Annotated in this window: 37 protein-coding genes and 5 tRNA genes; 34 read left to right on the forward strand and 8 right to left on the reverse strand. The window is 57.4% G+C overall.

The window, feature by feature from the left end; genetic code table 11:
- Positions 1–95: 95 nt before the first annotated feature.
- The 6 genes from kdpE to kdpF are packed head-to-tail and all read right to left on the reverse strand — an operon-like array spanning position 96 to position 7,874.
- The gene (gene kdpE, locus QRD42_RS11140) at positions 96–773 is read right to left on the reverse strand and encodes a two-component system response regulator KdpE (protein WP_318364618.1); all 678 of its coding nucleotides are present in this window, start codon (positions 771–773) and stop codon (positions 96–98) included.
- Positions 770–3,457 (reverse strand): two-component system sensor histidine kinase KdpD, encoded by a 2,688-nt coding sequence (kdpD, locus tag QRD42_RS11145; RefSeq protein WP_321987124.1) that lies wholly within the window; start codon positions 3,455–3,457, stop codon positions 770–772. Before kdpD ends, kdpE begins: the two co-directional genes overlap by 4 nt.
- A complete protein-coding gene (gene kdpC / locus QRD42_RS11150) occupies positions 3,454–4,035 on the reverse strand; it encodes a potassium-transporting ATPase subunit KdpC (protein WP_318364616.1) in 582 nt (193 codons plus the stop codon). The genes kdpD and kdpC overlap by 4 nt, the downstream gene beginning before the upstream one ends.
- 11 nt (positions 4,036–4,046) lie before the next feature.
- Positions 4,047–6,095 carry a potassium-transporting ATPase subunit KdpB gene (gene kdpB, locus QRD42_RS11155; RefSeq protein ID WP_072567825.1) on the reverse strand — a complete coding sequence of 683 codons (2,049 nt, stop codon included), beginning with the start codon at positions 6,093–6,095 and terminating at the stop codon, positions 4,047–4,049.
- 10 nt (positions 6,096–6,105) lie between these two features.
- Positions 6,106–7,785 carry a potassium-transporting ATPase subunit KdpA gene (gene kdpA, locus QRD42_RS11160; protein ID WP_321987125.1) on the reverse strand — a complete coding sequence of 560 codons (1,680 nt, stop codon included), beginning with the start codon at positions 7,783–7,785 and terminating at the stop codon, positions 6,106–6,108.
- Positions 7,785–7,874 (reverse strand): K(+)-transporting ATPase subunit F, encoded by a 90-nt coding sequence (kdpF, locus tag QRD42_RS11165; RefSeq protein ID WP_042392117.1) that lies wholly within the window; start codon positions 7,872–7,874, stop codon positions 7,785–7,787. The genes kdpA and kdpF overlap by 1 nt, the downstream gene beginning before the upstream one ends.
- Before the next feature lie 308 nt (positions 7,875–8,182).
- Here kdpF and QRD42_RS11170 point away from each other — a divergent pair, with 308 nt between their 5' ends.
- From QRD42_RS11170 to nei, 8 genes are all read left to right on the forward strand, one after another.
- The gene (locus tag QRD42_RS11170; protein ID WP_072567828.1) at positions 8,183–8,389 is read left to right on the forward strand and encodes a YbfA family protein; all 207 of its coding nucleotides are present in this window, start codon (positions 8,183–8,185) and stop codon (positions 8,387–8,389) included.
- 229 nt (positions 8,390–8,618) lie between these two features.
- Positions 8,619–9,575 carry a YbgA family protein gene (locus QRD42_RS11175; RefSeq protein ID WP_321987126.1) on the forward strand — a complete coding sequence of 319 codons (957 nt, stop codon included), beginning with the start codon at positions 8,619–8,621 and terminating at the stop codon, positions 9,573–9,575.
- Positions 9,576–9,587: 12 nt separating this feature from the next.
- Entirely contained in the window at positions 9,588–11,006 is a 1,419-nt protein-coding gene (gene phrB, locus QRD42_RS11180) for a deoxyribodipyrimidine photo-lyase (RefSeq protein ID WP_321987127.1), read from the forward strand.
- 12 nt (positions 11,007–11,018) lie between these two features.
- On the forward strand, positions 11,019–11,762 hold the full coding sequence (locus QRD42_RS11185) for a type 2 GTP cyclohydrolase I (protein WP_072567831.1): 744 nt from the start codon (positions 11,019–11,021) through the stop codon (positions 11,760–11,762).
- Between the two features lie 14 nt (positions 11,763–11,776).
- On the forward strand, positions 11,777–12,433 hold the full coding sequence (gene pxpB, locus QRD42_RS11190; RefSeq protein WP_072567832.1) for a 5-oxoprolinase subunit PxpB: 657 nt from the start codon (positions 11,777–11,779) through the stop codon (positions 12,431–12,433).
- Positions 12,427–13,359, forward strand: a complete 933-nt coding sequence (pxpC, locus tag QRD42_RS11195) for a 5-oxoprolinase subunit PxpC (RefSeq protein ID WP_321987128.1) — start codon at positions 12,427–12,429, stop codon at positions 13,357–13,359. The genes pxpB and pxpC overlap by 7 nt, the downstream gene beginning before the upstream one ends.
- Positions 13,349–14,095, forward strand: coding sequence for a 5-oxoprolinase subunit PxpA (gene pxpA / locus QRD42_RS11200; protein ID WP_321987129.1), 747 nt, complete (start codon positions 13,349–13,351; stop codon positions 14,093–14,095). The genes pxpC and pxpA overlap by 11 nt, the downstream gene beginning before the upstream one ends.
- Positions 14,088–14,879: an endonuclease VIII gene (nei, locus tag QRD42_RS11205; protein WP_072567835.1), complete on the forward strand. Its 792-nt coding sequence runs from the start codon at positions 14,088–14,090 to the stop codon at positions 14,877–14,879. The genes pxpA and nei overlap by 8 nt, the downstream gene beginning before the upstream one ends.
- Before the next feature lie 96 nt (positions 14,880–14,975).
- On the opposite strand, the gene QRD42_RS11210 is transcribed toward nei, so the two are convergent.
- A complete protein-coding gene (locus tag QRD42_RS11210) occupies positions 14,976–16,262 on the reverse strand; it encodes a citrate synthase (protein WP_072567836.1) in 1,287 nt (428 codons plus the stop codon).
- 636 nt (positions 16,263–16,898) lie between these two features.
- Here QRD42_RS11210 and sdhC point away from each other — a divergent pair.
- The 8 genes from sdhC (at position 16,899) to sucD (ending at position 26,636) form a co-directional block, all read left to right on the forward strand.
- Positions 16,899–17,303, forward strand: a complete 405-nt coding sequence (gene sdhC, locus QRD42_RS11215; protein WP_072567837.1) for a succinate dehydrogenase cytochrome b556 subunit — start codon at positions 16,899–16,901, stop codon at positions 17,301–17,303.
- Positions 17,297–17,644 (forward strand): succinate dehydrogenase membrane anchor subunit, encoded by a 348-nt coding sequence (gene sdhD, locus QRD42_RS11220; RefSeq protein ID WP_072567838.1) that lies wholly within the window; start codon positions 17,297–17,299, stop codon positions 17,642–17,644. The genes sdhC and sdhD overlap by 7 nt, the downstream gene beginning before the upstream one ends.
- Complete coding sequence (sdhA, locus tag QRD42_RS11225) at positions 17,644–19,410, forward strand: succinate dehydrogenase flavoprotein subunit (RefSeq protein WP_318373174.1); 1,767 nt, start codon at positions 17,644–17,646, stop codon at positions 19,408–19,410. Before sdhD ends, sdhA begins: the two co-directional genes overlap by 1 nt.
- 16 nt (positions 19,411–19,426) lie before the next feature.
- Complete coding sequence (locus QRD42_RS11230) at positions 19,427–20,143, forward strand: succinate dehydrogenase iron-sulfur subunit (RefSeq protein WP_072567840.1); 717 nt, start codon at positions 19,427–19,429, stop codon at positions 20,141–20,143.
- Between the two features lie 255 nt (positions 20,144–20,398).
- Positions 20,399–23,206: a 2-oxoglutarate dehydrogenase E1 component gene (gene sucA, locus QRD42_RS11235; RefSeq protein ID WP_321987130.1), complete on the forward strand. Its 2,808-nt coding sequence runs from the start codon at positions 20,399–20,401 to the stop codon at positions 23,204–23,206.
- A 14-nt stretch (positions 23,207–23,220) separates the two neighbouring features.
- Positions 23,221–24,459, forward strand: coding sequence for a 2-oxoglutarate dehydrogenase complex dihydrolipoyllysine-residue succinyltransferase (gene odhB, locus QRD42_RS11240; RefSeq protein ID WP_318373171.1), 1,239 nt, complete (start codon positions 23,221–23,223; stop codon positions 24,457–24,459).
- Positions 24,460–24,603: 144 nt separating this feature from the next.
- Positions 24,604–25,770: an ADP-forming succinate--CoA ligase subunit beta gene (gene sucC, locus QRD42_RS11245; protein ID WP_088219946.1), complete on the forward strand. Its 1,167-nt coding sequence runs from the start codon at positions 24,604–24,606 to the stop codon at positions 25,768–25,770.
- On the forward strand, positions 25,770–26,636 hold the full coding sequence (gene sucD / locus QRD42_RS11250) for a succinate--CoA ligase subunit alpha (protein ID WP_072567843.1): 867 nt from the start codon (positions 25,770–25,772) through the stop codon (positions 26,634–26,636). Before sucC ends, sucD begins: the two co-directional genes overlap by 1 nt.
- Positions 26,637–26,697: 61 nt before the next feature.
- Here sucD and QRD42_RS11255 read toward each other — a convergent pair whose 3' ends face one another.
- Entirely contained in the window at positions 26,698–27,414 is a 717-nt protein-coding gene (locus QRD42_RS11255) for a GntR family transcriptional regulator (protein ID WP_321987132.1), read from the reverse strand.
- A gap of 190 nt (positions 27,415–27,604) precedes the next feature.
- On the opposite strand from QRD42_RS11255, the gene mngA reads away from it, so the two are divergent.
- The 18 genes from mngA to QRD42_RS11345 all read left to right on the forward strand — a co-directional run bounded on the left by mngA (position 27,605) and on the right by QRD42_RS11345 (position 42,528).
- Positions 27,605–29,500: a PTS 2-O-a-mannosyl-D-glycerate transporter subunit IIABC gene (gene mngA, locus QRD42_RS11260; RefSeq protein ID WP_321988754.1), complete on the forward strand. Its 1,896-nt coding sequence runs from the start codon at positions 27,605–27,607 to the stop codon at positions 29,498–29,500.
- A gap of 11 nt (positions 29,501–29,511) precedes the next feature.
- A complete protein-coding gene (gene mngB, locus QRD42_RS11265; protein ID WP_321987133.1) occupies positions 29,512–32,136 on the forward strand; it encodes a mannosylglycerate hydrolase in 2,625 nt (874 codons plus the stop codon).
- 591 nt (positions 32,137–32,727) lie between these two features.
- A complete protein-coding gene (cydA, locus tag QRD42_RS11270; RefSeq protein WP_072567847.1) occupies positions 32,728–34,296 on the forward strand; it encodes a cytochrome ubiquinol oxidase subunit I in 1,569 nt (522 codons plus the stop codon).
- A 15-nt stretch (positions 34,297–34,311) separates the two neighbouring features.
- Entirely contained in the window at positions 34,312–35,451 is a 1,140-nt protein-coding gene (gene cydB / locus QRD42_RS11275; RefSeq protein ID WP_321987134.1) for a cytochrome d ubiquinol oxidase subunit II, read from the forward strand.
- Positions 35,452–35,465: 14 nt separating this feature from the next.
- The gene (gene cydX / locus QRD42_RS11280; RefSeq protein WP_072567849.1) at positions 35,466–35,579 is read left to right on the forward strand and encodes a cytochrome bd-I oxidase subunit CydX; all 114 of its coding nucleotides are present in this window, start codon (positions 35,466–35,468) and stop codon (positions 35,577–35,579) included.
- Positions 35,579–35,872: a cyd operon protein YbgE gene (gene ybgE, locus QRD42_RS11285; protein WP_072567850.1), complete on the forward strand. Its 294-nt coding sequence runs from the start codon at positions 35,579–35,581 to the stop codon at positions 35,870–35,872. Before cydX ends, ybgE begins: the two co-directional genes overlap by 1 nt.
- 148 nt (positions 35,873–36,020) lie before the next feature.
- The gene (gene ybgC, locus QRD42_RS11290; RefSeq protein WP_072567851.1) at positions 36,021–36,425 is read left to right on the forward strand and encodes a tol-pal system-associated acyl-CoA thioesterase; all 405 of its coding nucleotides are present in this window, start codon (positions 36,021–36,023) and stop codon (positions 36,423–36,425) included.
- Positions 36,422–37,114, forward strand: coding sequence for a Tol-Pal system protein TolQ (gene tolQ / locus QRD42_RS11295; protein WP_072567852.1), 693 nt, complete (start codon positions 36,422–36,424; stop codon positions 37,112–37,114). The genes ybgC and tolQ overlap by 4 nt, the downstream gene beginning before the upstream one ends.
- A 3-nt stretch (positions 37,115–37,117) precedes the next feature.
- Entirely contained in the window at positions 37,118–37,546 is a 429-nt protein-coding gene (gene tolR / locus QRD42_RS11300) for a colicin uptake protein TolR (RefSeq protein ID WP_072567853.1), read from the forward strand.
- 37 nt (positions 37,547–37,583) lie between these two features.
- Positions 37,584–38,888 carry a cell envelope integrity protein TolA gene (tolA, locus tag QRD42_RS11305; protein ID WP_318364603.1) on the forward strand — a complete coding sequence of 435 codons (1,305 nt, stop codon included), beginning with the start codon at positions 37,584–37,586 and terminating at the stop codon, positions 38,886–38,888.
- Between the two features lie 130 nt (positions 38,889–39,018).
- Entirely contained in the window at positions 39,019–40,311 is a 1,293-nt protein-coding gene (gene tolB, locus QRD42_RS11310) for a Tol-Pal system beta propeller repeat protein TolB (protein ID WP_072567855.1), read from the forward strand.
- A 34-nt stretch (positions 40,312–40,345) separates the two neighbouring features.
- Positions 40,346–40,867 carry a peptidoglycan-associated lipoprotein Pal gene (gene pal / locus QRD42_RS11315; RefSeq protein WP_072567856.1) on the forward strand — a complete coding sequence of 174 codons (522 nt, stop codon included), beginning with the start codon at positions 40,346–40,348 and terminating at the stop codon, positions 40,865–40,867.
- 9 nt (positions 40,868–40,876) lie between these two features.
- Positions 40,877–41,659: a cell division protein CpoB gene (gene cpoB / locus QRD42_RS11320; RefSeq protein ID WP_318364602.1), complete on the forward strand. Its 783-nt coding sequence runs from the start codon at positions 40,877–40,879 to the stop codon at positions 41,657–41,659.
- A gap of 174 nt (positions 41,660–41,833) precedes the next feature.
- Positions 41,834–41,909, forward strand: a tRNA-Lys gene (locus QRD42_RS11325).
- Positions 41,910–41,956: 47 nt separating this feature from the next.
- A tRNA-Val gene (locus tag QRD42_RS11330) sits at positions 41,957–42,032 on the forward strand.
- A 3-nt stretch (positions 42,033–42,035) separates the two neighbouring features.
- Positions 42,036–42,111, forward strand: a tRNA-Lys gene (locus QRD42_RS11335).
- 144 nt (positions 42,112–42,255) lie between these two features.
- Positions 42,256–42,331 (forward strand) — tRNA-Lys (locus tag QRD42_RS11340).
- A 121-nt stretch (positions 42,332–42,452) separates the two neighbouring features.
- Positions 42,453–42,528 (forward strand) — tRNA-Lys (locus tag QRD42_RS11345).
- Positions 42,529–42,530: the final 2 nt, after the last annotated feature.

Here is a 42,530-nt window from a genome sequence, read left to right on the forward strand (position 1 = left end):
AAATAAATGGCTTGCGGGCCTCAAATACATGAATAAAGCGAGAAGGATTGCGTGTTTTTATTCATACGCAAGAGAAGACGTGTTAACAGGGACGTTTACAGCATAAAGCGATAGCCGATGCCGGTTTCCGTTAACAGATGACGCGGGCGCGCCGGATCGCTTTCCAGCTTCTGGCGCAGGTGGCCCATATAGATGCGCAGATAGTGGCTGTGCTCAACAGCATTCGGCCCCCACACCTGGCTTAGCAGCTGGCGCTGGGTCAGCACTTTGCCGTGATTATTTAACAGCACCGCCAGCAGGCGAAACTCAATGGGCGTGAGGTGGATCTCTTCGTCATTACGGGTAATGCGCCGCGCCGCCAGATCGACCTGAATATCGGAAAAACTGACCAGCGGATCGCTTTGCCGCGCCCCGGCATGACGGCGCAGCGCCACCCGAAGGCGCGCCTGTAACTCGCCAATGCCGAACGGCTTGCTGAGATAATCGTCGGCACCGGCATCGAGGGCGGCGATCTTGTCGCTCTCCTCAATGCGCGCCGACAGCACCAGTACCGGCACCTGGCTCCACTGGCGCAGATCGCGAATAAAATCAATGCCGTCGCCGTCCGGCAGGCCGAGGTCAAGGATCACCAGGTCGGGCTTGCGCGTGGCGGCTTCGAGCAGACCGCGCTGTAAGGTTCCGGCGTCGTAAACGCGCAGGCCATCGGCCTCCAGCGCGGTGCGCAGAAAGCGGACAATGGCCTGTTCATCTTCAACAATGAGTACGCTTATCACAGATCCTCGGGGAGTTCAGTCAGGGCCGGGGGGGATCCCTGCGGCAGTGTAACACAGAAGCAGGCGCCGCCTTCAGGACGGTTAGCGGCGGTAATGGTGCCGCCGTGCACGCTGACAATCGCCTGGCAGATCGCCAGCCCCAGCCCGACGCCGGGGATCGCCGACTCTTTATGACCACGGGCAAATTTATCAAAAATACTCGCCTGTTGCCCCTCCGGAATGCCGGGGCCGTTATCCCATACCGCCAGCCGGAATTCCTCTTGTTCGACACGGGCGGAAATGCCGATCTGCGCCGTCGGCCCGGCGTATTTCAGGGCGTTTTCCAGCAGATTGATCAGCACCCGCTCGAACAGCGGCCCGTCGATATGCACCAGCATCAGCGGATCCGGCATCTCAAGGGCAATCTGCCGGCTGCCGGGCAGCGCCTCCATGGTGCGCAGCGCGCTGCCGATCACTTCTTCCAGCGTCAGCCACTCCTTTTTAAGATTAAAGCCGCCGGACTGAATACGCGCCATATCCAGCAGATTATTCACCAGCCGCGTGGTGTTCAGCACATGCTGGCGTATTTCACTGGCCTGGGTGGCGTGGGGCGAGCCTTCGCTGGCCAGATCCAGCGTCAGGATCTCCGCCTGGCCGAACAGCACCGTCAGCGGCGTGCGCAGATCGTGGGACAGCGCCGCCAGCAGCGCATTGCGCACGCTCTCCCGCTCGCTCGCCAGCCGCGATTGCTGTTCGCTGGCGGTGAGCGCCAGCCGCTCCAGGGCGTTCGCCACCAGCAGGGTGAAGGTTTCCAGCAACCGCTGCTGTTCAGGGATCATCAGCTGGCGCAGGCTGGTGGGCTCCACCACCACCAGGCCGCGGGTTTTATCGGCGCTGTTCAGCGGCAAAATCTGATAGGGCACGCCGGGCAGCGTATCGGTGCCCGCGCCCGCAGGCTGGCCTTTGGTAAAGCTCCACTGGGCGATGGCGTCATCCCAGGGCGTCAGCCCCGGCTGGCGGGTGAGGGCGGTCAGAGCGCCGTCCGGTCCGGCAATCAGCAGCTGGCTTTGCGCGTGAAAGGTGGAGCGGATAAAGGCTTCGCTGGTGGCGGCGATATCGCGCTCGTTACGCCCGGCGGCCAGCGCTTTCGACAGCTCATACAGATGCCGGGTACGCTGCTCGCGGTAACGCGCCACCCGCGCCTGATAGCGCACGCCAGCGGTGAGATTACCGATCACCAGCCCGACGGTGAGCATGACGCCGAAGGTCAGCAGATACTGCACGTCCGACACCGCCAGGGTACCGCGCGGGGCGATGAAAAACAGATCGAAGCTGACCACGTTAATCACCGTCGCCAGCACCGACGGCCAGCGGCCATAAAACAGCGCGACTATCACCACGCCCAGCAGGTAGAGCATCACCAGGTTGGCGGCGTCAAAGGCCATCAGCCACTGGCTGGCGATCAGGGTGATCAGTGCGCACAGCCCGACGGCCACCAGCGTACCGGTGAGCTGCACGCGCCAGCGATCCAGCCACGGCCGGGTGTCCGTCGTACGGGCGGCGGCAGGGGCGGGTTTATCTTCCAGGGCGACGATCATCAAATCCAGATCGGGAGCCAGCCGCGCCAGCCTTTCGGCAAAGGTTTCATGCTGCCAGAAACGGCGCGATGCACGGCGGCCGGTGATAATTTTGCCGAGATTATGCTCACGGGCGTAGCGGACAATCGCTTTTTCCTGCTGTGGATCCGCAAGGGTGGCGGTTTCCGCGCCCAGTTCCTGAGCTAAACGTAACGCGCTGAGAATAGCGCGGCGCTGCGCTTCCGGCAGTTTGTGCAGAGTGGGGGTTTCAACATACACCGCATGCCATTCGCTGCCGAGTTTGGCCGCCAGACGCGCGGCAGTACGCACCAGTTTTTCATTGCCGGTACCGTGACCGATGCACAGCAAAATGGCGTCCCGCGTATGCCAGACTTTCTCCTCGCCGGGGCGACCGCGAAAGGCGCGCATCTGCGAATCCACCCGGTCGGCGGTGCGGCGCAGCGCCAGCTCGCGCAGGGCGATCAGATTGCCTTTACGGAAAAAGTGTTCGATGGCGCGCTCGGCCTGGCCGCCGAAGTAGACTTTGCCGTCGTGCAGGCGCTGGCGCAGATCGTCCGGCGGCAGATCGACCAGCACCACTTCGTCGGCGGCATCAAAAAAGGGATCCGGCACGGTTTCCCGCACCTGGATCCCGGTGACGCCGCTGACCACATCGTTAAGGCTTTCCAGATGCTGCACATTGACGGTGGTGAACACATCAATGCCCGCTTCCAGCAGCTCCTCGACATCCTGCCAGCGTTTTGGATGGCGTGAGCCGGGCGCGTTGGTGTGCGCCAGCTCATCCATTAAGATCAGCGCCGGACGCCGCGCCAGGGCGGCATCCAGGTCAAACTCATCCAGCTCCCGCCGACGGTGAGCGATACGGCGGGGCGGCAGCGTCGCCAGCCCCGTCAGCATCGCCGCGGTTTCCGGGCGGCCGTGGGTTTCCACCACGCCGATTAAAATATCCAGCCCCTGCGCCCGCAGGCGCTGCGCTTCCGCCAGCATGGCGAAGGTTTTGCCGACCCCGGCGCAGGCACCAAAAAACACCTTCAGCTTGCCGCGATGGGGGGCAGCAGCCTGCTCCAGCAGGCGGTCGGGATCCGGGCGCAACGGCTCGTCTGTCATTCAGGATTATCCTTAAGCGCGTCCAGCGCGAGGTTTAACTCAACGATATTCACCACCGGCTCGCCGCTAAACGCGATGAGCGGCTGCTGCGTATGGCGTTCGACCAGCTGCGACAGCACCTGTGCCGACAGCCCACGGGCCTGCGCCACGCGCGGGATCTGCCAGCGCACCGCCGCAGGGCTGAGGCCATAATCCAGCCCGCTCGACGAGGCGGTGACCAGCTCCACCGGCACGCGCTGATCCGCCTGCGGGTTGGCCGCCCGCAGCGCGGCGACGCGCTCACGGATCGCCGTATCCAGCGCCGGATTGCTGGCCGCCAGATTACTGCCGCCGGACGCCAGCGGATTATAAGGCGAATCTGAAGTTACAGAAGGGCGACCGTGAAAATATCCCGGCGCGCTAAAGTTTTGCCCGATCAGCCGCGAGCCACGCACCTCGTCTTCCACGCGGATCAGCGAGCCGTTCGCCTGGTCGCGGAACCACCACTGGCCCAGCACGGTAGTGACCAGCGGGTACAGCCCGCCGGTGATCAAGGTTAAGAATAACAACAGCAGAACAGCAGGACGTAAAACAGCCATTTTCAGGATCCTTACACCAGACCGGTGAGCGACAACAGCAGGTCAATCAGTTTGATGCCGATAAAGGGCACCACCAGGCCGCCGAGACCGTAAATCCACAGGTTACGGCGCAGCATGGCGGAGGCGCTCAGGGGCTTATAGCTCACGCCCTTCAGCGCCAGCGGAATGAGAAACACGATGATCAGCGCGTTAAAGATCACCGCGCTTAAAATCGCCGACGCCGGGGAGTGCAGGTGCATCACGTTCAGTGCGTTCAGCTGCGGATAGGTCACCGCGAACGCCGCCGGGATAATGGCGAAATACTTCGCCACGTCGTTGGCGATACTGAAAGTGGTGAGCGAGCCGCGCGTCATCAGCATCTGTTTACCGATATGCACCACTTCGATGAGCTTGGTGGGGTTGGAGTCCAGATCCACCATGTTACCCGCCTCTTTCGCGGCCTGGGTACCGGAGTTCATCGCCACCGCCACATCTGCCTGCGCCAGCGCCGGSGCGTCGTTGGTGCCGTCGCCGGTCATCGCCACCAGGCGGCCATCGGACTGATACTGACGGATCAGCGCCAGTTTCGCTTCCGGCGTCGCTTCCGCGAGGAAATCATCGACGCCCGCTTCGGCGGCAATAGCCGCGGCGGTCAGGCGGTTATCGCCGGTGATCATCACCGTTTTGATACCCATGGCGCGCAGCTGGGCGAAACGCGCCTTGATGCCGCCTTTGACGATATCTTTCAGGGCGATGACGCCGAGCACCGTGGCGCCGTCTGCCACCACCAGCGGCGTGGAGCCCTGACGGGCGACGGTTTCCACCAGCGCGTCGACATCCGGCGGGAAGTGGCCGCCGTTAGCCTCGATATGGCGGCGCAGCGCATCCACCGAGCCTTTACGGATCAGGCGATCCTGAATATTGATGCCGCTCATGCGCGTCTGGGCGGTGAAGGGCACGAAAGTCGCATTCAGGCTCTGAATATCCCGCTCGCGCAGATTAAAGCGCTGACGGGCGAGGATCACGATGCTGCGGCCTTCCGGCGTTTCATCCGCCAGCGAGGAGAGCTGCGCGGCGTCTGCCAGCGCCCGTTCTTCCACCCCTTTTACCGGCAGGAAGGCGGAGGCCTGACGGTTGCCGAGGGTGATGGTGCCGGTTTTATCCAGCAGCAGCACATCGACATCGCCTGCCGCTTCCACCGCGCGCCCGCTGGTGGCGATCACGTTTGCCCCCAGCATACGGCTCATCCCCGCCACGCCGATGGCGGATAACAGCCCGCCGATGGTGGTCGGTATCAGACACACCAGCAGCGCCACCAGCACCGTTACGCTGACCGCCGTGCCGCCGTAAGCCGAGAACGGCCACAGGGTCGCCGTCGCCAGCAGGAAAACAATGGTCAGCGCCACCAGCAGAATGGTCAGCGCGATCTCGTTCGGCGTTTTGCGGCGTTGCGCGCCTTCCACCATGGCGATCATGCGATCAAGGAAGGTTTCGCCAGGGTTAACGCTGCACTGGATCACCAGCCAGTCGGAAAGAATGCGTGTGCCGCCGGTCACCGAGGCAAAATCGCCGCCGGATTCGCGGATCACCGGCGCGGATTCACCGGTAATGGCGCTTTCATCCACCGACGCGCCGCCTTCGATCACTTCGCCGTCGCAGGGGATAATGTCACCGGCTTCCACCAGCACAATATCGCCCTTGCGCAGATCGGCTGCGGGCACTTGATCCTGCTGCGCATCGTGACGCGGGGCGCGCAGCTTGCGGGCAAACGCCGTTTTCTGCACCCCTTTCAGGCTGTTGGCCTGGGCTTTACTGCGGCCCTCCGCCAGCGCTTCGGCAAAGTTGGCGAACAATACGGTAAACCACAGCCAGAGGCTGATGGTGCCGGTAAATCCGGCGCTGCCCGACATCTGCCCGGTGGCCATCGCCACGCACAGCAGGGTAGTGAGCAGGCTGCCCAGCCAGACCATAAACATCACCGGGTTGCGCCACTGCGCACGCGGGCTTAATTTGCGGAAAGAATCTAAAAGTGCCTGACGAACCAGCGCGGGTTCGAGCAGGGCAAGTTGCTTGCGGCTCATTGTGTGCGCCTTAACGTAAGGAAAGATGTTCTGCGACCGGACCTAAGGCCAGCGCGGGAATAAAGGTCAGCGCACCCACCAGCAGCACGGTGCCGATCAGCAGACCGACAAACAATGCGCCGTGCGTGGGCAGGGTGCCGTTACCGGCGGGCTGGCGTTTTTTCATCACCAGCGACCCGGCGATAGCCATGACCGGGATGATCACCCCGAAGCGCCCGGCGAACATGCAGACCGCCAGCAGACAGTTCCAGAACGGCGTGTTGGCGCTCAGCCCGGCAAAGGCGCTGCCGTTGTTGTTCGCGGCAGACGACACCGCATACAGCACTTCGCTGAAGCCGTGGGTGCCGGGGTTTAACATGCCTGCGCGTCCGGCCTCGGTCATCATCGCCAGCGCGGTGCCGAGCAGCACCAGCAGCGGGGTGACGAGGATCGCCAGCGCGGTCATTTTCATCTCGCGGACGTCGATTTTTTTGCCGAGGTATTCCGGCGTGCGGCCAATCATCAGCCCGGCGATAAACACCGCCAGCAGGACGAACAGCAACATGCCGTACAGACCTGATCCGACGCCGCCGAACACCACTTCGCCGATCTGCATCAGCCACAGCGGGATCATGCCGCCCAGCGCGGTGAAGGAGTCATGCATGGCGTTAACCGCGCCGCAGGAGGCCGCCGTGGTGACCACTGCATATAGGCTGCTCGCCAGAATGCCGAAGCGACTCTCTTTGCCTTCCATATTGATGTGGCTGTCTGCGCCAAACGCCGTGAGGTTAGCGTTGCCGTGCAGCTCGGCCCACATTACCAGCGCAACGCAGACCACGAAGATGATGGACATCGCCCAGAGGATCATATGACCCTGGCGTTTATCGCCGACCGCGTCGCCAAAGGCGAAGCAGAGCGCGGCGGGGATGATAAAGATCGCCAGCATCTGCACCAGGTTGGTCAGCGCGGTGGGGTTTTCGAACGGATGCGAGGAGTTAGCGTTAAAGAAACCGCCGCCGTTGGTGCCCAGCAGTTTAATGGCTTCCTGCGAGGCCACCGGCCCCATCGGCAGCATCGATTTCACCCCTTCCAGCGAGGTAAAGGGCTGATAGGCATCGACGTTTTGCAACACGCCCTGTTGCATAAAGAACAGCGCCAGCAGCAGCGAGAGCGGCAGCAGGATCCACAGGGTAATGCGCGTCAGATCGACCCAGGCGTTACCCAGCGTATTAACGCTTTGTCGGGCGAACGCGCGGATCAGCGCAAAGAGCACCGCAATGCCGGTAGCGGCAGAGAGGAAGTTCTGTACCGTCAGCCCGACCATCTGGCTGAAATAGCTGAGCGTGCTTTCACCGGCATACGACTGCCAGTTGGTGTTAGCGACAAAACTCACCGCAGTATTCAGCGCCAGATGCCATGACAGGCCAGGCAGTTGCTGCGGGTTCAACGGCAGATGATCCTGCACCATCAGCATCGCGAACAGCAGCGCCAGCCCGCAAATATTGATCGCAAGAATGGCGAACAGATATTGCCGCCAGTTCATCGGCGACGGATTAATGCCCAGCCCGCGCCACAGCAGGTTTTCAACGCCCCCTGTGCCTGCAAGGGGCGCACCGCGCACCATTTTTGCCAGTACGCCGCCCAGCGGTCGCGCCAGCACCATCAGCACCAGCATAAAGCTGGCGATCAGTAAAAACGCCTGAGCCGCCATCAGAAGGCCTCCGCGTTTATCAGGGCGTAAACCAGATAGCCCAACAACAGGAAAACCAGTACCACACCGGTTATTACGCCTGCACTCACAATCCACCTCCAGGTGTCTTTTGTTAACGCAGTGAAGGTAGGATTTTCGGTGCAAAGATTTCGCAAAAATCAGGCGGGCGGGTGTAAAAAAAGTATAAAAATGAAAAATGGCACAATTTAACTAAGGGTTAGTATTTATTTAACTATTTTGTAACTTAATTACGGCGGGATGTGTAAATATTGGCTAAACAGGTGAAAAATAGTGGTCGGATGAGTAGTAAAATTACAAACAAAACGGTACTATTTTAACCAGTTCAGCAGATTCATTTTTACGGTGAATGTTACCGACCAACAAAAGGGGGAAGCTTATGTCTTTATATCGGGAATATCCTGCACACGTCATTTTCGTACGCCGCGCTTTCGCCGTTGCGGCAGGCATCATCGCATTACCGGTGATGTTATTCTGGAAAGATCGTGCACGTTTTTACAGCTATCTGCATCGGGTCTGGGCGAAAACCAGCGATAAGCCGGTGTGGATGGATCAGGCCGAGAAAGTCGCCTGCGATTTCTACTAAGAAGCAAAGCGCACACAGCAAACTACAAGCCCATGCGGCAAAAAAAGAAAAACCGCCAAATCTGATTTGGCGGTTTTTTTATGCCTGTAGATCCGCTATTCATTGTGAAACGTGTTCGGTTGCTGCTTTTACCAGCAGTCAGCTGTCCATCGCGTGTTCCGTGCAAACCGGCGCGGTATTTTTTGATGTTCTCAGGCTACACTCATTTTACGGGCTAAAAGGAGTCGTTATGAGTGAGAAAATCCCTGTTGGCATCAGCGCCTGTCTGTTAGGGGAACAGGTGCGTTTTGATGGCGGCCATAAGCGTCTGGCGTTTGCGGTTGAAGAGTTATCGCCGCTGATGAAATTTGAGCCGGTATGCCCGGAAATGGCGATTGGCCTGCCGGTGCCGCGTCCGGCGCTGCGGCTGGTAAAAAAGGATACGGGTGACCTCTCGCTGCGCTTCAGCGACGGGCGCGAAGGCGACCTGACGCAGGACATGATCGACTTTGCGGAAAAACGCATCAGCCAGTTTGACCGCCTGTGCGGTTATATCGTCTGCGCTAAATCCCCCAGCTGCGGCATGGAGCGGGTGCGCGTCTACGAACCGGAAAACAATAATAACCGTAAAGCCGGGCGCGGCATCTATACCGACGTGCTGATGAAAACTTTCCCCTGGCTGCCGGTGGAAGAAGACGGGCGGCTGCACGATCCCATGATCCGCGAAAACTTCGTCGAGCGCGTCTATGCCCTGCATGAGCTGAACAGCGTGCGCGAGCGCGGCCTGACGCGCGGCGAGCTTATCGCCTATCACAGCCGCTACAAACTCCTGCTGCTGGCTCATTCACAGCCCAAATACCGCGAACTGGGACGCTTCGTGGCGGCCATACATGAATGGTCATCGCTGGAGGAGTGGTTTGTCGAATATCGTCTGCGGCTGATGGATCTGCTTTCCCATCAGGCCACGCGGCGCAACCACACAAACGTGCTGATGCACGTGCAGGGCTATTTCCGCAAACAGCTTAACGCGCGCCAGCGCGAAGAGCTCTCCTCGCTTATTGACCGCTACCGTCAGGGCACGCAGCCGCTGCTCGCCCCGGTCACCTTACTTAAACACTATATGGCCGAATTCCCGGACGCTTATCTGTCGGGACAGCGCTATTTTGATCCCTGGCCGGAAACGCTTCGTCTTCGCTACGGACATTAATTCAGGAGAGTTATGACCACGCATCTGGTCTGGTTTCGCGCGGATCTCCGCGTGAACGATAATTTTGCGCTCGCGGCGGCCTGCCGCAATCCCCATGCCCGCGTACTGGCACTCTTTATCGCCACGCCACAGCAGTGGGAAAATCACCTGATGGCGCCCCGTCAGGCAGCCTGTATGCAGGCGCAGTTAAACGATCTGCAACAGTCACTGGCGGAGCGCGGCATTCCGCTGATTTTTAAAGAAGTGGATGACTTTGCTGCCAGCCAGCAGGTAGTAAAAGAACTCTGCGAGGCGCAGCAGGTCACGCATCTTTTTTATAATTATCAGTATGAAATCAACGAGCACCAGCGCGACCGCGCAGTGGAAAAACTGCTGCCGGAGGTGGTGTTTCAGGGCTTCGATGACAGTGTGCTGCTTGCTCCGGGCAGCGTCGTCACCGGCAATCATCAGATGTACAAAGTCTTCACGCCCTTTAAGAACGCCTTTTTACGGCGGCTGCGTGAGGATCTCCCCGAATGCGTCCCCGCGCCAAAAGTACGTGAAGGCGGCGCACTCAGCGACCCTCTCACGCCCATCGAGCTGAACTATCCGCAACAGGATTTTGATCGTGAGCTGTTCCCGTGCAGCGAAAAAGCCGCCATCGCCCGTTTGCGGGAATTCTGCCAACAGGGGGCAGGGGAATATGAGGCGCGGCGGGATTTTCCGGCTATCGACGGCACCAGCCGCTTATCCGTTTGTCTGGCGATTGGCTCGTTATCGCCGCGCCAGTGTCTGCATCGCCTGCTGAAAGAGCAGCCCGATGCGCTGGGCGGCGGCGCAGGGGCGGTATGGCTCAGCGAGCTGATCTGGCGCGAGTTTTACCGCCATCTGATGACCTTTCACCCGGAGTTGTGCAAGCACCAGCCCTTTATCGACTGGACGCGTCGCGTACAGTGGCAGGATAACGACGCGCATTTCCGGGCGTGGCAGGAGGGTAACACCGGTTACCCGATTGTCGATGCCGCCATGCGTCAGATGAATGAAACCGGCTGGATGCACAACCGGCTGCGCATGATCACCGCCAGTTTCCTGGTCAAAGACTTACTTATCGACTGGCGCGCCGGAGAGCGGTACTTTATGTCTCAGTTGATTGACGGCGATCTGGCGGCCAATAACGGCGGCTGGCAGTGGGCGGCCTCCACCGGCAATGATTCCGCGCCGTACTTTCGTATTTTTAACCCGACGACGCAGGGCGAGCGATTCGATAAAGACGGTGAATTTATTCGCCGCTATATTCCGGCGCTGGCGAAGGTGCCCGCCGCCGCGCTGCATGAGCCGTGGAACTGGGCCGATAAACAGGGCGTGACCCTCGATTATCCTCGCCCCATTGTAGATCATAAAAAGGCCCGCGTTGCCACGCTGGCGGCGTACGAAGCCGCGCGAAAATCGTAAAGGAGAGGCACGATGAAAAATAGCGATCTGGAAAAACTGATCAACGACAAACTCAACAGTGGCGCGTTCAGCGATTACGGCCCGAACGGACTCCAGGTTGAAGGGCGCGACAGCGTACAAAAAATTATTACCGGCGTCACCGCCAGCCAGGCGCTGCTGGATGAAGCCGTGCGCCTGGGCGCGGACGCGGTGATCGTGCATCACGGCTATTTCTGGAAAAACGAAGCGCCGATCATTCGCGGCATGAAGCGTAACCGCCTGAAAACCCTGCTGGCTAACGACATCAACCTCTACGGCTGGCACCTGCCGCTGGACGCGCACCCGGAGCTGGGCAACAACGTGCAGCTGGCGAAGTTGCTCGGCATCACGGTGATGGGTCAGGTGGACGATCTGGTGCCCTGGGGCGAGCTGGCGATCCCGGTGCCTGGCCCGGAGCTGGCGTCGTGGATCGAAGCGCGTCTGGGGCGCAGGCCGCTGTGGTGTGGCGACACCGGGCCGGAGGAGATCCGGCGTGTCGCATGGTGCACCGGCGGCGGTCAGGGCTTTATCGACAGCGCCGCGCGTTTTGGCGTGGATGCCTTTATCACCGGCGAAGTTTCGGAGCAGACCATTCACTCCGCCCGTGAGCAGGGCCTGCATTTCTATGCGGCGGGTCATCACGCCACCGAGCGCGGCGGTATTCGCGCCCTGAGCGAATGGCTGACGGAAAATACCGATCTGGACGTCACCTTTATTGATATTCCTAATCCAGCCTGATGCGAGGAGCGAAAGTGCAGCGAGCGCGTTGTTATCTGTTAGGTGAAACGGCTGTCGTGCTTGAACTTGAGCCGCCGGTCACGCTGGCCAGCCAGAAGCGGATCTGGCGACTGGTTCAGCGGGCGATGACCATCCCCGATGTGGTGGATGTCATTCCCGGTATGAATAATGTCACCGTGGTATTGCGCGATCCCCAGGGAAACGCGCTGGATGCCATTGAGCGTTTACAGCGCTGGTGGGAGGAGAGCGAGGCGCTGGAGCCGGATCCGCGCTTGATTGAAATCCCGGTGATCTACGGCAAAGAGGACGGCCCCGATCTGCCGCACGTCGCCAGCCACTGCGGCCTGAGCGAAAAACAGGTGGTGGAGCTGCACGCGTCGGTGGATTACCAGGTCTGGTTTCTCGGTTTTCAGCCGGGCTTTCCCTATCTTGGCAGCCTGCCCGCACAGTTAGCGACCCCGCGCCATGCGGAGCCGCGCCTTAGCGTGCCTGCCGGATCGGTGGGCATCGGCGGCGAGCAGACCGGCATCTATCCGCTGCCGACGCCCGGCGGCTGGCAGCTGATTGGCCGCACGCCGCTGGCGCTCTTTGATCCGCACAGCGCTGAACCTGTTCTGCTGCGCCCCGGCGACACCGTGCGCTTTGTGCCGCAAAAGGAGGGCATATGCTGAAGATTATTCGCGCGGGGATGTATACCTCCGTACAGGCCGGAAAACGCAAAGGGCTGCGCCAGTCCGGCATCAGCTATAGCGGCGCGATGGACGGCCCGGCGCTGGAAATCGCCAATGCGCTGGTGGGCAACGAGGCCGACGCCGCCGCGCTGGAAATCACGCTAGGCCAGTGTGAAATTGAATTTACCCACGACGGCTGGTTTGCGCTGACCGGCGCAGGCTGCGACGCGCAGCTTGACGGCAAAGCGGTGTGGACCGGCTGGCGTCAGGCGATGAGCGCAGGGCAGCGTTTGACCCTGAAAAGCCCGCAGCGTGGTATGCGCAGTTATCTGGCCGTGGCGGGCGGGATCGATGTTCCGGAAGTGATGGGCTCGCGCAGTACCGATTTAAAAACCGGCACCGGCGGCTTTCAGGGCCGGTTGCTGAAAGAGGGCGACGTGCTGCCGGTGCTGCCCGCGTCGCGGCAGTTCAGCGGTCCGCAGGGCGTCAAACAGTTACTCTGGGGCAACCGCATCCGCGTGCTGCCGGGGCCGGAATATCACTCCTTCGATAAAAACTCCCTTGAGGCGTTCTGGCGCTTACCCTGGCAGTTAAGCCCGCAGAGTAACCGCATGGGGTATCGTTTACAGGGGGCGCAGCTGACCCGCACCGACACCCGCGAGCTGCTGTCCCACGGGCTGATCCCCGGCGTCATTCAGGTGCCGCACAACGGTCAGCCGATTGTGCTGATGAACGACGCCCAGACCACCGGCGGCTATCCGCGTATCGGCTGTGTGATCGAAGCGGATATGTATCATCTGGCGCAGATCCGCCTCGGCGATCCGATCCATTTTGTGCCCTGCACGTTAGAAGAAGCGCTGAAGGCGCGACGCGAGCAGCGGCTGTTCCTTGACCAGCTGGCTTACGGAGTGCGCGGTGATCGTTGATCTTAATGCCGATCTGGGGGAGGGCGCGGGCTGTGACGCCGCGCTGCTGCAACTGGTTTCTTCTGCCAACATCGCCTGCGGTTTTCACGCCGGTGACGCGCAGATGATGCAGGACGCGGTACGCGAAGCGCTGAAAAACGGCGTCGCCATTGGCGCGCACCCCTCCTTCCCGGATCGGGAAAACTTTGGCCGCACGGCGATGACGCTGCCTGCGGACACCGTTTATGCGCAGATGCTGTATCAGATCGGCGCGCTGGCGGCCATTGCCAGGGCGCAGGGCGGGCAGGTGCAGCACGTCAAACCCCACGGCATGCTCTATAACCAGGCGGCGCAGGACGCGGTGCTGGCGGATGCCATCGCCCGCGCGGTGCACGATCTGGATCCGACGCTCATTCTGGTGGGGCTGGCGGGTAGCAAGCTCATCGACGCGGGCAGGCACTATGGCCTGCCAACGCGCGAAGAAGTCTTTGCCGACCGGGGATATCAGGACGACGGCACTCTGGTGCCGCGCTCGCAGCCCGGCGCGCTCATCAGCGATGAAGAGCAGGCGCTGGCGCAGACGCTGACCATGATCCAGCAGGGCCGGGTGAAAAGCATTCACGACAATTGGGTGAAGGTGAACGCGCAAACCGTCTGTCTGCATGGCGACGGCGATCATGCGCTGGCCTTTGCGCGCCGCCTGCGGCAGGCGTTTGAGGCGCAAAACATTACCATTTCGGCGGTGCATCATGCCTGAAGGTCCGGAGATCCGCCGGGCGGCGGATACCCTTGAAGCGGCTATCGGCGGGCAACCGCTGACCGATGCCTGGTTCGCCTTTGACCGTCTGCAACCCTACGCCGCTGATCTTATCGGCCAGCATGTGACCCATATGGAGACGCGCGGCAAAGCGCTGCTGACGCATTTTTCCGGCGGCCTGACGCTGTACAGTCACAATCAGCTGTACGGCGTCTGGCGCGTGGTAAAAGCGGGGGAAACGCCGCAGACGACGCGCATTCTGCGGGTGAAGTTGCAGACCGCTGAGCGCGCGATCCTGCTCTACAGCGCCTCGGACATTGAGATGCTGACCCCGGAGCAGCTGGCAAGCCATCCGTTCTTACAGCGCGTCGGCCCTGACGTGCTGGACATGAGCCTGACGGTGGAGGAGGTGAAAGCGCGGCTGTGCTCGCCAAAATTCTGTCGCCGACAGTTTTCCGGTCTGCTGCTGGACCAGGCGTTTCTCGCCGGGCTGGGGAATTATCTGCGGGTGGAGATCCTCTGGCACAGCGGGCTTGCGCCAACGCATAAAGCGGCGCAATTAAGTGACGCGCAGATCGAGGTGCTGGCGCAGGCGCTGCTGGATATTCCCAGGCTCTCGTACCAGACGCGCGGCAAGGCAAAAGAGAACAAACATCACGGGGCGCTGTTTCGCTTTAAGGTGTTTCACCGGGCAGGGAAGAAATGTGAGCGGTGCGGGGGGATCATTGAGAAAACCACGCTGTCGTCGCGGCCGTTTTACTGGTGTCCGGGGTGTCAGATTTGATGTGAAAAGCCGGGTGGCGCTGACGCTTACCCGGCCTGTGGTTACTGGCTGAATTCGTAGGCCCGGCAAACGAAGTGCCGCCGGGCGCCACAAACCTTAGCGGTTCGTCAGTTCCGATTTGAAATCACGCTGCTCGTAACCGGTGTACAGCTGGCGCGGACGGGCGATCTTGATGCCGTCGTCGTGCATTTCGTTCCAGTGAGCGATCCAGCCAACGGTACGGGCCATCGCGAAGATCACCGTAAACATGGAAGACGGAATACCCATCGCTTTCAGGATGATACCGGAGTAGAAATCCACGTTCGGATAGAGTTTACGCTCGATGAAGTACGGGTCGTTCAGCGCGATGTGTTCCAGCTCCATCGCCACTTCCAGCAGATCATCTTTGGTGCCCAGCTCTTTCAGCACTTCGTGGCAGGTTTCACGCATTACGGTGGCGCGCGGATCGTAGTTTTTGTAAACACGATGCCCGAAGCCCATCAGACGGAACGAATCGTTCTTGTCTTTGGCGCGACGCACGAATTCCGGAATGTGCTCAACGGTGCTGATCTCTTCCAGCATTTTCAGCGCAGCTTCGTTCGCGCCGCCGTGTGCCGGTCCCCACAGGGAAGCGATACCTGCCGCGATACAGGCAAACGGGTTCGCGCCGGAGGAGCCTGCGGTACGTACGGTAGAAGTGGAAGCGTTCTGCTCATGATCCGCGTGCAGCACGAGGATACGATCCATAGCGCGTTCCAGCACCGGGTTCACTTCGTACGGCTCGCACGGCGTGGAGAACATCATATGCAGGAAGTTACCGGCATAGGAGAGATCGTTACGCGGATAAACAAACGGCTGGCCGATAGAATATTTGTAACACATGGCGGCGACCGTCGGCATTTTGGACAGCAGACGGAATGCAGCGATGTCACGGTGGCGCGGATTGTTGACGTCCAGCGAGTCATGATAGAAAGCCGCCAGCGCGCCGGTCACGCCGCACAGCACGGCCATCGGGTGTGAATCGCGACGGAAACCGTGGAACAGACGGGTGATCTGCTCGTGGATCATGGTGTGACGGGTGACGATGGTGCGGAAATCGTCATACTCTTCCTGGCTCGGTTTTTCACCGTATAGCAGGATGTAGCACACTTCCAGATAGTTGGATTCAGTGGCTAACTGATCAATCGGGAAACCGCGATGGAGCAGGATACCTTCGTCACCGTCGATAAAGGTGATTTTGGATTCGCAAGATGCGGTAGAGGTGAAACCAGGGTCAAAAGTAAATACCCCTTTCGAACCCAGACTACGAATATCAATAACATCCTGACCGAGCGTGCCTTTTAGCACATCCAGTTCAATAGCATCTTCACTATTGTAAGTGATGGTTGCTTTCTTATCAGCCATTTACGGTCTCCTTAGCGCCTTATGCTTAAGACTGCATAGAAGCCGGATTTGCATTCATAGCGAAAATCAATGTTACCAATTTGTTATTTGGCACGACACTCTGCAGAGAGGTGGTACCAGGGTACAGAGCGATGGGCGCTGGCAGGCAAACATTGAAAAACCAGTGAAACAACAGCAAATCAGGGTCTTAGCAGTCCGAATTTGTCAAATCTGTCTATCACTAATAACTGTACTGATAACGTCGGTCAATCCTTCTCACTCTTACATAACTAAATCTCAGGTGAAAGAGAGACCCCATAACTTTTACGAATTATATGCCTTTTCGGCTGTCGTTTGTAACAATAATGTTTAACTATTGTCAAATCCCATGGTTAAAAATTAAAAATATGTTGTTATCGTGATGACGGTCACTGTTCCGCATAAAACCCGACAAACTATATGTAGGTTAATTGTAATGATTTTGTGAACATCCTATACTGCCGCCAGGTCTCCGGAATCCTCTGCCGTCCCGAGCCACCCAGCGTTGTAACGTGTCGTTGAGCATCTGGAAGCGATGTTATTTGCATAACGTGCGGTTATTGAAAGGACGCTGTCTGACCCGCCTGCAGACCGGAGGAAAGGAACTATAAGAACAGCATGTGGGCGTTATTCATGATAAAAAATGTCAAAAAACAAAGACCTGTCAATCTGGATCTGACAACGATCCGGTTTCCTGTTACGGCTATAGCGTCCATTCTGCACCGTGTTTCTGGCGTCATCACTTTTGTGGCGGTCGGGATCCTGCTGTGGTTGCTGGGCCTGTCGCTCTCCTCTCAAGAAGGCTTCCAGTCAGCCGCCGCCATCATGGACGGCTTCTTCGCTAAATTCATCATGTGGGGCATTCTCACCGCGCTGGCGTATCACGCCGTCGGTGGTATTCGTCATGCATTGATGGATGTGGGCTATCTTGAAGAGACCTTCGAAGCCGGGAAACGTTCTGCCTGGGTCGCTATTGGTATTACTGTCGTGCTTTCAATTCTCGCAGGAGTCCTCGTATGGTAAGCAACGCCTCCGCATTCGGACGCAACGGCGTACATGACTTCATTCTGGTTCGTGCTACCGCCCTCGTTCTGACGCTTTACATCATCTATATGGTCGGTTTTTTCGCCATTTCCGGCGAGATCACTTATGACGTCTGGACGGGTTTCTTCTCATCCGCCTTTACCAAAGTCTTCACCCTGCTGGCGCTGTTCTCCACGTTAATTCATGCCTGGATTGGCATGTGGCAGGTGCTGACCGACTACGTTAAATCAACGGGCCTGCGTCTTGGTCTGCAACTCGCCATTGTGGTTGCGCTGCTGGTTTACGTTATTTATGGATTTGTTGTGGTGTGGGGTGTGTGATGAATTTACCAGTCAGAGAGTTTGATGCAGTCGTCATTGGTGCCGGCGGCGCAGGTATGCGCGCGGCGCTGCAAATTTCCCAGAGCGGCCAGACCTGTGCGCTGCTCTCCAAAGTATTCCCGACCCGTTCCCACACCGTATCTGCGCAGGGCGGTATTACCGTTGCGCTGGGTAACACCCATGAAGATAACTGGGAATGGCACATGTATGACACGGTGAAAGGTTCCGACTATATCGGTGACCAGGACGCCATTGAATATATGTGTAAAACCGGCCCGGAAGCGATTCTGGAGCTGGAACATATGGGTCTGCCGTTCTCCCGACTGGAAAACGGCTCCATTTATCAGCGTCCGTTTGGCGGCCAGTCGAAAAACTTCGGCGGCGAGCAGGCGGCACGTACCGCCGCAGCGGCTGACCGTACCGGCCACGCGCTGTTGCATACCCTTTATCAGCAGAACCTGAAAAATCACACCACCATTTTTTCCGAATGGTATGCCCTTGACCTGGTAAAAAACCAGGATGGCGCGGTGGTGGGTTGTACGGCGTTATGCATCGAAACCGGCGAAGTGGTGTACTTCAAAGCCCGCGCTACCGTGCTGGCGACCGGCGGCGCAGGCCGTATTTACCAGTCCACCACTAACGCCCACATCAATACCGGCGACGGTGTTGGCATGGCGCTGCGCGCTGGCGTGCCGGTGCAGGATATGGAAATGTGGCAGTTCCACCCGACCGGCATCGCCGGTGCAGGCGTTCTGGTGACAGAAGGCTGCCGTGGTGAAGGTGGGTATCTGCTGAACAAACACGGCGAGCGCTTTATGGAGCGTTATGCGCCGAACGCTAAAGACCTGGCGGGCCGTGACGTGGTGGCGCGTTCCATCATGATCGAAATCCGTGAAGGTCGCGGCTGCGACGGTCCGTGGGGTCCGCACGCGAAACTGAAGCTCGATCACCTGGGTAAAGAAGTGCTGGAATCCCGTCTGCCGGGCATTCTGGAACTTTCCCGCACCTTTGCGCACGTCGATCCGGTGAAAGAGCCGATCCCGGTGATCCCGACCTGTCACTATATGATGGGCGGTATTCCGACCAAAGTGACCGGCCAGGCGCTGACCGTTAACGCCCAGGGCGAAGACGTGGTGATCCCGGGCCTGTTCGCGGTAGGCGAAATCGCCTGCGTATCGGTACACGGCGCTAACCGCCTGGGCGGCAACTCACTGCTGGATCTGGTGGTATTTGGTCGCGCGGCTGGTCTGCACTTGCAGGAATCTATCGCCGAGCAGGGCGCACTGCGCGATGCCAGCGAATCCGATATCGAAGCTTCCCTGACCCGCGTGAATCGCTGGAATAACACCCGTAGCGGTGAAGATCCGGTGACCATTCGTAAAGCGTTGCAGGAATGTATGCAGCATAACTTCTCGGTATTCCGTGAAGGGGATGCGATGGCGAAAGGGCTGGAGCAGCTGAAAGAGATCCGCGAGCGTCTGAAAAGCGCGCGTCTGGACGATACCTCCAGCGACTTCAACACCCAGCGCGTCGAATGCCTTGAGCTGGATAACCTGATGGAAACGGCTTACGCCACGGCAGTATCGGCGAACTTCCGTACTGAAAGCCGTGGAGCGCACAGCCGCTTTGACTTCCCGGATCGTGACGACGAAAACTGGCTGTGCCACTCCCTGTATCTGCCTGAATCGGAATCCATGACGCGCCGTAGCGTCAATATGGAACCGAAACTGCGTCCGGCATTCCCGCCGAAGATTCGTACCTATTAATGCGGAGACAGGATAAATGAAACTCGAATTTTCGATTTATCGCTATAACCCTGATGTCGACGACGCGCCGCGTATGCAGGATTACACCCTGGAAGGCGAAGAAGGCCGCGACATGATGCTGCTTGATGCGCTGATGCAGCTGAAAGAAAAAGATCCGACGCTGGCGTTTCGTCGCTCCTGCCGTGAAGGCGTATGCGGCTCCGACGGCCTGAACATGAACGGCAAGAATGGCCTCGCCTGCATCACGCCGATTTCGGCTTTGGGTAACGGCACGAAGAAAATTGTCATCCGCCCGCTGCCCGGTTTACCGGTGGTTCGCGATCTGGTGGTGGACATGGGGCAATTCTATGCCCAATATGAGAAGATTAAGCCTTACTTGTTGAATAATGGACATAATCCGCCAGCTCGCGAGCATCTTCAGTCGCCAGAGCAGCGTGAAAAACTGGATGGGCTGTACGAGTGTATTCTCTGTGCATGCTGTTCCACATCCTGTCCGTCATTCTGGTGGAACCCGGACAAGTTCATCGGCCCGGCGGGTCTGCTGGCGGCCTATCGCTTCCTGATCGACAGTCGCGATACCGAAACCGACCAGCGCCTTGAAGGGCTGAGCGATGCTTTCAGCGTATTCCGCTGCCATAGCATCATGAACTGCGTCAGTGTGTGTCCGAAGGGGCTGAACCCGACGCGCGCCATCGGCCATATTAAGTCGATGCTGCTGCAACGTAGTGCATAAGTAAGATTGCCGGATGGCGCTGCGCTTATCCGGCCTACAGTTAAGTAGGCCTGGTAAACGCAGTGCCACCGGGCAAACCGAGTGAAAATGCAGGAAACCTCTAAAAACTGCCCTGACAGAGAGACAGTTTTTAAAGGTTCCTTCGCGGGCCAACTCAGTGAAAAGAGCTCGCAAGTGAACCCTGGTACGTGCGCCTGGCGGTGTACGGTGTAGTTATCCACGGCGAATAAGCATACCAATGCTTAAGGGATCACGATGCAGAACGGCGCAATGAAAGCCTGGCTGGACTCTTCTTACCTCTCTGGCTCCAACCAGAGCTGGATAGAACAGCTCTATGAAGACTTCTTAACCGATCCTGATTCGGTAGATGAAAACTGGCGCTCTATGTTCCAGCAGCTACCGGTGACCGGTATCAAACCGGACCAATTCCATTCCAAAACACGTGATTATTTCCGTCGTCTCGCGAAGGATGCCTCACGTTATACCTCTTCCGTTTCTGACCCTGACACCAACGTGAAGCAGGTTAAAGTCCTGCAATTGATCAACGCTTACCGCTTCCGCGGCCACCAGCATGCGAATCTCGATCCGCTGGGACTGTGGAAACAAGAGCGCGTGGCCGATCTCTCCCTCGATTATCACGACCTGACCGAAGCCGATCTGGAAGAAAGTTTCAACGTGGGATCTTTTGCCATCGGCAAAGACACCATGAAACTGGGCGAGCTGTTAGAAGCGCTGAAACAAACCTATTGCGGTTCGATTGGCGCGGAGTACATGCACATCACCAGCACCGAAGAGAAGCGCTGGATCCAGCAGCGTATCGAATCGGCAACGGGTCATGGCATTTTCAGCGCCGAAGAGAAAAAACGCTTCCTCAGCGAACTGACGGCGGCGGAAGGGATGGAGCGCTATCTGGGCGCAAAATTCCCCGGTGCGAAACGCTTCTCGCTGGAAGGCGGCGATGCGCTGGTGCCGATGCTCAAAGAGATGATCCGCCATGCCGGTAAGAGCGGCACGCGCGAAGTGGTGCTGGGTATGGCGCACCGCGGACGTTTAAACGTGCTGATCAACGTGCTGGGCAAAAAATCCCAGGATCTGTTTGACGAATTCGCCGGTAAGCATAAAGAACATCTGGGCACGGGCGATGTGAAATACCACATGGGCTTCTCCTCGGATATCGAAACCGAAGGCGGCCTGGTGCACTTGGCGCTGGCGTTTAACCCGTCGCACCTGGAGATCGTCAGCCCGGTGGTGATGGGCTCTGTGCGCGCCCGTCTGGATCGTCTGGACGAGCCGAGCAGCAACAAAGTACTGCCGATCACCATTCACGGCGATGCGGCGGTAACCGGCCAGGGCGTGGTGCAGGAAACCCTGAACATGTCCAAAGCGCGGGGCTACGAAGTTGGCGGTACCGTGCGTATCGTGATCAACAACCAGGTAGGCTTCACCACCTCTAACCCGCTGGATGCCCGTTCCACGCCGTACTGTACTGACATCGGTAAAATGGTGCAGGCGCCGATTTTCCACGTGAATGCGGACGATCCGGAAGCCGTTGCTTTCGTCACCCGTGTGGCGCTGGATTTCCGTAACACCTTCAAGCGCGACGTGTTTATCGACCTGGTGTGCTACCGCCGTCACGGCCATAACGAAGCCGACGAGCCAAGCGCAACCCAGCCGCTGATGTACCAGAAAATCAAAAAACATCCGACGCCGCGCAAAATCTACGCCGACAAGCTGGAGCAGGAAAAGGTCGCCACCCTGGAAGATGCCACCGAAATGGTCAATCTTTACCGCGATATGCTCGATGCGGGTGAATGCGTGGTGAAAGAGTACCGTCCGATGAACATGCATTCGTTCACCTGGTCGCCGTATCTGAACCACGAGTGGGATGAAAGCTACCCGAACAAGGTAGAGATGAAACGTCTGCAGGAGCTGGCGAAGCGCATCAGTACGGTGCCGGACGCCATCGAAATGCAGTCCCGCGTGGCGAAAATTTATGGCGATCGCCTGGCGATGGCGGCAGGTGAGAAGCTCTTTGACTGGGGCGCAGCGGAAAACCTCGCTTACGCGACCCTGGTTGATGAAGGCATCGCTGTGCGTCTGTCCGGCGAAGATGCCGGTCGCGGCACCTTCTTCCACCGTCATGCGGTGATCCACAACCAGACCAACGGCTCTACCTGGACGCCGCTGCATCACGTGCACAATTCACAGGGCACTTTCCGCGTCTGGGACTCCGTGCTCTCTGAAGAAGCGGTGCTGGCGTTCGAATACGGCTACGCCACCGCAGAACCTCGTACCCTGACCATCTGGGAAGCGCAGTTCGGCGACTTCGCTAACGGCGCGCAGGTGGTGATCGACCAGTTCATCAGCTCCGGCGAGCAGAAATGGGGCCGTATGTGCGGTCTGGTGATGCTGCTGCCGCACGGCTATGAAGGTCAGGGTCCGGAGCACTCCTCCGCCCGTCTGGAGCGTTACCTGCAACTCTGCGCAGAACAAAACATGCAGGTCTGCGTACCGTCTACACCGGCGCAGGTGTACCACATGCTCCGCCGCCAGGCGCTGCGCGGTATGCGCCGTCCGCTGGTGGTCATGTCGCCGAAATCGCTGCTGCGTCATCCGCTGGCGGTATCCAGCCTTGACGAACTGGCGAACGGCACCTTCCTGCCTGCTATTGGCGAGATCGACGATATCGATCCGCAGGGCGTGAAGCGGGTCGTGCTCTGTTCTGGTAAGGTTTATTACGACCTGCTTGAGCAACGTCGTAAGAACGACCAGAAAAACGTCGTCATCATCCGTATCGAACAGTTGTATCCGTTCCCGCACCAGGCGGTGCAGGAAGCCTTAAAACCTTATGCCCATGTGCATGATTTTGTCTGGTGCCAGGAAGAGCCGCTGAACCAGGGCGCATGGTACTGCAGTCAGCATCATTTCCGCGAAGTGATCCCGTTTGGGTCCGCTCTGCGTTATGCCGGTCGTCCGGCCTCCGCCTCTCCGGCGGTAGGGTATATGTCCGTTCACCAGAAACAGCAGCAAGATCTGGTCAATGACGCGCTGAACGTCGATTAATTAAAGGATAAATAATGAGTAGCGTAGATATTCTTGTTCCCGACCTGCCTGAATCCGTTGCAGACGCGACTGTAGCGACCTGGCACAAAAAACCAGGCGATGCGGTTACCCGTGATGAAGTGCTGGTAGAAATCGAAACTGACAAAGTGGTACTGGAAGTACCGGCGTCGGCCGACGGCATTCTGGACGCGGTGCTGGAAGAAGAGGGGACCACCGTCACCTCCCGCCAGATCCTGGGTCGTCTGCGCGAAGGCAACAGCGCAGGTAAAGAGAGCAGCGCGAAGTCTGACAGCAATGAGTCCACTCCGGCTCAGCGCCAGCAGGCATCCCTGGAAGAACAGAATAACGAGGCCTTAAGCCCGGCGATCCGTCGCCTGCTGGCTGAACATGGCCTTGAAGCGGGTGCGATCAAAGGCACCGGCGTGGGTGGCCGCCTGACCCGCGAAGATGTTGAAAAACATCTGGCGAAAGCGCCTGCCGCGAAAGAAGACAAAGCGCCGGCTGCACCGGCTCCTGCCAGCGCGCCGTCCCAGTCTGCGCCAGCGCTGGGCAACCGCTCCGAAAAACGCGTGCCGATGACCCGTCTGCGTAAGCGCGTGGCCGAGCGTCTGCTGGAAGCGAAAAACTCAACCGCCATGCTGACCACGTTCAACGAAGTCAACATGAAGCCGATTATGGATCTGCGTAAGCAGTACGGTGACGCCTTCGAAAAACGTCACGGCATCCGTCTGGGCTTTATGTCCTTCTACGTGAAAGCAGTGGTGGAAGCCCTGAAACGCTTCCCGGAAGTGAATGCCTCCATTGATGGCGATGATGTGGTGTACCACAACTATTTCGACGTCAGCATGGCGGTGTCCACCCCGCGTGGTCTGGTCACGCCGGTACTGCGCGACGTTGACGCGCTGGGCATGGCCGACATTGAAAAACGCATCAAAGATCTGGCGGTGAAAGGTCGCGACGGCAAACTGACCGTTGAAGATCTGACCGGCGGTAACTTCACCATCACCAACGGTGGTGTGTTCGGTTCCCTGATGTCCACGCCGATCATCAACCCGCCGCAGAGCGCCATTCTGGGCATGCATGCCATCAAAGATCGCCCGATGGCGGTGGATGGCAAGGTTGAGATCCTGCCGATGATGTATCTGGCGCTGTCGTACGATCACCGCCTGATCGATGGCCGTGAATCGGTGAGCTTCCTGGTGGCCATTAAAGAGCTGCTGGAAGATCCGACGCGTCTGCTGCTGGACGTGTAGTAATAAGAAGATCACCTGCTCCGTAGGCCTGATAAGACGTGACAACGTCGCCATCAGGCGTTGCACCATCGCCGGATGGTGGCGTTACCGCCTTATCCGGCCTACGGATCTAAAAAACGATTACCTGAAAAGTGGATAGAACACATGAACTTACATGAATACCAGGCAAAACAACTTTTTGCCCGCTATGGTTTGCCCGCGCCGGTAGGCTATGCCTGCAACACTCCGCGCGAAGCCGAAGAAGCCGCGTCTAAAATCGGTGCCGGTCCGTGGGTGGTAAAATGTCAGGTTCACGCCGGTGGCCGCGGTAAAGCGGGCGGTGTGAAAGTGGTGAAGAGCAAAGAAGAGATCCGTGCCTTTGCTGAGCACTGGCTCGGCAAGCGTCTGGTAACTTACCAGACAGACGCCCACGGTCAGCCGGTTAACCAGATCCTCGTGGAAGCCGCAACCGACATCGATAAAGAACTGTATCTCGGCGCGGTAGTGGATCGCAGCTCCCGTCGCGTGGTGTTCATGGCGTCTACTGAAGGCGGCGTGGAAATCGAAAAAGTGGCGGAAGAAACCCCACACCTGATCCATAAAGTAGCGCTGGATCCGCTGGCCGGCCCGATGCCGTATCAGGGACGCGAACTGGCGTTCAAACTGGGTCTGGAAGGTAAACAGGTTCAGCAGTTCACCAAGATCTTTATGGGCCTGGCGAACATCTTCCTTGAGCGCGATCTGGCGCTGATCGAAATCAACCCGCTGGTGATCACCACCCAGGGCGATCTGATTTGCCTCGATGGCAAACTGGGCGCTGACGGCAATGCGCTGTTCCGCCAGCCGGATCTGCGCGAAATGCGTGACCACTCTCAGGAAGACGCCCGTGAATCTCAGGCGGCACAGTGGGAACTGAACTATGTGGCGCTCGATGGCAACATCGGCTGCATGGTTAACGGTGCGGGCCTGGCAATGGGCACCATGGACATCGTTAAGCTGCACGGCGGCGAACCGGCTAACTTCCTTGACGTGGGCGGCGGCGCGACCAAAGAGCGCGTAACCGAAGCGTTCAAAATCATCCTCTCTGACGACAAAGTGAAAGCCGTTCTGGTTAACATTTTCGGCGGCATCGTACGTTGCGACCTGATCGCTGACGGCATCATCGGTGCGGTTGAAGAAGTGGGCGTGAACGTGCCGGTCGTGGTTCGTCTGGAAGGTAACAACGCCGAACTGGGCGCGAAAAAACTGGCTGACAGCGGCCTCAATATTATTGCAGCGAAAAGTCTGACGGATGCAGCACAGCAGGTTGTTGCCGCAGTGGAGGGGAAATAATGTCCATTTTGATCGATAAAAACACCAAAGTGATCTGCCAGGGCTTCACCGGCAGTCAGGGCACGTTCCACTCTGAGCAGGCGATTGCCTACGGTACGCAGATGGTTGGCGGCGTAACGCCAGGCAAAGGTGGCACCACGCACCTCGGCCTGCCGGTGTTCAACACCGTGCGCGAAGCAGTAGAAGCCACCGGCGCGACCGCGACCGTGATCTACGTTCCGGCGCCGTTCTGCAAAGACTCCATTCTGGAAGCTATCGACGCAGGCATTAAACTGATCATCACCATCACCGAAGGCATCCCGACGCTGGATATGCTGACCGTGAAAGTGAAGCTCGACGAAGCGGGCGTGCGCATGATCGGCCCGAACTGTCCGGGCGTGATCACGCCGGGCGAATGCAAAATCGGCATCATGCCGGGCCACATTCACCAGCCGGGTAAAGTGGGCATCGTTTCCCGCTCCGGTACCCTGACCTATGAAGCGGTTAAGCAGACCACCGACTACGGCTTCGGCCAGTCCACCTGTGTGGGCATCGGCGGCGATCCGATCCCGGGCTCTAACTTCATCGACATCCTGAAGCTGTTCCAGGAAGATCCGCAGACCGAAGCGATCGTTATGATCGGTGAGATCGGCGGCAGCGCGGAAGAAGAAGCGGCGGCGTATATCAAAGATCATGTCACCAAACCGGTTGTCGGCTACATCGCAGGCGTGACCGCGCCGAAAGGCAAACGTATGGGCCACGCAGGCGCGATCATCGCGGGCGGCAAAGGCACGGCGGATGAGAAATTCGCAGCGCTGGAAGCAGCAGGCGTGAAAACCGTACGCAGCCTGGCAGACATCGGCGAAGCGCTGAAAAGCATCATCTGATCTTACTGAAGTAAGACAATAATAACGTTCGACATGGTTGGCCATCGCAAGATGGCCTTTTTTATTGCCGCCGTTTTGCCACCAGCGTGAATTTATAGTCGTCGCTTTTGAACAGATTGCGGCTGTACTCGAACACTTCCCCGCTTTTCAGAAAACCGCGTGAGATCTTCTCAAGGATCGGTCTGGCAGGATCAATCCCCAGCGCGGCGACCGCTTCCTCGTCGGGCATCACCGGCACGATCTCCTGCTCGCTGCGATCGATCACCCGCTTTTTCACCTGCTCGATAAAATGGTATTTGGAGTTTTCCATCACCTCCCAGGTGAGATCAGGAAAAATCACAAGCGGCATCCAGGTCTCTTCCAGCGCCACCGGCTTTTGCCTGATAAAACGCACCCGCTTCACATGCCAGGCTTTATCACCAGGGGCAAGGTGCAGCTGCGCCGCCAGCGTTTCATCCGTTTTGATCACCTCGAACACCTGCACTTCGCTGTGCGTATCCGCATGACGATCGCCGAGCTTTTCTGAAAAGCTGGTCAGCTGATAGATGTCGTAATTCACGCGCTCCTCTTTCACATAGGAGCCGCTGCCCTGAATGCTTTCAATAATCCCCTGTTCCGTGAGCTGTTTCAGTGCCTGACGTACCGTGACCCGACTGACGCTAAACTGCGCCTGTAAGGCCGACTCGGTAGGCAGCGCATCCCCCGGCTTCAGTTCGCCGCTTTCGATTTGTGTACGGATCGCCCCGGCGATCTGGCGATACATCGGTTGTCTGCTCATGGAACCCTCATGTTGTACCAGACAAATATCGTCGATTATGCCCGTCGCTGCGCTGATGTAAATAATACAAATACAATACAATTATTCAGTAAGTTGAATTTGATCGCAAAATTGTATGGTTAGATCCCGCAGAATGCCTTCGTCTGAAGCCGTCATGGTGGCGGCTTACCCAAGACTCAATGAGGAAGAGATGAACCTGACGGCATTAACTCACCCGGACGCCTGCCTGATCCAGACGCAGTTCGCCTGCCGGGACGACGCCATTCGTGCGCTGGCCGCGCGGCTGCACCAGCGGGGCAACGTGAGCAATCTGGATGAATTTGTGAACGAAGTGCTGCGCCGCGAAGCGGATGGCCCGACGGCGCTCGGGGAAGGGCTGGCGGTGCCGCACGGGAAAACCGATGCGGTTGTAGAGGCGGCCTTCGCTGTCGCCACCCTGCGTGAGCCGCTGATGTGGGAAGGTATCGATGGCCCGGAGCCGGTGACGCTGATTGTTCTGCTTGCCATTCCCTGCGCCGAAGCCGCTACCACCCATATGCAACTGCTGACCCGGCTGACCAGTCTGCTGGCGGATGACGCCCTGCGCGAACAGGTGCAGGGGGCAGACAACGCCGACGAACTGCTGGCGCTGCTGGCAGAGGCACCCGCAGAGAAAACGCCGCTAACCCTGCGCGATGCGCCGACGGTGGTCTGCGTCACCGCCTGTCCGGCGGGCATCGCCCACACCTATATGGCGGCGGAATATCTGGAAAACGCCGGGCGCAGGCGCGGCATTCAGGTGTATGTTGAAAAGCAGGGGGCGAACGGCATTGAGGGGCGCTTAACCAGCGAGCAGCTGAAAGCCGCCCGCGCCTGTATCCTGGCGGCTGATGTGGCGGTAAAGGACGCCGGACGCTTTCATGGCATTCCGACACTGGCGGTGCCGGTCGCGGAACCTATAAAACAGGCCGATGCGCTGCTTACCCGGGCGCTGGCGCTTGATGCCAGCACCGAACCCCGGACGGCGGCACCCCTTAGCGTTAAAACCGAGCTGAAGCAGGCGCTGCTGAGCGGTATTTCCTTTGCCGTGCCGCTCATCGTCGCGGGCGGAACCGTGCTGGCGGTGTCGGTGCTGCTGGCGCAGATTTTCGGTCTGCAACACCTGTTCGAGCTGGAAAACTCCTGGCTGTGGCTGTACCGCAAACTGGGCGGCGGCATGCTCGGCACCCTGATGGTGCCGGTGCTGGCGGCCTACACTGCGTATTCGCTGGCGGATAAACCGGCGCTGACCCCAGGCTTCGCGGCGGGGCTGGCGGCCAATATGATAGGCGCGGGCTTTCTGGGTGCGGTGGTGGGCGGGCTTATCGCTGGCTACCTGATGCGCCAGGTGAAAACCCATATCCGGCTGGGCAGCCGTTATAACGGCTTTCTGACCTTTTATCTCTATCCGGTGCTGGGCACGCTGGGGGCGGGCAGCCTGATGCTGTTTGTCATCGGTGAGCCGGTGGCATGGCTGAACCAGGGACTCACCGCCTGGCTGAACGGCTTGTCCGGCAGCAATGCACTGCTGCTGGGCGCTATTATCGGCTTTATGTGTTCCTTTGACCTTGGCGGCCCGGTGAATAAAGCCGCTTACGCCTTCTGCCTGGGGGCGATGGCGAACGGCGTATACGGGCCTTACGCCATTTTTGCGGCGGTAAAAATGGTCTCTGCGTTTACCGTCACCGCCTCGACCCTGCTTGCTCCCCGCCTGTTCAGAGAATTTGAAATCGAAACCGGTAAATCCACCTGGCTGCTGGGGCTGGCGGGGATCACCGAAGGGGCGATCCCGATGGCGATTGACGATCCGCTGCGGGTGATCGGCGCTTTTGTGATCGGATCGCTGGTCACGGGGGCGCTGGTGGGTAGCGCGGGCATCGGGCTGTCGACGCCGGGGGCGGGGATCTTCTCGCTGTTTTTACTGCATGACAACGGGCTGGGGGGCGTTACCGCCGCCGCCATCTGGTTTGCCGCGGCGCTGCTGGGCGCGGCAATTTCCACCGCTATTTTGCTGGCATGGCGTGCTCACGCGGTGCGTAGCGGCACATATCTTACCGATCGCCATTAAAGGACAGAACGATGAAAAAGGTATCGCGCGTGCACATCACGCCGCATATGCACTGGGATCGTGAATGGTACTTCACCAGCGAAGAGTCGCGTATTTTACTGGTCAACAATATGGAGGAGATCCTCACCCGGCTGGAGCAGGATGCGGAGTACAAATACTATGTGCTCGACGGGCAAACGGCGGTGCTGGAGGATTATCTCGCCGCCAAACCGCAGAACGCGCTGCGGATCAAAGCGCAGGTCCAGGCGGGAAAATTGATCGTCGGCCCCTGGTATACCCAGACCGACACCCGTATCGTGGCGGCGGAGTCGATTGTGCGCAATCTGCTGTACGGCATGCGCGACTGCCGGGCCTTTGGCGAGCCGATGAAAATTGGCTATCTACCGGACTCCTTCGGCATGTCCGGCCAGCTGCCGCACATCTATAACGGCTTTGGCATCACCCGCGCCATGTTCTGGCGCGGGTGTTCAGAGCGCCACGGCACCGACAAAACCGAGTTTATCTGGCAAAGCCGCGACGGTAGCGAAGTCATCGCCCAGGTGCTGCCGCTGGGCTATGCGATCGGCAAATATCTCCCGGAAGACGAAGCGGGTCTGCGCAAGCGGCTGGAGAGTTACTTTGCGGTACTGGAAAAGGCCTCGCTGACCGGCGAAATTCTGCTGCCGAATGGTCACGACCAGATGCCGCTCCAGCAAAATATCTTTACGGTAATGGAAAAAATGCGCCACATCTGGCCGCAGCGCGAGTTTCTGATGAGCCGCTTCGAAGACGTTTTTGAACTGATCGAACAGCAGCGGGAGAAGCTGCCGCGGCTGACCGGCGAGTTTATCGACGGCAAATACATGCGCGTGCACCGCACCATAGGATCGACGCGCATGGATATAAAACTGGCCCACGCGCGCATGGAAAACCGCATTGTGAATCTGCTGGAGCCGCTGTGCACCATCGCCTGGCGGCTGGGCTTTGAGTATCCGCACGGACTGCTGGAGATGATGTGGAAAACGATTTTAAAAAATCACGCTCACGATAGCATTGGCTGCTGTTGCAGCGATAAGGTGCATCGCGAAATCCTGGCGCGCTTTCAGCAGGCGGAGGACATGGCAGAAAATCTGCTGCGCTTCACCCAGCGCAAAATCGCCGACGGCCAGCCCGGCGATGGCGACAAGCTGGTGCTCTTCAACCTGATGCCGTACCCGCGCGAAGAGGTGATCAACACCACCCTGATTTTACGCGCCAGCCAGTTCCGCCTGCGGGATGTCGACGGGCGTGAAGTGGCGTATTTTATTCGCGGTAAGCGGGAGATCGATCCGGGGCTGATTGACCGGCAAATCGTCCATTATGGCAATTACGATCCCTTTATGGCCTTTGACATACAGCTGATACAGACGCTGCCCGCCATGGGCTACAGCACGCTGTTTATCGAGCCTGACGTGCCCGGCATGCTGGCCGCGCCGCTCGCATCCCCGCGCACGGCGCTTATGGAAAACAGCTTCTGGGAAATCAGCCTGAATGACGATGGCACGCTGCATCTGCGCGATAAAGCGAACGGGCAGGTTTATGACCGGGTGCTGACCCTGGAAGAAAGTTCTGACGACGGCGATGAATATGACTACTCCCCGGCGCGCAAAGAGTGGCTGCTCACCTCTTTACAGTCGACACATACCCATGAGGTGATCCACGAGGCCTGGCAGAGCAGGGCGGTTATTCGCGTCGCGCTGGCGGTTCCACTTAACCTGGACGAGCGGGCGGCGCGTCTTACCAGCGGGTCGCTCGGGGCGGAATTCCATGTCACGTTAAGTCACAACAGCCGCCGTATCGACATTGAGGTACAGCTGGATAACCAGGCGGATGACCACCGCGTGCGGGTGCTGATCCCCACACCTTTCGTCACCGATCACGTGCTGGCGGATACGCAGTTCGGTACGGTTTCACGCCCGGTTAATGACAGCGCGATGGCGGACTGGCAGGCGCAGGGATGGAAAGAAGCGCCGGTGCCGGTGTGGAATATGCTCAGCTATACCGTGCTGCAACAGGCGGAGCACGGGCTGGCGCTGTTCAGCGAAGGGCTGCGTGAATTTGAAATTGTCGGGGAAGGGGAGAAAACCTTCGCCCTGACGCTGCTGCGCGGCGTGGGAATGCTTGGCAAAAGCGATCTGCTGCTGCGCCCCGGCAGACCGTCGGGCATTGGGCTGCCGGTCCCCGACTCTCAGCTGCGCGGGCGGCTGCAAAGCCGGTTCAGCCTGTGGAGCTTCAGCGGCGATCCCCTTGATGCCGGGGTGGCGCAGCAGGCGCGCCGCTGGCTGACGCCGGTGCAGTGCTACAACAAAATCCCGTGGAACGCGATGAAGCTCAACCCTTCGCCGCAGGTGACGCCGGCGCATTACAGTCTGCTGACCCTGCCGCCGTATGGCTGCCAGCTGAGCGCGCTCAAAAAAGCAGAAGATCGGGACAGGTTAATCATCAGGCTGTTTAACCCGTCCGCGACCACCCGCTGCGGGACGCGGCTGGCCTTCAGCGATCCGGTTAGCCTGCGCGAAACCGGTATGGATGAGCATCCCCGTGAGCGGGGTGAAGAGGAATGGCAGCGCTTATCGCCGGGACAGTCCGTGACGCTGGAGGTGGCATTTCCTGAATAAGCTCATTCTCATCTCGTATTAATTATCGGTTTTTTAACATTCATCCCTTTATAAAAGTCGCGCCCCGGGAAATTATTTTCGTGGCGCGAACACCTCGTTGTGAAATTAAAAATTACGTTGTGCGAAATTTATTATTAAAATGCAGGAATCAGGTAAATATTGACTCCTTTTATAAACATAATTTTAACATGGTTTTTACCAATACATTCATTGGTGACACAACGTTAACAAACGCGCCAAAAATTGATTTAAATCAATATTTAAATCGTGGAAAAAGACTTCAAAAAACGTTAAATTGCTCCCGATCAAATTGGTTGAAAAGTAGTAGAATGCCGATAAATTGATCCCCGTCGAAAAACTCAAAAGAGCATCAATAAAAACCTGTTTATTGTAAGGGTTTTGCGGCGTAATATATTGCGGGATCAATTTAGGGTGTTTTTTAACGTATCTTTAACTTTTCTTTGCGCCTGTCACTTTCATTCGAATAACAGCGACAAAGAACAGCGCGGATATTTTTGTAATGGGGCATGTGTGTAAATCCGTTTGCCGGGTTTACTCCCGAAGTCTTCATGCGTTGAGCAAGGAGTCATGATGTTAGATATAGTCGAACTGTCGCGCTTACAGTTTGCCTTGACCGCGATGTACCACTTCCTTTTTGTGCCACTGACGCTCGGTATGGCGTTCCTGCTGGCGATCATGGAAACGGTGTACGTCCTCTCCGGCAAACAGATTTATAAAGATATGACCAAATTCTGGGGCAAGTTGTTTGGTATCAACTTTGCGCTGGGTGTGGCAACCGGCCTGACCATGGAGTTCCAGTTCGGGACTAACTGGTCTTACTATTCCCACTATGTGGGCGATATCTTCGGTGCGCCGCTGGCCATTGAAGGTCTGATGGCCTTCTTCCTCGAATCCACCTTTGTAGGTCTGTTCTTCTTCGGTTGGGATCGTCTGGGTAAAGTTCAGCACATGGCCGTCACCTGGCTGGTGGCGCTGGGCTCTAACTTATCCGCATTGTGGATCCTTGTTGCTAACGGCTGGATGCAAAACCCTATCGCGTCGGATTTCAACTTCGAAACCATGCGTATGGAAATGGTGAGCTTCTCCGAGCTGGTGCTGAACCCGGTCGCGCAGGTGAAATTTGTTCACACCGTAGCCTCGGGTTACACCTGCGGCGCAATGTTCATCCTCGGCATCAGCGCCTACTACCTGCTGCGCGGCCGCGATGTGGCCTTTGCCAAACGCTCTTTTGCCATTGCAGCGAGCTTCGGTATGGCGGCGATCCTCTCTGTTATCGTACTGGGTGACGAATCCGGTTACGAAATGGGCGACGTGCAGAAAACCAAACTGGCGGCGATTGAAGCCGAGTGGGAAACGCAACCGGCTCCGGCGGCCTTTACCCTGTTTGGTATTCCCGATCAGGAAACCCAGGAAAATAAATACGCCATCCAGATCCCGTATGCGCTGGGCCTTATCGCCACGCGTTCCGTTGATACGCAGGTTATCGGCCTGAAAGATCTGATGGTGCAGCATGAAGAGCGTATCCGTAACGGGATGAAAGCCTACCAGCTGCTGGAAGAGCTGCGTGCCGGATCAACCGATCAGAACGTGCGCGATCAGTTCAACAGCATGAAGAAAGACCTGGGTTACGGCATGCTGCTTAAGCGCTATACCGAGAACGTCACTGACGCCACCGAAGCGCAAATTCAGCAGGCAACCAAAGATTCTATTCCGCGCGTTGCGCCGCTCTATTTCGCCTTCCGTATCATGGTAGGCAGCGGCATTCTGATGCTGTTTATCATCGGCTTCTCTTTCTGGACCGTCTGCCGCAACCGTATCGGTTCTAAACCCTGGCTGCTGCGCGCTGCCCTGTACGGTATGCCGCTGCCGTGGATCGCCATCGAAGCAGGCTGGTTTGTCGCAGAATATGGCCGTCAGCCGTGGGCGATTGGTGAGGTGCTGCCGACTGCCGTAGCGAACTCCTCGCTGACCATCGGCGATCTGCTGTTCTCGATGATCCTGATTTGCGGTCTGTACACGCTGTTTATGGTGGCGGAAGTATTCCTGATGTTCAAATTCGCTCGCCTTGGGCCGAGCAGTCTGAAAACAGGTCGTTATCATCACGAGCAGCCTACCGTGGCTTCTCAGCCGGCACGCTAAGACAGGAGTCGTCAAATGATCGATTATGAAGTATTACGTTTTATCTGGTGGCTGCTGGTTGGCATTCTGCTAATTGGTTTTGCGGTCACCGACGGCTTCGACATGGGCGTGGGGATGTTAACCCGCGTGCTGGGTCGCAGCGACACGGAACGCCGTATCATGATTAACGCCATCGCCCCGCACTGGGATGGCAACCAGGTGTGGCTTATCACCGCTGGCGGCGCGCTCTTCGCCGCCTGGCCGATGGTCTATGCCGCCGCGTTCTCGGGCTTCTATGTGGCGATGATCCTCGTGCTGGCGTCGTTATTCTTCCGTCCGGTTGGTTTTGACTACCGCTCGAAGATCGAAGACACCCGCTGGCGCAACATGTGGGACTGGGGTATTTTCATCGGCAGCTTCGTACCGCCGCTGGTCATTGGTGTGGCGTTCGGCAACCTGTTACAGGGCGTGCCTTTCCATATGGATGAATACATGCGCCTGTTCTACACCGGCAACTTCTTCCAGCTGCTGAACCCGTTTGGCCTGCTGGCCGGTGTGGTGAGCGTGGCGATGATCGTCACCCAGGGGGCAACCTATCTGCAAATGCGTACCGTCGGTGAACTGCATCTGCGTGTGCGTGGCGTGGCGCAGATCGCCGCGCTGGTAACCCTGGTGTGCTTCGCGCTGGCAGGCGTGTGGGTAGTGTATGGTATTGACGGTTACGTGGTGACCTCGGTTATCGATCATCATGCCGCCTCTAACCCGCTGACGAAAGAAGTGGCGCGTCAGGCCGGTGCCTGGCTGGTGAACTTCAACAACACGCCGATCCTGTGGCTGGTACCGGCGCTGGGCGTCGTACTGCCGCTGCTGACCGCCCTGATGTCACGCCTTGAGAAACCGGCGTTTGCCTTCGTCTTCTCATCACTGACGCTGGCGTGCATCATCCTCACCGCGGGCATCGCCATGTTCCCGTTCATTATGCCGTCCAGCACGATGATGAACGTGAGCCTGACCCTGTGGGATGCGACCTCCAGCCAGATGACGCTGAATCTGATGACCTGGGTTGCGGCGGTGTTTGTACCTGTCATTCTTCTCTATACCGCATGGTGTTACTGGAAGATGTTCGGTCGCATCACCAAAGAAGACATTGAAAGCAACACTCACTCTCTGTACTAAGTAAGGAGCATACAATGTGGTATTTCGCATGGATTTTAGGAACGCTTCTTGCCTGCGCATTCGGAGTGATCACCGCCCTGGCGCTTGAGCACGTAGAAGCGACTCAGGCAGGTAAAGAAGAACACTGATGAACGCTATTATCGCAAAACTCTATGCGGTAATGGATAAGGGCCCGCTTCGGGCCCTTTCCTTAGTGATGGCGCTGGTGCTGGCAGGCTGCGTATTCTGGGATCCTGCCCGCTTTGCCGCGAAGACCAGCGACTACGAAATCTGGCAAGGTTTCCTGATGATGTGGGCCGTCTGTAGCGGCGTGATCCACGGGGTTGGTTTTCGTCCTGCTGCCGTTCACTGGCAGGGCATATTTTGCCCGCTCATCGCAGACATCGTGCTGGCTGCCGCGCTGTTTTATTTTTTCTTTTGACTAAGAACTGTCCGTTAACGTCATGGGCTTGTAAAAGCCCATAAATTTTTACTCTCCGTTCACCTGAACCCATTCCAAAGCAACATTCCCGCGCGTATAGTAGCAACGTTTTTGAGCGCTAACTTTTATTGCATTACCGGGATGTAAAGTGAATACAACGCTGTTTCGATGGCCGGTTCGTGTCTATTACGAAGACACCGATGCCGGTGGTGTGGTTTACCACGCCAGCTACGTCGCTTTTTATGAACGGGCACGCACAGAGATGCTGCGCCACCACAACTTTAGTCAGCAGGTTTTGCTGGCAGAGCGCGTCGCCTTCGTGGTGCGTAAAATGACGCTGGACTATTTTGCGCCCGCCAGACTCGACGATATGCTCGAAGTCCAATCGGAAATTACATCAGTGCGTGGAACCTCTCTGGTTTTCACGCAGCGGATCGTCAACGCAGAGAACACCGTGCTTAATGAAGCTGAAGTACTGATTGTTTGCGTTGATCCACTCTTAATGAAGCCTCGTGCGCTTCCCAAGTCTATTGTCGCGGAGTTTAAGCAGTGACTGACATGAACATCCTTGATTTGTTCCTGAAGGCAAGCCTTCTGGTCAAACTTATCATGTTGATTTTGATTGGTTTTTCAATCGCATCCTGGGCCATCATCATTCAACGCACGCGCATACTTAACGCAGCCGGGCGTGAAGCGGAAGCCTTTGAAGACAAATTCTGGTCTGGCATCGAGCTGTCTCGCCTGTATCAGGAAAGTCAGGGCCGCCGCGAAACGCTCTCCGGTTCAGAACAGATGTTCTACAGCGGATTTAAAGAGTTTGCCCGTTTACATCGCGCCAACAGCCATGCGCCGGAAGCGATAGTGGAAGGGGCATCCCGCGCGATGCGTATCTCCATGAACCGCGAACTGGAAGCGCTGGAAACGCATATTCCGTTCCTGGGCACGGTCGGTTCCATCAGTCCTTATATCGGCCTTTTCGGTACGGTATGGGGGATCATGCATGCCTTTATCGCACTGGGTGCCGTTAAACAGGCCACGCTGCAAATGGTTGCGCCAGGTATCGCCGAAGCGCTGATTGCCACGGCAATCGGTCTGTTTGCGGCTATTCCGGCTGTTATGGCGTATAACCGCCTGAACCAGCGCGTGAATAAACTGGAACAGAATTACGACAACTTTATGGAAGAGTTTACCGCTATTCTGCATCGTCAGGCGTTTACCAGCAGCGAGAGCAACAAGGGGTAAGCCATGGCCAGAAAGCGTGGACGAGGAAGTCGCGAACTCAAGTCCGAAATCAACATTGTACCGCTGCTGGACGTCCTGCTCGTGCTGTTGCTGATCTTTATGGCAACCGCCCCGATCATCACCCAGAGCGTTGAGGTTGATCTGCCGGATGCGACAGAATCACAGAGCGTCAGTACCAATGATGATCCTCCGGTCATTATCGAGGTCTCTGGCGTGGGGCAGTACAGCGTGGTGATTGAAAAAGATCGTCTGGATCAACTGCCGCCTGAACAGGTCATTGCCGAAGCGCAGCGTCACCTGCAGGCGAATCCGAAAACGGTCTTCTTAATCGGTGGTGCGAAAGAGGTGCCATATGATGAAATCATCAAAGCGCTGAACCTGTTACACAGCGCGGGTGTGAAGTCGGTTGGCTTGATGACGCAGCCTATTTAATCCTGCATAACAGGCGAACAGTTTTTGGGAACCGATAGTGTCAAAGGCAACCGAACAAAACGACAAGCTTAAACGGGCGATAACCATCTCGGCGGTGCTGCATGTGATTTTATTTGCACTGCTGATCTGGAGTTCGTTCGATGAGCACATAGACGCCTCTGCTGGCGGCGGCGGTGGTTCGTCCATCGACGCCGTTATGGTCGATCCCGGCGCCGTTGTACAGCAGTACAACCGTGAGCAGCAGCAACAGGCGAGCGCGAAACGCGCTGAAGAACAGCGTGAAAAGCAGGCGCAACAGCAGGCGGAAGAGCTTCGCGAGAAGCAGGCCGCCGAGCAGGAGCGCTTAAAACAGCTCGAAAAAGAACGTTTGCAGGCGCAGGAAAACGCCCGCGAACAGGCACAACAGCAGAAACAGGCAGAAGAAGCGGCGAAGAAAGCGCAGGAGCAGCAAAAGCAGGCTGAAGAAGCCGCTGCCAAAGCTGCCGCCGATGCGAAAGCGCAGGCTGACGCCCAGGCGAAAGCCGCCGCGGATGCCGCGAAGAAAGCAGAAGCCGAGGCTGCCAAAGCCGCTGCCGCCGCCGCGAAGAAAGCGGAAGCAGAAGCCGCCAAAGCCGCCGCCGATGCTGCGAAAAAAGCCGAAGCAGAAGCTGCGAAAAAAGCGCAGCAGGACGCCGAGAAGAAAGCACAGGCTGAAGCCGCTAAAAAAGCCGCTGCCGCTGAAAAAGCTGCTGCGGCGAAAGCAGCCGCTGCTGAAAAGGCTGCCGCTGAGAAAGCTGCTGCCGCCGCCGAAAAAGCCGCGGCCGCGAAAGCTGCCGCTGCTGAAAAGGCCGCCGCTGATAAAAAAGCTGCAGCTGAGAAAGCCGCTGCCGATAAGAAAGCAGCCGCCGACAAAGCCGCAGCAGCAAAAGCCGCCGCTGCGAAAAAAGCCGCGGCAGAGAAAGCCGCCGCGTCTGATGTTGATGACCTGTTTGGCGACCTCAGCTCCGGTAAGAATGCGCCGAAAACCGGCGGTGGAGCGAAAGGAAGTAATGCAGCGCCAGCAGGAAGTGGTAACACTAAAAACAATGGCGCTTCAGGGGCTGATATCAGCAACTATGCTGGTCAGATAAAAGCAGCCATCGAAACCAAGTTCTATGATGCCGCATCCTATACTGGCAAGGTATGTACGCTGCGCATCAGGCTTGAGCCAGATGGTACGTTGAAAGATATTCAGTCTGAAGGGGGCGATCCCGCGCTTTGTCAGGCCGCACTTGCTGCAGCCCGTCAGGCGAAGCTCCCGAAACCGCCGACGCAGGCGGTGTATGAAGTGTTTAAAAATGCGCCACTGGACTTCAAACCTTAAGATACACTTTTCCACATAACGCCGGAAAAGGGACTATTTTAGTCACGGGGTTTCGATAGTTTTGTCTATTTGAGTTTGTTAACATTCTGCTAAATTATCGCAGGTTTTCAGCCTGGATAAGGGAGATATGATGAAGCAGGCATTACGTGTAGTGTTTGGTTTTCTGGTACTGTTTGCAGCGGCGCTGCATGCAGAAGTGCGCATTGAGATCACCCAGGGTGTCGACTCTGCGCGTCCTATTGGCGTGGTCCCGTTCAAATGGGCAGGTCCGGGCGCAGCGCCGGAAGATATCGGCGGTATCGTTGCCGCTGACCTTGCGAACAGCGGTAAATTCAATCCGCTGGATCGTTCTCGTCTCCCGCAGCAACCGGCTTCCGCTCAGGAAGTTCAGCCAGCCGCCTGGTCTGCGCTGGGTATTGACGCGGTTATCGTAGGACAGGTTACGCCTACTCCGGACGGCGGCTACAGCGTGTCTTATCAGCTGGTGGACACCGGCGGCGCGCCGGGTACCGTGCTGTCGCAAAACACCTTTAAGGTTAACAAACAATGGCTGCGCCTTGCGGGTCACACCGCCAGCGATGAAGTCTTTGAAAAGCTGACCGGGATTAAAGGCGCCTTCCGTACGCGTATCGCCTATGTGGTGCAAACCAACGGCGGCCAGTTCCCGTATGAAGTGCGCGTGTCTGACTACGACGGTTATAACCAGTTTGTTGTGCACAAATCACCGCAGCCGCTGATGTCCCCGGCCTGGTCTCCTGATGGTAACCAGCTGGCTTACGTCACTTTCGAAAGCGGTCGTTCTGCGCTGGTGGTGCAGAATCTGGCAAGCACCGCAACGCGTCAGATTGCCTCTTTCCCGCGTCACAACGGGGCACCGGCCTTCTCGCCTGACGGCAAAAAACTGGCTTTCGCTCTGTCTAAAACCGGCAGTCTGAACCTGTACGTGATGGATCTTGCTTCTGGTCAGATCCGCCAGGTGACTGATGGTCGCAGCAACAACACTGAACCGACCTGGTTCCCGGATAGCCAGAACCTGGCGTTCACCTCCGATCAGGCTGGTCGTCCGCAGGTTTATAAAGTGAATATTAACGGCGGTACCCCGCAGCGTATTTCCTGGGAAGGTTCGCAGAACCAGGACGCTGACGTGAGTTCTGACGGCAAATTTATGGTAATGGTGACCTCTAACGGCGGTCAGCAACACATTGCCAAACAAGATCTGGTAGCGGGTGGCGTGCAGGTTTTATCGTCAACGTTCCTGGATGAAACGCCAAGTCTGGCACCTAACGGCACTATGGTTATCTACAGCTCTTCTCAGGGGATGGGATCCGTGCTGAACCTGGTTTCTACAGATGGGCGTTTCAAAGCGCGTATTCCGGCAACTGATGGACAGGTCAAATTCCCTGCCTGGTCGCCGTATCTGTAATAATAAATAATTGATTATTAAAGGAATCAAAGAAATGCAACTGAACAAAGTGCTGAAAGGGCTGATGCTCGCTCTGCCGGTTATGGCAATCGCAGCGTGTTCTTCTAACAAGAACGCAAGCAACGACCAGAGCGGCGAAGGCATGCTGGGTGCCGGCACTGGTATGGACGCTAACGGCGGCGGCAACATGTCTTCTGAAGAGCAGGCTCGTCTGCAGATGCAGCAGCTGCAACAGAACAACATCGTGTACTTCGATCTGGACAAGTACGACATCCGTTCTGACTTCGCTGCAATGCTGGACGCGCACGCTAACTTCCTGCGTAGCAACCCGTCTTACAAAGTCACCGTAGAAGGTCACGCTGACGAACGTGGTACCCCGGAATACAACATCTCCCTGGGTGAGCGTCGTGCTAACGCTGTTAAAATGTACCTGCAGGGTAAAGGCGTTACCGCTGACCAGATCTCTATCGTTTCTTACGGTAAAGAAAAACCAGCAGTACTGGGCCATGACGAAGCGGCTTACGCTAAAAACCGTCGTGCCGTACTGGTTTACTAAGAGAATTGCATGAGCAGTAACTTCAGACATCATCTGATGAGTCTGTCGTTACTGGTTGGCATAGCGGCCCCCTGGGCCGCTTTTGCTCAGGCGCCAATCAGTAGTGTCGGCTCAGGCTCGGTCGAAGACCGTGTCACCCAACTTGAGCGTATTTCTAACGCTCACAGCCAGCTTTTAACTCAGCTTCAGCAGCAACTTTCTGATAACCAGTCCGATATTGATTCCCTGCGCGGTCAGATCCAGGAAAGCCAGTATCAGCTGAGCCAGATGGTGGAACGCCAGAAGCAGATGCAGTCGCAGCTTGATGGTCTGAGCAGCGGTGGTGCCGCCGCACAGCCAGCGACAGGCGATCAAACAGGCGCAGCGACCGCGACGCCGGACGCCGGGGCGCAAACGCCATCAGCGCCGGTACAGAGCGGTGATGCCAATACGGATTACAATGCTGCTATTGCGCTGGTGCAGGATAAGTCCCGTCAGGATGAAGCCATTACCGCGTTCAGCAACTTCGTTAAAAATTACCCGGATTCCACTTACCAGCCGAATGCAAATTACTGGCTTGGTCAGCTGAATTACAACAAGGGTAAAAAGGATGATGCGGCGTTTTATTTTGCCTCCGTGGTGAAAAATTACCCGAAATCACCGAAAGCGCCGGACGCGATGTTTAAAGTCGGCGTGATCATGCAAGACAAAGGGGACACTGCGAAAGCCAAAGCGGTTTATCAGCAGGTGATCAGCAAGTACCCCGGCACTGAAGGCGCAAAACAAGCGCAAAAACGACTTAGCGCGATGTAATGAATGCTGCATGACCAGAAATCGCGGAATTTCTGGTCTTGTCGCATGAATCATAAGCAGTTAAGTGATCTATATCGAAATTTTTGTTGCGCCAGATTCATAAACCAGTAATATATGCCGCCGTTGCCACGGGATATGAGACATACCTGAAGCAGCGCAAAAAAGCGTTATAGTGGGTCGTTAGCTCAGTTGGTAGAGCAGTTGACTTTTAATCAATTGGTCGCAGGTTCGAATCCTGCACGACCCACCAATCTTTCGATTGAACGCAGTAGTAACAGAATGATGAGTAATTTGAGTGGGTGATTAGCTCAGTTGGTAGAGCATCTCCTTTACACGGAGGGGGTCGGCGGTTCGAGCCCGTCATCACCCACCACTCGGGTCGTTAGCTCAGTTGGTAGAGCAGTTGACTTTTAATCAATTGGTCGCAGGTTCGAATCCTGCACGACCCACCAATACTCAGGTGGAAAGCAGTAGTTAAGCGTGAAGGATAACGTTGCAACAGCAACGGCCMGAAGGGCGAGGCGAAGCCGAGTCATCCTGCACGACCCACCAATTATTCTTGCCTGATTTAAATCTTCGAAGTCAACACCCTGAATGGGTCGTTAGCTCAGTTGGTAGAGCAGTTGACTTTTAATCAATTGGTCGCAGGTTCGAATCCTGCACGACCCACCAACCCATCGGTGGACCATGATAGTGAGACGTGAAGGATAACGTTGCGACAGCAACGGCCCGAAGGGCGAGGCRAAGCCGAGTCATCCTGCACGACCCACCACTTCGAAGAAAATCCCCTAAGGGGTCGTTAGCTCAGTTGGTAGAGCAGTTGACTTTTAATCAATTGGTCGCAGGTTCGAATCCTGCACGACCCACCACT

Source organism: Enterobacter sp. PGRG2, assembly GCF_030291195.1.
In the GTDB taxonomy this organism is placed as follows: Bacteria; Pseudomonadota; Gammaproteobacteria; order Enterobacterales; family Enterobacteriaceae; genus Enterobacter_D.

Bases quoted from the DNA above. Each gene is read 5' to 3' on its own strand.
- cydX (WP_072567849.1), top strand. From the start codon at position 35,466: ATGTGGTATTTCGCATGGATTTTAGGAACGCTTCTTGCCTGCGCATTC.
- kdpC (WP_318364616.1), bottom strand. From the start codon at position 4,035: ATGGCTGTTTTACGTCCTGCTGTTCTGCTGTTGTTATTCTTAACCTTG.
- QRD42_RS11175 (WP_321987126.1), top strand. From the start codon at position 8,619: ATGAGTGAGAAAATCCCTGTTGGCATCAGCGCCTGTCTGTTAGGGGAA.
- odhB (WP_318373171.1), top strand. From the start codon at position 23,221: ATGAGTAGCGTAGATATTCTTGTTCCCGACCTGCCTGAATCCGTTGCA.
- QRD42_RS11230 (WP_072567840.1), top strand. From the start codon at position 19,427: ATGAAACTCGAATTTTCGATTTATCGCTATAACCCTGATGTCGACGAC.
- QRD42_RS11210 (WP_072567836.1), bottom strand. From the start codon at position 16,262: ATGGCTGATAAGAAAGCAACCATCACTTACAATAGTGAAGATGCTATT.
- sucD (WP_072567843.1), top strand. From the start codon at position 25,770: ATGTCCATTTTGATCGATAAAAACACCAAAGTGATCTGCCAGGGCTTC.
- kdpA (WP_321987125.1), bottom strand. From the start codon at position 7,785: ATGGCGGCTCAGGCGTTTTTACTGATCGCCAGCTTTATGCTGGTGCTG.
- kdpD (WP_321987124.1), bottom strand. From the start codon at position 3,457: ATGACAGACGAGCCGTTGCGCCCGGATCCCGACCGCCTGCTGGAGCAG.
- mngA (WP_321988754.1), top strand. From the start codon at position 27,605: ATGAACCTGACGGCATTAACTCACCCGGACGCCTGCCTGATCCAGACG.
- sdhD (WP_072567838.1), top strand. From the start codon at position 17,297: ATGGTAAGCAACGCCTCCGCATTCGGACGCAACGGCGTACATGACTTC.
- sdhC (WP_072567837.1), top strand. From the start codon at position 16,899: ATGTGGGCGTTATTCATGATAAAAAATGTCAAAAAACAAAGACCTGTC.
- cydB (WP_321987134.1), top strand. From the start codon at position 34,312: ATGATCGATTATGAAGTATTACGTTTTATCTGGTGGCTGCTGGTTGGC.
- sucC (WP_088219946.1), top strand. From the start codon at position 24,604: ATGAACTTACATGAATACCAGGCAAAACAACTTTTTGCCCGCTATGGT.
- ybgE (WP_072567850.1), top strand. From the start codon at position 35,579: ATGAACGCTATTATCGCAAAACTCTATGCGGTAATGGATAAGGGCCCG.
- QRD42_RS11170 (WP_072567828.1), top strand. From the start codon at position 8,183: ATGTCTTTATATCGGGAATATCCTGCACACGTCATTTTCGTACGCCGC.
- phrB (WP_321987127.1), top strand. From the start codon at position 9,588: ATGACCACGCATCTGGTCTGGTTTCGCGCGGATCTCCGCGTGAACGAT.
- sucA (WP_321987130.1), top strand. From the start codon at position 20,399: ATGCAGAACGGCGCAATGAAAGCCTGGCTGGACTCTTCTTACCTCTCT.
- QRD42_RS11185 (WP_072567831.1), top strand. From the start codon at position 11,019: ATGAAAAATAGCGATCTGGAAAAACTGATCAACGACAAACTCAACAGT.
- mngB (WP_321987133.1), top strand. From the start codon at position 29,512: ATGAAAAAGGTATCGCGCGTGCACATCACGCCGCATATGCACTGGGAT.
- QRD42_RS11255 (WP_321987132.1), bottom strand. From the start codon at position 27,414: ATGAGCAGACAACCGATGTATCGCCAGATCGCCGGGGCGATCCGTACA.
- tolR (WP_072567853.1), top strand. From the start codon at position 37,118: ATGGCCAGAAAGCGTGGACGAGGAAGTCGCGAACTCAAGTCCGAAATC.
- pxpC (WP_321987128.1), top strand. From the start codon at position 12,427: ATGCTGAAGATTATTCGCGCGGGGATGTATACCTCCGTACAGGCCGGA.
- cpoB (WP_318364602.1), top strand. From the start codon at position 40,877: ATGAGCAGTAACTTCAGACATCATCTGATGAGTCTGTCGTTACTGGTT.
- tolB (WP_072567855.1), top strand. From the start codon at position 39,019: ATGAAGCAGGCATTACGTGTAGTGTTTGGTTTTCTGGTACTGTTTGCA.
- nei (WP_072567835.1), top strand. From the start codon at position 14,088: ATGCCTGAAGGTCCGGAGATCCGCCGGGCGGCGGATACCCTTGAAGCG.
- pal (WP_072567856.1), top strand. From the start codon at position 40,346: ATGCAACTGAACAAAGTGCTGAAAGGGCTGATGCTCGCTCTGCCGGTT.
- sdhA (WP_318373174.1), top strand. From the start codon at position 17,644: ATGAATTTACCAGTCAGAGAGTTTGATGCAGTCGTCATTGGTGCCGGC.
- cydA (WP_072567847.1), top strand. From the start codon at position 32,728: ATGTTAGATATAGTCGAACTGTCGCGCTTACAGTTTGCCTTGACCGCG.